The sequence below is a fragment of the Bradyrhizobium sp. BRP19 genome (assembly GCF_020194195.1).
Classification (GTDB): domain Bacteria; phylum Pseudomonadota; class Alphaproteobacteria; order Rhizobiales; family Xanthobacteraceae; genus Bradyrhizobium; species Bradyrhizobium yuanmingense.
In genome coordinates this window covers 168,846-225,855 of the sequence record NZ_JADYVZ010000011.1, presented here as the reverse complement: position 1 = coordinate 225,855, position 57,010 = coordinate 168,846, and the positions used below count along the sequence as shown (strand labels likewise).

Sequence of the window (57,010 nt, the reverse complement as noted above, 5' to 3'; positions counted from 1 at the left end):
TGCTGTTTCATGCAAGTGCCATACTTGCGACCATCGCCTTGCTCACGCGCGGCCTTCTGCACGGCGGAATTGGAATCGTGGCGACGTTCGGCTTCGCGATCGGTGCCGCGCTGTTCGCAGGCGACCTCACCTTGCGGCAGTATGCCGGGCACGCGCTGTTTCCGATGGCGGCGCCGACGGGCGGAATGGTGATGATTGCGAGCTGGCTGGCGGTAAGCGTGGCGGCGGTGGCGGCGAAGCGCTGAATCCGTAGCCCGGATGGAGCGCAGCGCAATCCGGGACCGGTGTCTGCGGCGACGAATCCCGGATTACGCTGCGCTCCATCCGGGCTACATAGCTGCCACACCTTTGCGCTGTCCCCGCCAATCGGATAGAACGCGCACCATTCGACCCGCCAGCGAGACCGCGACATGACCGACATCTCTCCGCTCGACCAGGCCCGCATCCTGTCCGAAGCGCTGCCGCACATGCAGCAATATGACGAGGAAACCATCGTCATCAAATATGGCGGCCATGCCATGGGCGACGAGGAGACCGCGAAGAACTTTGCCCGCGACATCGTGCTCTTGGAGCAGACCGCGATCAATCCGGTGGTGGTGCATGGCGGCGGGCCGCAGATCGCGACCATGCTCAAGCGTCTTGGGATCGTCTCGGAATTCGCCGCGGGCCTGCGCATCACCGATGCCGCGACCATCGAGATCGTCGAGATGGTGCTCGCCGGCTCCGTCAACAAGCAGATCGTCGGCTACATCAACGAGGCCGGCGGCAAGGCGGTGGGCCTGTCGGGCAAGGACGGCAACATGGTGAAGGCGACCAAGACGACGCGCACCATCGTCGATCCCGACTCGAACATCGAGAAGGCGATCGATCTCGGCTTCGTCGGCGACCCCGAGAAGGTCGACCTCACTTTGCTCAACCAGCTGATCGGCTACGAGCTGATCCCGGTGCTGGCGCCGCTCGCAACCTCGAAAGAGGGCCAGACGCTGAACATCAACGCCGACACCTTTGCAGGGGCCGTCGCCGGCGCGCTGAAAGCCAAGCGCCTGCTGCTGCTCACCGACGTGCCCGGCGTGCTCGACAAGTCGAAGAAGCTGATCCCGCAATTGTCGGTGAAGGACGCGCGAAAACTGATCGCCGACGGAACCATCTCCGGCGGCATGATCCCGAAGGTCGAGACCTGCATCTACGCGCTGGAGCAGGGCGTCGAGGGCGTCGTCATCATCGACGGCAAGATGCAGCACGCGGTGCTGCTCGAGCTCTTCACCAACCAGGGCACGGGCACGCTGATCCACAAGTGATGCGGGAACGCGAGCAGCGGAAGAAGGTCGTCATGCCCGGGCTTGTCCCGGGCATCCACGACCTTTCTTCTCGCGGCAAAGACGTGGATGGCCGGGTCAAGCCCGGCCATGACGATTTGAGAGAGCGTCATCCACGCCGCTCCCCCCTCACCCGCTTCCTGATGACGCTGCCTGCCGCAACTGTCTCCTTCTTCTTCTCCTCGGCGCCGGCGATCGCCGACCTCAAGATCTGCAACCGCATGTCCTATGTGGTCGAGGCCGCGATCGGCATCGACGACAAGGCGGCCACCGCGACGCGCGGCTGGTTCAGGATCGATCCCGCCGCCTGCCGCGTGGTGGTGCAGGGCACGCTGACCGCCGACCGCATCCTGCTCAACGCGCGCGCGCTCGGCGTCTACGGCGCGTCCCCGATCCCGCAAAGCGGCAACGACATGCTGTGCGTCGCGCAGGACAATTTCGTCATCGCGGCGGCGCGGCAGTGCCGCAGCGGCCAGACGCAGGTTCCCTTCACGCAGGTGACGCCGACGCAAAGCCCGGACGGCAACCTCGTCGCTTATCTCGCTGAGGATTCCGAATATGACGACGAGCAGGCGCGCCTCGCCGGCATCCAGCGGCTCCTGGTGATCGCAGGCTACGACGCCGCGCCGATCGATGGGGTCGACGGGCCAAAGACGCAGAGCGCGCTGGCCGCATTTCTAAAGAGCCGGGGCTTGTCGTCCGACATCGTGGGCTCGCAGAACTTCTTCAAGACCATGGTCGATGCCGTGCAGACGCCGTCCGCGACCGGCCTCACCTGGTGCAACGACACGCCGCACAAGGTGATGGCGGCGATCGCGACCGACGACGGCAAGGCCGTGACCAGCCGCGGCTGGTATCGCATCGATCCCAAGACCTGCCTGCACCCCGATGTATCAGGCCAGCCGAAGCAGATCTTCAGCTTCGCGGAAGCGGTCGACGCCGACAACCGAATCGTCAAGCTGAAGGACAAGCCGCTGAATTGGGGCGGCGACAGGCAGCTCTGCACACGCGAGACCAAGTTCGAGACCAGCGAGCAGACCGATTGCGGCGCGCGCGGCTTTGCGCCAACGGGCTTCGGCGCGGTAGACATGTCGAGCGGCGGCAAGACGCTGCGCTTTGCCGTGCCGTGAGATTGGCGCAATGATCAGCACGCAAGCATCCACAAGCTCCGCCGTCGTCCCCGCGAAGGCGGGGACCCATAACCCCAGGGAGTGGTTGCGGAGGGAAGCTGGTCACCCCGAGTCTTCGCAAAACTCCTCCCTGGGGTTATGGGTCCCGGGCTCGCGCTTCGCGCGCCCCGGGACGACAAGTTGAGAATGCCGATATGACCTTCCCCCGCAGCTTCAACCATGTCGACACCTGGGTGTTCGACCTCGACAACACGCTCTATCCGCATCACGTCAATCTGTGGCAGCAGGTCGATGCGCGGATCGGGGAGTTCGTCTGCAACTGGCTGAATGTCGGCCCGGAGGAAGCGCGGGCGATCCAGAAAGACTATTATCGCCGCTTCGGCACCACGATGCGCGGCATGATGACCCTGCACGGCGTCTCCGCCGACGACTACCTCGCCTATGTCCACAAGATCGACCACTCTCCGCTGGAGCCGAATCCGGCGCTTGGCGCGGCCATCGCAAAGCTGCCGGGCCGCAAGCTGATCCTCACCAACGGCTCGGTCGACCATGTCGATGCCGTGCTGGCGCGGCTCGGCTTCGCCGGCCATTTCGACGGCGTGTTCGACATCATCGCCGCCGAGTTCGAACCGAAGCCGGCGGAGCAGACCTACCGCAAGTTCCTCGGCCAGCATGCGGTCGATCCGACCCGCGCCGCCATGTTCGAGGACCTCGCCCGCAACCTCACCGTCCCCTACCGGCTCGGCATGACCACCGTGTTGGTGGTGCCCGACGGCACCAAGGAGGTGGTGCGCGAGGACTGGGAGCTGGAAGGCCGCGACGCCGCCCATGTCGACCACGTCACGGATGATCTGGCGGGGTTTTTGGCAAAGTTGTCGGGGTGATTTCGTAGCCTGGATGGAGCGCAGCGTAATCCGGGGCTGGCGTAGCTGCGGAGAGACTGTCCCGGATTGCGCTTCGCTCCATCCGGGCTACGGGTCTTCCCGGGTGGTGATCCAGAACGCAGCCTTGACTCCGCTCCGCCAAATCCCGAAAAAGCGCTCCAATTCTCGCGAAACCACGCGCTTCCCAGAGGAAATCACGATGTCCCTTGCAGCCCTCGAATCGACCATCAACAGCGCCTTCGAGGCGCGTGACGGCATCTCGACCACGACCAAGGGCGAGGTGCGCGAGGCCGTCGACCAGTCGCTGGAGATCCTGGACAAGGGCGAGGCGCGCGTTGCCGAGCGCGGCAGCGACGGCAAGTGGAAGGTCAATCAATGGCTGAAGAAGGCCGTGCTGCTGTCGTTCCGCCTCAACGACATGGACGTCATTGGCGGCGGCCCCGGCAAGGCAAGCTGGTGGGACAAGGTGCCCTCGAAATTCGAAGGCTGGGGCCCAAACCGCTTTCGCGATGCCGGTTTTCGCGCGGTGCCGGGTGCGGTGGTGCGCCGCTCGGCCTTCATCGCCAAGAACGTCGTCTTGATGCCGTCCTTCGTCAATCTCGGCGCCTATGTCGATGAGAGCACGATGGTCGACACCTGGGCCACCGTCGGCTCCTGCGCACAGATCGGCAAGCGCGTGCACATCTCGGGCGGCGCCGGCATCGGCGGCGTGCTCGAGCCGCTGCAGGCCGAGCCGGTCATCATCGAGGACGATTGCTTCATCGGCGCGCGCTCGGAAGTCGCCGAAGGCGTGATCGTGCGCAAGGGCGCGGTGCTGGCGATGGGCGTGTTCCTGGGAGCCTCGACCAAAATTGTCGACCGTGAGACCGGCGAGGTCTTCATGGGCGAAGTGCCGGAATATTCCGTCGTGGTGCCCGGCGCGCTGCCCGGCAAGCCGATGAAGAACGGCCAGATCGGCCCGAGCACCGCTTGCGCCGTGATCGTCAAGCGCGTCGACGAGCGCACGCGGTCGAAGACCAGCATCAACGAGCTGCTGCGGGATTGATGCAAGGCGAGTAGCGAATGGCCAGTGGCGAATAGGGCGCCAATCCTACTTGCCATTCACCATTCACCATTCGCTGCTAGGATCGAACCCACCCTCCCTCCATCGCGACCAATTTCCGGGCGGCCATTCCGCCCGGAGCCACTCGCATGGACTGGATCTGGTACCTATTCCGCTTCGACGGCCGCATCAATCGCGCCCTGCTGTGGCAGGCGCTGTTGATCGTTGCGCTGCTGGCAGGCTTGCTGGAGGTGATCGGTCAGATCATTCATCTGCCCAATGCCGACGGATCGTTGAAGCTCTCGCTCAAGCTCGATTTCGGCCTTGGCGATCTGTTCAAGCTGGCCGATCCCCGGGAACACCCTTCACTCGCGTCTACCGACCGCGCGCCCCTGATCCTGAGGGCATTCGGCATGTCGCTGTTCCTGTGGGTCTATCTGGCAACGGCGATCAAGCGGCTGCACGACCGTGACAGGAGCGGCTGGTGGCTCGTTCCGTTTTTCCTCGTGCCCGGCCTGTTCAACCAGTTCTCGGACCTGCTCCCCGACACCAGCGTGATGCTTCTTTTCAACCTCGCCGCTTCGATGCTGTGGCTGTGGGGTCTCGTCGAGATGCTCTGCGTGCCCGGCACTGTCGGCGATAACCGGTTCGGGCCTGATCCGCTGGCCGGGATCGCGTATGAGTCCACGCCCGCCTCGCCGCCTGCGAAGAGCTGGGACCAGGGCCGCGAGATCGAAATTGTTCCGCCCAGCGCTAGCCCACCCGGCGGCATGCATGTTAAGCGGGGCGCATGACCGATGCTCTCTCCATTGCCCGCGACCTGATCCGTTGCCCTTCAGTCACTCCGGCCGATGCCGGCGCGCTCGGGGTGCTCGAAAAAATCCTGGGCGCTGCCGGCTTCACCTGTCACCGCGTGACCTTCAGCGAGGAAGGCACCGCCGACGTCGACAATCTCTACGCTCGGATCGGCACCGACGGTCCGCACATCACCTTCGCAGGCCACACCGATGTGGTGCCGCCCGGCGACGAGAGCGCCTGGAGCGTCGGCGCGTTCTCCGGAGAGGTGAAGGACGGCGTGCTGCATGGCCGCGGCGCGGTCGACATGAAAGGCGGCATCGCCTGCTCGGTCGCCGCGGTGCTGGAGCATCTCGCCGCCAACGGCGGCAAGCCGCGCAGCGACGGAAAGGGCTCGATCTCGTTCCTGATCACCGGCGACGAGGAAGACGTCTCGATCAACGGCACCATCAAGCTGCTGAAATGGGTCGCCGAGCGCGGTGAGAAATTCGACCATTGCGTGCTCGGCGAGCCTTCCAACGTCGAGACGCTCGGCGACACCATCAAGATCGGCCGGCGCGGCTCGCAATCCGGCACGCTCGTCGTCGACGGCGTGCAGGGCCACGTCGCCTATCCGCACCGCGCCTCCAATCCGGTGCCTGATATCTCGCGGCTGATCGTCGCGATCTCCGACGAGCCGCTCGACCATGGCAGCGCGCAATTCCAGGCGTCCAATCTCGAATTCGTCTCGGTCGACGTCGGCAACAAGGCCTTCAACGTCATCCCCGGCGAGGCCCGCGCAAGATTCAACATCCGCTACAACGACAACCACACCCAGGCGAGCTTGCGTGAATTGGTGGAGACGCGTCTCGCCAAAGCCTGCGGCAACCGCATCAAGGCCCGCATCGTGTGGGAGCCCTCCAACTCGAACGTGTTCGTGACCAAGCCGGGTCCGTTCACCGATCTCGCGGTCTCCGCGATCGAGGAGGTGACGGGACGCAAGCCCGAGCTGTCGACGTCAGGCGGCACGTCGGATGCGCGGTTTATTTCAAGCTATTGCCCCGTGATCGAGTTCGGCCTGGTCGGGCAGACCATGCACCAGGTCGACGAGCGCGTGCCGGTGGCGGATCTGGAGAGGCTGACGAAAGTGTATCGCGGGATTTTGGCGCGGTATTTTGCTTGAGGCAGTGTTGCCTCCACAAACACGACCGTCATCGCCCGGCTTGACCGGGCGATCCAGTATTCCAGAGACGGCAGTGATTGAGCCGAGAGGCCGCGGCGTACTGGATGCCCCGGTCAAGCCGGGGCATGACACCGAGGTTTGGCGAGAGCGTGCCCGCTCTCTGCGCCGCTCGCCTAATAATCCACCTTCATCAAATACAGCCCCTCGGGCGGGGCGACGATGCCGCAGGCGGCGCGGTTGCGGGCTTTGAGTGCGGCGGAGAGATCGTCGGCGGTCCAGCGGCCCTCGCCGACCCAGACCAGGGATCCCACCATCGAGCGCACCTGGCTGTGCAGGAACGAGCGCGCCGAGGTGATGACGTTGATCTCGCGGCCATCGCGGATCACGTCGAGCTGGTCGAGCGTCTTCTCCGGCGATTTGGCCTGGCACTCGGTGTCGCGAAAGGTGGTGAAATCGTGCTTGCCGAGCAGGCGCTGCGCCGCCGCGTGCATTGCGTCGGCATCGAGCTTGCGCGGCACGCGCCAGGCGTGGCCGACATCGAGCGCGAGATTGGCGCGAGTGTTGACGATGCGATAGCGGTAGTGGCGCTTGACCGCCGAGAAGCGCGCCTCGAAATCGTCGGGCACGATCTCGGCCTCGAGCACCGCGATCGGATGCGGGCGCAGATGCGCGTTGAGCCCGTCGCGAAAACGGCCCGACGGAAACTGCTTGTCGACGTCGACATGGGCGACTTGGCCGCGTGCATGCACGCCGGCATCGGTGCGGCCGGCACCGTGCACGCGCAGATCCGAACCAGTCATCGCCTTCACCGCGGCTTGCAGCGCGCCCTGCACCGATGGCAGCGTGTCCTGCACCTGCCAGCCGAAGAACGGCGCGCCGTCATATTCGATGGTGAGCTTGTAGCGGGGCATCGTGTCCAGTTTCGTCGTCATTGCCCGCCTTGTGCGCTGTTGCGCACTGGGGCGGGCAACCCAGTACTCCGCGGCTTATCCGATTGACCGAGAAGCCTCGGCGTACTGGATACCCCGCCTTCGCGGGGTATGACAGTGTCAGGTGAATTTGGATCCCGCCTTTAACGGCACGCCGCGCAGGAAGTCCGCGGCCTGCATGCGGGCCTTGCCCTCGCGCTGCAGCTCGATGATGCGGATGGCGCCGTCGCCGCAGGCGACGGTAAGCTGATCGTCGAGCATTTCGCCAGGCGCGCCGGCGCCTTGCGCCAACTCGCAACGCAGGATTTTGACGCGGGCATCGTCAAGCTCGCTCCAGGCGCCGGGGAAGGGCGAGAGGCCATGGACGTGGCGCAGCACCGCGCGCGCGGGCCTGGTCCAGTCGATCCGCGCCTCGGCCTTCTCGATCTTGGCGGCGTAGGTGACGCCGTCCGCGCTCTGCGCCTTGAGCTGGAGCCCGCCGCGTTCGAGCGCGGCCATCGCGCGCACCATCAGGTCGGCGCCAAGGCGGGACAGACGATCGTGCAGGTCGAGCGCGGTCATGCCGTCGGTGATCGTGATGCGCTCGGCCATGGCGACGTCGCCGGTATCTAAGCCGACATCCATCTTCATCACCATCACGCCGCTCTCGGCATCGCCGGCCATGATGGCGCGGTTGATCGGCGCGGCGCCGCGCCAGCGCGGCAACAGCGAGGCATGCAGATTGTAGCAGCCGAGTTTTGGCGCATCGAGGATCGCCTGTGGCAGGATCATGCCATAGGCGACGACGACGGCCGCGTCCGCATCGAAGGCGCGGAACTCCGCCAGCGCCTGCTCGGTCTTCAGCGTCTTCGGCGTCAGCACGGGAATGCCCAGCTTTCGCGCGGCCTCCTCGACCGGGGTCGGCTGCAATTGCAGGCCGCGCCGGCCGCCCGGCTTCGGCGCGCGGGTGTAGGCGGCCGCGATCTCGTGGCCATGCGCGACCAGCTCGAGCAGCGTCGGCACGGAGAAATCGGGCGTGCCCATGAAGATGAGGCGGAGGGGCATGTGACGAGACAATCCTTGAAACGAGCAAGGTACTCGTCATGGCCGGGCTTGTCCCGGCCATCCACGTTCGTCCTGCTCGCGGCGGCAAAGAACGTGGATGCCCGGGACAAGCCCGGGCATGACGGCGGAGGAATTATCACTCCGCCGCGCGCTTGGCGGCTTTCTCGAACTTCTTCATGACGCGGTCGCGCTTGAGCTTCGACAGATAGTCGACGAACAGCACGCCGTTGAGATGGTCGATCTCGTGCTGGATGCAGGTGGCGTAGAGGCCTTCGGCATCCTCCTCGTGCACCTTACCGTCGAGATCGGTGAAGCGCACGCGCACCTTCGCGGGCCGCTCGACCTCCTCGTAATATTCCGGGATCGAGAGGCAGCCTTCCTCGTAGACCGACAGTTCCTCGGACGAGGCGATGATCTCGGGATTGATGAAGACGCGCGGCAGCGGCTTGGTCTCGCCGTTCTCGTCGCGTTTGGCGAGGTCCATCGTGATCAGACGCAAGGGCTGCGCGACCTGGATCGCCGCCAGCCCGATGCCGGGCGCGTCGTACATGGTCTCGAACATGTCGTCGGCAAGCTTGCGGATCTCCGCCGTGACCTTCTCGATCGGCTTGGAGACCAGGCGCAGCTGCTTGTCGGGCAGGATGATGATTTCTCTGAGGGCCATGGCCGCGATTTAAGCCGCGCGCCGGATGCGGTCAATGCGGCCCGGAACCCGTTAACCCCTCGCTAACCATAAAACTTCACCTTTCATTAACCATGAAAATTAGGGGCCGGTTAACCCAGAATGTTCCCTCTTCGTTCGCGAGAGCGCAGCGAATCGGCTACAAGGCGGCATGAACGAGATCATTGTCATGCTGGGCGACTGGCCGGTGCGCATCGTCGATGCGCTGATCGGCTTCGGTGCGCTCGTCCTCATCCTGCTGGTTGTGATTGCGGTCGTGATCGCGCGCTCGGGGCGGCGTGGCGCGGAACTCGCCATGGCGAACGCGATCCGGGCCGACGAGCTCGAGGAGCGGCTCGCCCAGGTGCTGCACGCCCAGAGCGAGGCCTCGGGGCGGGTCGACGCCATGACCCAGGCGCTGGCGGGACGCCAGGCCGAGATGGCGCGCGCGGTCAACGAGCGGCTTGATTCGGTGACGCATCGAGTCGGCCAGTCCATGGAACATTCGACCCGCAACACCATGGAGAGCCTGCGCGCGCTGCATGAACGGCTCGGCATCATCGACAACGCGCACAAGAACCTCACCGACCTCACCACGCAGGTGACCACTCTGCGCGACGTACTCGCCAACAAGCAGTCGCGCGGCGCCTTCGGCCAGGCGCGGATGGAGGCAATCGTCCAGGACGGTCTGCCCAAGGGCTCCTACGAGTTCCAGTTCACGCTCTCGACCGGAAAACGGCCGGACTGCGTCGTGTTCCTGCCCGACCAGCGCCCGCTGTGCATCGATGCGAAGTTTCCGCTGGAGGCGATGACGGCGCTGCACGACGCCCGCACCGACGAGGAGCGGCGCGTTGCCACGCAGCGGCTGCGCGGCGACGTGATGAAGCATGTCAGCGACATCGCGGAAAAATACCTCGTCACCGGCGAGACCCAGGAGATGGCGCTGATGTTCGTGCCGTCGGAATCGGTCTATGCCGAGATCCATGACGGCTTCGACGACGTGATCCAGAAGGCCTATCGCGCCCGCGTCGTGCTGGTGTCGCCGTCGCTGCTGATGCTCGCGATCCAGGTGATGCAGCAGATCATGAAAGACGCGCGCATGCGCGACGCCGCCGACCAGATCCGCACCGAGGTGATCAAGCTCGGCGACGATTTGGGGCGCCTGCGCGACCGCGTGCTCAAGCTGCAAAAGCATTTTGCCGACGTGAACGAGGACGTCCGCCAGGTGCTGATCTCCGCCGACAAGATCGAAAAGCGCGCAGGGCGAATCGAGGAGCTCGATTTCAGCAAGAGCGATGCGCCGGAGGCGCCGCGCCTGGTGGCGACGGGAGCGGCAGAGCTGTTTCCGCGCAAGCTCCAGGCGGGGGAGTGAGACTAGGGCACACTGTCGTGCCCCGCGAAGGCGGGGCATCCAGTATTCCGCAGCCCGAGTGGTTGAACCGAGACGCCGCGGAGTACTGGATCGTCCGCCTTCGCGGACGATGACACCGAGCGTGTTGGAAGCTCTCCCGTCTCACCAGCTACCGCGAGGGTCTTTTCCCCCAGAATCTGCTAACACGCCCCCCATGACCGCACCCGACGCGACCTCCCCCGCCGCGACTTCCACCGCCTCGCCCTCCTGGCGCGACAGCCTTGCTGTTTACCTGCAGCCGCGGGTGCTGATCGTGCTGTTTCTCGGCTTCTCCTCGGGGCTGCCGCTGGCACTGTCGGGATCGACGCTGCTGGTGTGGATGGCCGAAGCCGGGGTCGATCTTGGAACGATCGGGCTGTTTGCGCTGGTTGGAACGCCATACACGCTCAAGTTCCTGTGGGCGCCGCTGGTCGATGCGCTGCATGTGCCGTTGTTCACGCAGGCCTTCGGACGTCGCCGCGGGTGGCTGGTGTTTGCGCAGCTGCTGCTGATCGGCGCGATTCTGCTGTTGGCGCTGACCGATCCGGCACGTTCGCCGCTGCTGGTCGCGCTCGGCGCGCTGCTGGTCGCGACGATGTCCTCGACGCAGGACATCGTGGTCGACGCGTTCCGCGTCGAGAGCCTGCCCGAAAGCGAGCAGGCCGCCGGCATGGCCGCCTATGTCGCGGCCTATCGCATCGGCATGTTGGTCTCGACTGCAGGCGCCCTATTCATCGTCACCGGCTTCGAGGCGATCGTCCCGCGTGGCGCCGCCTGGATGTGGGGCTATGTGGTGATGGCGGCTCTGGTGCTGATCGGCACGGCGACTGCGCTCGCCGCCACCGAGCCCGCACAATCCGCGCGCGCCGAGGCCGCCACGCAGGACGAGGGCGCGCTCACGCGGGTGTTCCATGCGGCGCTGGGCGCGTTCTCGGAATTCCTGCGACGCAAGGAAGCATGGGTCGTGCTCGCCTTCGTCGTGCTGTTCAAGTTCACCGACGCGTTCTCCGGCAACATGACCGTGCCGTTCGTCATCGACATCGGCTTCACGCGGAACGACTATGCCGTGATCGTCAAGGGCGTCGGCATCATCGCGACCCTGGCCGGCGGCTTTGCCGGCGGCTTCGTGGCCCGACGCTATTCGCTCGCGACCAGCCTGTGGATCGGCGGCATCGTGCAGGCGATGTCCAATTTGTCGTTCTCGTGGCTTGCGATTGTCGGCGTCAACGAATGGGCGCTGACCCTCGCGATCACCTCCGACAATTTCTGCAACGCCATCGGCACCGTGATCTTCGTCGCCTATCTCTCGGCGCTGTGCCAGAACCCGCTGCACACGGCGACCCAATATGCACTGCTGACGGCGCTCGCCGCGGTGGGACGGACCTATTTGTCGTCGGGCGCAGGCTATCTGGCGAAAGCGACGGGCTGGCCGATGTTCTTCGCGATCTCCGTCCTCGTCGCCATCCCGAGCCTGATGTTGCTGGCGTACTTGCAGAAGCGCGGGCATTTCGAGGCACTGGGGCCGGTGCGGGTGTAGGCACCCCTGTCATGCCCCGCGAAGGCGGGGCATCCAGTACTCCGAGACAGTCGTGATCGACCGAGAAGCTGCGGCGTACTGGATCGCCCGCCTTCGCGGGCGATGACACCGGAATCGGGGAGACGACTCCCCCCCTACTGCTTCTTGATCAGGCTCCACTTCGTGATCACGGCCTCGCTCATCTGGCCGGGATCGCTGGCGCAGGCGACTTCGTCCACCTTCACGGAGATCTCCTTGCCGACGAAGGATTTCAGCTGGGCGGCCTGCGCCTCGCTGGAGGTGACGAGCTGGAACGTCTCGGGGCCGGTTTCGAGATTGCAGAGCCCGTTCGGCGGCGGCAGGCGGCGCGGTTCCGACGTGATCTGGTAGGTCGCGACGCGCTTGCCGTTCTTGACGTCGCGCACCTTCATCGCGTTGAGCTCGCCGGAGAGCACATCGCCAGTGTTGATCGGCTTGCCGGGCTTGGACGGCGGCAGCGCCGCGTCGCCCTGCTGCGCGGAGATGGCCGGGGTCACCAGCATCAGCATCGTCGCGACCAAAGCCCATCGCGTGGCGAAAAGTTTCGTCATGTCGTCCGTTCCGTAAAGTCTGGATGGAGATTCCTGTTTTGACGCGTTTTCTTCACGCGAACCGGTATCCACTTCGCTCGAAAACGCTCTAGAACAGGGTGCGCTGCCGCATCGCAGCCGATAGCGTACCTTCATCGAGATAATCAAGCTCGCCGCCGACGGGAACCCCGTGGGCGAGCCGCGTCACCTTCACATTGGCGTCCTGAAGCAGGTCGGTGATGTAATGCGCCGTGGTCTGGCCGTCCACCGTCGCATTCAGCGCCAGGATGATTTCATGCACTTGCGAATCATGCGCGCGCGCCACCAGCGCGTCGATGGTGAGGTCCTGCGGGCCGACGCCGTCGAGCGGCGACAATGTCGCGCCCAGCACGTGATAGCGCCCCTGGGTGGCATTGGCGCGCTCCAGCGCCCAGAGGTCGGCGACATCGGCGACGACGACGATGATGGCAGGATCGCGCTTCGGATCGGTGCAGACGGTGCAGGGGTTTTGCGTGTCGATGTTGCCGCAGGTCTTGCAGACCTGGACCTTGTCCAGCGCCACCTGCAAGGCGCTCGACAACGGCATCATCAGCGCTTCGCGCTTCTTGATCAGATGCAGCGCCGCGCGCCGCGCCGAGCGCGGACCGAGGCCCGGCAGCCGCGCGAGCAGCTGGACCAGCCGCTCGATCTCGGGACCTGCAACAGCGCCCATCTTATTGGCCGAACAGCCCCGGCGGCAGGCCGAGCCCGCCGGTGAGGGCCTGCATCTTCTCCTGCATGGCGGTCTCGGCCTTGCGGCGCGCATCAGCGAGGGCGGTGACGAGCAGGTCTTCCAGCACCTCGCGCTCCTCGGCCTTCATCAGCGAAGGATCGATCTTGATGCTCTTGACGTCCATCTTCGCGGTCATGCGCACGGCGACGAGACCGCCGCCGGAAATGCCTTCGACCTCGACGTTGGCGAGCTGGTCCTGCATCTCCTGCACCTTGGATTGCAGCTGCGCCGCCTGTTTCATCATGCCGAGAAAATCAGCCATGGGTGCGTGTCCTTGGAAAGAATGGTTCAGAGATCGTCGCCGTCGGAACCGTCGGGCGGATCGTCGCTGCCATAGTCGGCGTTAATATCGGTTTCCGGCGTCTCGGGAGCAAGCCTGCGGACCTCGACGACCTTGGCGCCGGGGAAACGCGACAGCACCTCCTGCACGCGCGGATCGGCTTCCGCGGTACGGGCATGCTCCTGCTTGGCCGCCTGGTTCACCGAACGCAAAGTCGGCTGGCCCTGCTCGTTGGAGACGATCACGGTCCAGCGGCGGCCGGTCCACAGCTCGAACTTCTTCGCAAGTTCCGAGATCATGGTCTTGGAAGCGTTGGGCTCGAGCGCGACTTCCAGCCGCCCCTCCTCGAAACGGACGAGGCGCATGTCGCCTTCGAGCGCGCTCTTGGTCATGATGTCGCGCTTCTGCCCTGCGAGCGCAACCAGCTGGGTGAAGCTCGCGATGCGCAGCTGGGGCGCCGCCCCTTGCGTATCCGGCGCGGGGGCCGCCATCTGCGGCCGGGCGCCACCGCCAAACGCTGGAGCCGAGGCTGTCGGCATGCGCACGGGCGCAGCTGACATCGGCGCTGCGGAGGCAACCGGCGCGGCCGGCGCGCCGCTGCGCGCGCTACTTCCGCCGTTCACGACCGGCGAGCCGCCGCCGTTCTGCTCGAGCATTCTGATCGCTTCGTCGGGCGTCGGCAGGTCGGCGACATAGGCGATGCGCACCAGAACCATTTCGGCCGCGGCTGCGGGACGCGTTGCGGCCTGCACCTCGGCGATGCCCTTAAGCAGCATCTGCCACATCCGCGACAGCACGCGCATCGAGATCTTGGAGGCGAACTCCTTGGCGCGCACCCGCTCGGTCTCTCCATAGGCGACGTTGTCGGCGGTCGCCGGGATGACCTTCACACGGGTGACGAAATTGACGAACTCGGCGAGGTCCGAGAGCACGACGATGGGATCGGCGCCGACATCGTATTGGTCGCGGAACTCCTTGAAGGCGGACGCGATGTCGCCGCGCGCCAGCGACTCGAACAGGTCGATGACCCGGGTGCGGTCGGCAAGGCCCAGCATCTGCCTGACGGCATCGGCCTTCACCTGCCCCGCCGCATGCGCGATCGCCTGGTCGAGCAGCGACAGCGAATCGCGCACCGAGCCCTCCGCGGCGCGCGCAACGATGCCGAGCGCTTCCGGCTCGATCTCGACGTTTTCCTTCGCCGCAATGCTGGCGAGGTGCTTCATCAGCACGTCGGCCTCGACGCGGCGCAGGTCGAAGCGCTGGCAACGCGACAGCACGGTGACCGGAACCTTGCGGATCTCCGTCGTCGCGAACACGAACTTGGCGTGCTCCGGCGGCTCCTCCAGCGTCTTCAGGAAGGCGTTGAACGCCGCCGTCGACAGCATGTGGACTTCGTCGATGATGTAGACCTTGTAGCGGGCGCTGGCGGGGGCATAACGCACGCTGTCATTGATCTGGCGGACATCGTCGACGCCGGTATGCGAGGCGGCGTCCATCTCCAGCACGTCCATGTGCCGGCTTTCCATGATCGCCTGGCAATGAACTCCCAACGTCGGCATGTGGATGGTCGGCCCCTTCACCGATCCATCCGGCATCTCATAGTTGAGTGCGCGGGCGAGAATGCGCGCGGTGGTGGTCTTACCGACCCCGCGGACGCCGGTGAGAATCCAGGCCTGCGGAATGCGGCCGGTCTCGAACGCATTGGAGACGGTACGGACCACGGCCTCCTGGCCGATCAGGTCGTCGAACGAGGATGGGCGGTATTTGCGCGCCAGCACCCGGTAGGGCGCATTGCCGGCCTGGCCGGCGCTGTCGGGATCGGGAGGGGCGCCAGCGTCGGTCATCGGTCGATCCGCAATGAAATGTCTCTTGGCCGGCTTTTGCGGAAAGGAGCGCGCTGGCGGCTGGTGCCGCCGGCGCTGGTTCGCTCGAAAAACAGGTAGGAGACTGACGAGCGACCCGATCCGGACCTCGTTAGGGCTGCTTCCTTCCGGACCTGACCCGGTTGGCGAGTGGCTCGTCCACCGCCAATCTCCCGGTCCCTATTTGGGGCCAAAGGGAGCGGAAAGCAAGCGGGGTCTGGGGCTGTTCCGACGGCGCTTGAGGACTTCCGGCGCCGAATTCGCCCTCATTCGGCCTGTCCCACCGGGTCCGGCGCATAAGGACCACGGCGCATACGGATGTTGTCTGGGGGCGTGGTCTCTGCGACGGTAAGAATCAATCCAGAGAGCCTTCATGCCCGAACCCGCCTGGTCGCTGCACTCCCGCCTGAAAGAGGACACCATCGATATCGGCGATCTGCCGCTGTCGAAGGTGCTGGTCATCAAGGACGCGCATTATCCCTGGCTGCTGCTGGTGCCGCGGCGCGCCGATACGGTCGAGATCATCGATCTCGACGAGGTGCAGCAGGCGCAGTTGATGACCGAGATCTCCCGCGTGTCGCGCGCGCTGAAGGAGATCACGAAATGCGACAAGCTGAACGTTGCAGCGCTCGGCAACCTCGTGCCGCAGCTGCACGTCCACATCATTGCGCGACGCACCAGTGATGCGGCCTGGCCGCGACCGGTGTGGGGCGTGATGCAGCCGCTGGCGCACGACGCCACTGAAGTGCAGAATTTCATCAGCGCGCTTCGCCGCAAGATCTGGTTGGGTTGAAAGAACAAGAAATGTCAGCATTCGACGCGTTTCCGCTGGGGCAGCCGGCTTTCGTCACCAACGTCCTCGACCGCGCCGCGCATCTGCGCCGCGACGATGAAAAGCTGTTCGCGCTGGAGCAGAAGCCGTCATCGCGCGCTTACGTCGTCCACCGCGACTCGCTGCTGGTGAAGCGCGAGGGCGACAAGGTGCGCGCGCTGCTCGGGGTCGACGAGGCGCTGAAATGCGGCGCAAATCCAGGCACGATCTTTCTGGGCCTGCGCGATGGCGCGGCCGTGTTCGGCATGGGGATGTCGCAGGCCGCCGCCGAGAAGCTGGTGGGACGCGAGGACTATACCGTGACCGAGCTGCGCGGCATGGCGATGCAGGGCGCGATCCCGCCCGAGGAGCTTTCGGCGGTCGCGATGGCGAAGTCGATGGTCGGCTGGCATCAGCGCCACGGCTATTGCGCAAATTGCGGTGCGCGCAGCGCGATGAAGGAAGGCGGCTGGAAGCGCGACTGCCCGGCTTGCAAGGCCGAGCATTTTCCGCGCACCGACCCCGTCGTCATCATGCTGGTGGCGTCCGGCGACAAATGCCTGCTCGGCCGGCAGAAGCAGTTTCCGGCAGGGATGTATTCGTGCCTTGCCGGCTTCGTCGAGGCGGCCGAGACGATCGAGGACGCGGTACGCCGCGAGATATTCGAAGAGTCCGGGATCCGCTGCACCGACGTGCAATATTACATGACCCAGCCCTGGCCCTATCCGTCGTCCCTGATGATCGGCTGCAGCGCGCAGGCGCTGAACGAGGACATCGTCGTCGATCGCATGGAACTGGAAGACGCGCGCTGGTTCACGCGCGACGAGGCGGCGAAGATGCTGACGCGGACGCATCCTGACGGGCTCGCCGGCCCGCATCCGTTCGCGATCGCCCATCATCTGCTCGGCCGCTGGGTACACGACAAGAGCAGCGCCTGAGCCGAGCCGACGATGGCCGGGACCGCGCCGCGCATCCTCTGCATCGGCATGCCGGTGCGCGACCTCATCCTGCGCGTCGAGGCCTTGCCCGAACGCGGCAACAAGGCGAACGCCAGCCATCTCGCCGAAGTGTGCGGGGGCAACGCGCTCAACGCTGCGATCGCGATGGCGCGGCTCGGCGGCCGCGTCGCGTTCGGGGGGCCGATGGGCGATGCGCGGGAGACGTCGAGCGCTTTCATTCTCGCGCAGATGGCGCAAGAGGGCATCGAGACCACGCACATCGTGCGCATGCCTGGCCTGAGCACGCCGGTCTCGGCGATCATGATCGAGCCCTCCGGCGAGCGGACGCTCACCATCTATCGCGATCCCGCGCTGTGGACCGTGAGGCTGCCCGAGGCCGATGCGCTTGTCGCCGACTGTCAGGCGGTGCTCGTCGAAAGCCGCTGCGCGGCGTTCGCCACCTCGCTTTGCGCCGAGGCACGCCGGTGCGGCATTCCCGTCATCGTCGGCGTCGACCGCGCGATGGCGCTGCAGGACGGCCTGCTCACGGCCGCCTCGCATCTGCTGTTCGCCAGCGCCGAGCTGCAGGAGACGGCCGGCATCGCTGACGACGGCGCGGCCTTGAAGCGCCTGGCGGAGCTGACGCCCGCCTTCCTCGCGGCCACAAGGGGCCCGCGCGGCGCGATCTGGCTGAACCAGGCTGGCGCGCTGGAGGAAACACCAGCCTTCCCGGTCCAGGCGGTCGATACGCTCGGAGCCGGCGACGTCTTCCATGGCGCATTCGCGCTCGGCCTCGCTGAGGGTAAGGGGTTGCGGGAAGCGATGCGATTCGCCGCGGCCGCCGCGGCGCTGAAATGCACCCGCCATGGCGGCGGCCTGGCGGCCCCACAACGCGTTGAAGTTGAAAGGTTTTTGCGCGATCGTCCGTAGAGCGATTCCATGGAAGCGCCGAGATTATGGGCTTGCTGTGGAAAGATTTTCTCTATATCAGGGAAATCTGCCCCTGAAATGAAACAAAGTTCTTCAAATGACTGATGTCGCCGTCCAAATTCCCGAGACCAGCCGCCGCCTCGACGCCATCGACCGCAAGATCCTGATGGTGCTCCAGGAAGACGCCTCCCTTTCCGTCGCCGAGATCGGCGACCGGGTCGGCCTGTCCTCGACCCCCTGCTGGAAGCGCATCCAGCGCCTGGAGGCCGACGGCGTGATCATCAAGCGCGTCGCGCTCGTCGACCAGAACAAGATCGGGCTCGGCATCTCCGTGTTCGTGTCGGTCGAGAGCTCCGATCATTCGGATGCCTGGCTGAAACGGTTCGCCGAGGCCGTCAGCGCCATGCCGGAGGTGATGGAGTTCTATCGCATGGCTGGCGACGTCGATTACATGCTGCGCGTCGTGGTCGCCGACATGCAGGCCTATGACGTGTTCTACAAGAAGCTGATCAGCGCCGTGCCGCTGAAGAACGTCACCTCGCGCTTCGCGATGGAGAAGATCAAGTCGGTGACGGCGCTACCGATCCCGGCGGTGGTGGCGGCTTAATTTACGCCACACGGAAAGTGTCATCGCCCGATTTAATCGGGCGATCCAGTGTTCCAGAGACGCCGGTGATAGAATCGAGAAGCCGCGGGGTACTGGATGCCCCGGTCAAGCCGGGGCATGACAGCGGAGCGAGAGGGACGGATCGCCTCTCTCAGGTGCTCCTCAAATCTTCTGATTGTACTCGCCGACTTCGGGATGCGTGCGCAGCACGCTGTTCACCATCTCGAACATGTCGTGCATGCGCTGCTCCGAGACCGGGCTTTCGACCACGACGACGAGCTCGGGCTTGTTGGACGAGGCGCGCACCAGGCCCCAGCTGCCGTCCTCGACCGTGACGCGCACGCCGTTGACGGTGACGAGATCGCGGATCGCCTGCCCCCCGATCTTCGCACCCTTTGCTTGCAGGCCTTCGAAGTGCTTCACCACCTTGTCGATGACGCCGTATTTGGTCTCGTCGGCGCAATGCGGCGACATGGTCGGCGACGACCAGGTCTTCGGCAGCGCGTTCTTCAGATCGGCCATCGACTTGCCGGGCGCGCGGTCGAGCATGTCGCAGATCGCGAGCGCCGAGACCAGGCCGTCGTCATAGCCGCGGCCATAGGGCTTGTTGAAGAAGAAGTGGCCGGACTTCTCGAAGCCCGCGAGCGCGCCGGTCTCGTTGGTGCGGCGCTTCATGTAGGAATGACCGGTCTTCCAATAGGCGGTCTTCGCGCCCTGCTTCTGCAGCACGGGATCGGTGATGAACAGGCCGGTGGACTTCACGTCGACGATGAACTGCGCGTCCTTGTGGATCGCCGACATGTCGCGCGCCAGCATCACGCCGACCTTGTCGGCAAAGATCTCCTCACCGGTGTTGTCGACCACGCCGCAGCGGTCGCCGTCACCGTCGAAACCAAGGCCGACATCGGCCTTGTGCTGCAACACCGCGTCGCGGATCGCGTGCAGCATCTCCATGTCTTCCGGATTCGGATTGTATTTCGGGAAGGTGTGGTCGAGCTCGGTGTCGAGCGGGATCACCTCGCAGCCGATCGCTTCCAGCACCTGCGGCGCGAACGCACCGGCGGTGCCGTTGCCGCAGGCCGCGACCACCTTGAGCTTGCGCTTGAGCTTCGGACGAGAGGTGAGGTCGGCGATGTAGCGCGCCGGATAGTTCTCGTGGAACTGGTAGGAGCCCCCGGCCTTGTTCTTGAATTCCGCGTTCAGGACGATCTCCTTCAGCCGCGTCATCTCGTCAGGGCCGAAGGTCAGCGGGCGGTTGGCGCCCATCTTCACGCCGGTCCAGCCATTGTCGTTGTGGGAGGCCGTAACCATCGCAACGGCGGGCACGTCGAGATCGAACTGCGCGAAATAGGCCATCGGCGTCACCGCAAGACCGATATCGTGCACCTTGCAGCCCGCCGCCATCAGGCCGGAGATCAGCGCGTATTTGATCGAGGCCGAGTAGCCGCGGAAATCGTGGCCGGTGACGATCTCTTGGCGGACGCCGAGCTCGGCGATCAGCGCGCCGAGCCCCATGCCGAGCGCCTGCACACCCATCAGGTTGATTTCCTTCTGGAACAACCAGCGCGCGTCGTATTCGCGAAAGCCCGTCGGCTTCACCATCGGCTCGGATTCGAAGGCGTAGGTGTTGGGCAACAATACGGATTTCGGCTTCGGGAACATTGAGTCGGTCTCGTGAAAGGGGGGGCGGGAGTTGCTGCAGGCTTAGCGAATGCCAAACCGCAGCGAAAGGCGGGAATGAAGGCTTATGGCCGATAATTGCGGCAGTTTGGTAACGAAGAAACGTTACCGGAAGGGCGGCCGGAGCAAGAATATCTTCTTGAAATTGACGACCGCGCGGTCGCGCGGCTCGCCTCTACTGCTCCAGCACCATCTGCCCGTTGGCGTACTCAAAACGCTTCAGGCGGGACAGGAAGGAGAGGCCGAGCAGGTTCTCCGACAGCGCCTCGTCTGGCAGGACCATGGCATCGACGTCGCGCACGATGAGACCGCCGACGTCGAGCATGGCGATGCGCGTGCGCGCGGCCTTGATGGTGCCGTTGGCGGTGGAGACGGTGGCGTTGTACTCGCCGCGCGAGGGACGGAGACCAAACCGGGCGGCCGAGGTCTCGTTCAGCGCAACGACGGAGGCGCCGGTATCGATCATGAAGCCGATGCGCTGGCCGTCGATCCGGCCCTCGGTCTGGAAATGACCGCGGCCGTCACGGCCAATGGCCAGGCTGCGGCCGCCGGCCGGCGCTGTGGCCGCGACTGCGACCGTCGTGCGCGGCACTGACGTGGCGGAAGCCGAGCTCATCTTGTCCGCCATCTGCGCCATGAAGGTGCCGAGGCCGATCATAACGGCCGCGATGATCATAATGTTACGCATCACACCACTTCCGAGCCGAAAGCTCGATTTCATCACGCGACGAGGCCGGCGGCGAGCGCAGGCACGCCGGGGCTCCTGTCATTTTGACGAAAAGGATGAGCGGAGGGTTAATGCCGGTTGCGAGTTCTCACGTCCCGCGCGGCTTCGCCCGCCTTGTCGGCACGGCGCTCGCGGGATCGTCGGGCCAGGGTTGACGCGGGTAGCGGCCGCGCAGGTCGGAACGGACGGCGGCGTAGCTGCCGCGCCAGAAGCCGGGCAGATCGCGCGTCACCTGCACCGGACGCTGGGCCGGCGACAGCAATTCCAGCACCAGCGGCACCTTGCCGGCGGCGATCGAGGGATGGGTGTTGAGGCCGAACAATTCCTGCAGCCGGACCGCGATGGTCGGCCCCTGCTCGGCCTCGTAGTCGATCGCGAGCACGCTCCCCGTAGGCGCCTCGAAATGCGTCGGCGCCTCGCGGTCGAGCCGCGCGCGCATCTCCCACGGTAACAGCGCCATCAGGGCATCGGAGAGATCGCCCGCGGAGATGTCCTTGAGCGCGATCTTGTCGTAGAGCGCCGGCACCAGCCAATCATCGCGCCGCGCGATCAGGCCGTCTTCCGACAGGTCGGGCCAGCTGTCGCCCTCGGCCTTGCGCAGGAACATCACGCGATCACGCCATTGCTTGGCGGCCTTCGACCAGGGCAGCCGGTCGAGGCCGGCCGCAATCAGTCCTTCGGCAAAGATGCGCGCGGTCTCCTCCGAGGGCGACACTGAAAGCGTCGCCTCGGACAGGGTGATTGCGTGCAGCACGCGCCTGCGCCGCGCCCGCAGCGCCATCGCGCCGCGATCAAAGGAGATCTCGTCGGCGGTCTCGATATGCTCGGCGAAATGCCGCTCGATCTCGTCCTCGGCGATTTGCGCGGCGAGCAAGATGCGTCCGCTCGCCGCCGTCCCCGTCATCTCACCGATCGCAATGTAGGGCGCACGGGCGAGTGAGGAGGTCTGCTCGACAGAGGCGCCGCGACCGTTGGCCAGCACGAAGCTGCCATTGCCGCGATTGCGCGCGACGCGGTCCGGGAACGCATAGGCGAGCATCAGGCCGGTCGAGAGATCCTCCTGCTGCGCCACCTTCTCCGACGCCGCGACCTGCGAAGCCCAGCGGTGCGCGAGATCGCGCGCGCTTGCCGCGCGTGGTGAGCGGTCGCGGCGGAACTGGTCGCGGCGGTGCTCGAGATCGACGCTGTCGCCGCCAAGGCCGCGCTCGGTGATGATGGCCGCGATCTCGGCGGCGGCCTGGCCCTCGCCGGCGCGATGCGAATCCACGATCATGCGCGCCAGCCGAGGCGGCAGCGCCAGCGCACGCAAGCTCTTGCCTTCGGCGGTGATGCGGCCGTCGCCGTCGAGCGCGTTTAGCTCGCTCAGCAGGCTCTTGGCTTCCTTCCAGGCCGGCTGCGGCGGCGGATCGAGGAACGATAGAGCCGCGGGATCGCTGACGCCCCATTGCGCCAGATCGAGCACCAGCGAGGACAGGTCGGCGCTGAGGATTTCCGGCTGGGTGTACGGCGCGAGCGATGCGGTCTGCGGCTCGTCCCAGAGCCGGTAGCAGACGCCGGGCTCGGTGCGGCCGGCACGGCCGCGGCGCTGGTCCACCGCCGCGCGCGAGGCGCGCACGGTCTCGAGCCGGGTCAGGCCGATATCGGGTTCATAGCGCGGCACGCGGGCAAGACCGCTATCGACGACGATACGCACGCCCTCGATGGTGAGCGAGGTCTCCGCGATCGAGGTTGCCAGCACCACCTTGCGCGTGCCCTTGGGTGCCGGCGCGATGGCGCGATCCTGCACGGCGGCATCGAGCGCGCCGAACAGCGGCACGATCTCGACGGAGGCGTCCTGCACGCGCTCGGAGAGGAAATTCTGCGTGCGGCGGATCTCGGCGGCGCCTGGCAGGAAGGCCAGCACCGAGCCGCTATCGGCGCGCAGCGCAGATGCGATCGCATCCGCCATCTGCCGCTCGATCGGCGCGTCCGCCTTGCGGCCGAGATAGCGTGTCTCGACCGGAAACGCACGGCCCTCGCTCTCGACGACGGGGGCATCGCCGAGCAGCCTTGCCACCCGCGCACCGTCGAGCGTCGCCGACATCACCAGGATGCGCAAATCCTCGCGCAAGCCGGTTTGCGCATCACGCGCCAGCGCGAGGCCCATGTCGGCGTCGAGCGAGCGCTCGTGGAATTCGTCGAACAGGATCGCGGCAACGCCTGTTAGTTCGGGATCGTCGAGGATCTGGCGGGTGAAGATGCCCTCGGTCACCACCTCGATGCGCGTCGCGCGCGAGATCTTCGAGCCGAAGCGGACACGATAGCCGACGGTTTCGCCGGCGCGCTCGCCGAGCGATTTGGCCATGCGGTCGGCGCTGGCGCGCGCGGCGATGCGGCGCGGCTCCAGCACGATGATCTTCTTGTCCTTGGCCCAGGGCGCATCGAGCAAGGCCAGCGGCACGCGCGTGGTCTTGCCGGCGCCGGGAGGGGCCACCAGCACTGCGGCGTTGCTAGCCTCCAGCGTACGCGACAAATCGACGAGCACGGCATCGATCGGGAGGGGCGTGTCGAAGCTGCGGGGCAAGGAAACATCCGGTCGTCATGCCCGGCCTTGTGCCGGGCATCCACGTTCTTTCAGGCGAGAGTGAACAAGACGTGGATGGCCGGGACAAGCCCGGCCATGACGATTTCGTTGAACGAGAATATGCAGCAATCAGCCCTGCACCGGCGGGCGCCCGACGCTTTCGTAGACGAAGCCCGCGGCTTCCATGTCTTCGGGGCGGTAGATGTTGCGGAGGTCGACGACGATCGGCTGCGCCATGGTCGCCTTCAACCGGTCGAGATCGAGCGCGCGGAACTGGACCCATTCGGTGACGATGACGAGCGCGTCGGCGCCTTGCGCGCAGGCATAGGCGTCCTCGCAATAGGTGATATCGGGCAATTCGCCCTTGGCCTGCTCCATGCCGACGGGATCGAACGCCTTCACCTTCGCGCCCATGTCGATCAGGCCTGTTACCAGCGGGATCGACGGCGCATCACGCATGTCGTCGGTGTCGGGCTTGAAGGTGAGGCCGAGCACCGCAACGGTCTTGCCGCGCAGATTGCCGCCGAGCGCCTGGCTCACCTTGCGCGCCATCGCGCGCTTGCGGTTCTCGTTGACCGCCAGCACCGATTCGACGATGCGCAAGGAGACGTCGTAGTCCTGCGCGATCTTGATCAGAGCCTTCGTGTCCTTCGGGAAGCACGAGCCGCCGAAGCCGGGACCGGCATGCAGGAATTTCGTGCCGATGCGGTTGTCGAGCCCGATGCCGCGCGCGACCTCCTGAACGTTGGCGCCGGCCTTCTCGGACAGATCGGCGATCTCGTTGATGAAGGTGATCTTGGTCGCGAGGAACGCGTTGGCGGCGTATTTGATCATCTCGGCGGTGCGGCGCGCGGTGAACATCAGCGGCGCCTGGTTCAGCGACAGCGGACGGTAGATGTCGCCCATCACCTTGCGGCCGCGCTCGTCGGAGGTGCCGACCACGATGCGATCCGGGAATTTGAAATCGCGGATCGCCGCACCCTCGCGCAGGAACTCAGGGTTCGAGGCGACAACCACGTCGGCCTTGGGATTGGCCTCGCGGATGATGCGCTCGACCTCGTCGCCGGTGCCGACCGGCACGGTCGATTTCGTCACCACCACGGTGAAGCCGGAAAGCGACTGCGCGATCTCTTTCGCGGCGGCGTAGACGTAAGACAGGTCGGCGTGTCCGTCGCCGCGGCGCGAGGGCGTGCCGACCGCGATGAACACGGCATCGGCATCGGCGACCGGCTGCTTCAGGTCGGTGGTGAAGTCGAGCCGCTTGGCTTTCACGTTGTTCGCGACCAGCTCGTCGAGGCCAGGCTCGTAGATCGGGATCTCGCCGCGATGGAGTGCCGCGATCTTCCTCTCGTCCTTGTCGACGCAGGTGACGTCGTGGCCGAAATCCGCAAAGCAGGCGCCGGACACCAATCCCACATAGCCCGTGCCGATCATCGCAATTCGCATGAAAAATCCTGTTCCAGCTTGGTTAACGGACGTCCAACTCAGCCCAATCCGGGGCGGTTTAGCATTTTCCCGAGGCCATGGAACAGTCCGCATGCAAAAACCGGCCCGCGATTTGAACCGGTAAAGAAGTCGGAAACTACTGGGCTCCAAACTGCCCCAGGCCCGCACAGGCACGGGCGGAACGCGCTCGAAAAGGGACACCATGGCACGATCAGGCACAATCGCGGCGGCCAGCCCCTCCACGGCCGCTTCGGGCGCGCGTATCGACTGGGTCGACTACGCCAAGGGCATCTGCATCGTCATGGTGGTGATGATGCATTCGGTGCTGGGGGTGGAGCTTGCCGCCGGGCAGACCGGGTTCATGCACGCGCTCGTAGCCTTCGCAAAGCCGTTCCGGATGCCGGATTTCTTTCTGATTTCGGGCTTGTTCCTGTCTCTGGTGATCGATCGGGACTGGCGAACCTATCTCGACCGCAAGGTGGTGCATTTCGCCTATTTTTATGTCGTCTGGGTGACAATCCAATTTGGCTTCAAGGCCCCGGCCTTTGCGGCCGAGACCAGCTGGCAGCATGTTGGCCTGCTGTATCTCGAATCTTTCATCGAGCCGTTCGGCACGCTGTGGTTCATCTATCTGTTGCCGGTCTTCTTCGTCGTCACGAAACTGACACGCAAGGTCCCATCGCTCGCGGTCTGGCTCGTCGCCGCCGCGCTGGAGACCGCGCACATCACGACCGGCTGGACCGCCATCGACGAGTTCTGCGCACGCTTCGTCTATTTCTATTCGGGCTATTTGTTCGCGCCCTACGTGTTCGCCCTGTCGGACCGGGCGCGGAAGCATCCGGCGCTGGCGCTTGCAGCGCTCGCTGCCTGGGCGCTGATCAATGCCGGCCTCGTCGCAGCGGGCGCCAGCGAGTGGGCGATCGTCTCGCTCGCGCTCGGCTTCGCCGGCGCCTGCGCCATCATCGCGGCGGGCACGCTGCTCGCGCGGGCGCACTGGCTCAACTTCCTCCGCTTCTGCGGCGAGCATTCGATCGTGATCTATCTCGCCTTCTTCCTGCCGATGGCGGCGACGCGGACGCTGCTGCTGCGCACGGGCATCATTCCTGATATCGGCACGGTGTCGCTGCTCGTCACTATCGCCGGCGTGCTTGGATCGCTTGTGATCTGGCAGGCCGCGTTGCGACTTAATGCGCGCTTCCTGTTCGAGCGGCCGGAGGCATTCTGGATCGCGCCGAAGAAGCCTGGCGTGCGATTGCAGGCGGCCGAGTAGCGCTCCCTCCCCGAGGCCATCCCCATAGTGTGCAATTGCGCACGGGGCGGGGATCCATAACCCCAGGAAGCGGTTATGGCGGGAGATGGCAACCCCGAGTCTTCGCAAAACTACATCCTGTGGCTATGGGTCCCGGATCTGCGCGCGCTTAGGGCGCGCTTGTCCGGGACGACGATGGTGTGGGAATCGCGCCAAAAATCCGCTGCCCAAGGCTGTCAAAGCCCGCAAAAATTCATACATTGCGGCCCATGCCCAAAACCTCGCCGAAGACATCTCCGAAGACCAGCGCCAAAGCCGACACCACAGCCGCGCCCAAGGCGGCCACTGACACCAAGCCTGTTGCCAAAGCTGCGACAGCTGCTGCCAAACCGGTCGCGGCAAAGGCGGCCGGAAAGGGCGACCACGTCTTCCTGGTCGATGGTTCCTCCTACATCTTCCGCGCCTATCACGCGCTGCCGCCGCTGAACCGCAAATCCGACGGGCTCCAGGTCAACGCCGTGCTCGGCTTCTGCAACATGCTGTGGAAGCTGCTCCGCGAGATGCCCGAGGACAATCGGCCGACGCATCTGGCCATCATCTTCGATAAGTCGGAGATCACCTTCCGCAACAAGATCTATCCGGACTACAAGGCGCACCGGCCGCCGGCCCCCGACGATCTCATTCCGCAATTCGCGCTGATCCGCGAAGCCGTGCGCGCCTTCGACCTGCCCTGCCTGGAACAGATCGGCTTCGAGGCCGACGATCTCATCGCGACCTATGTGCGCCAAGCCTGCGAGCGCGGCGCCAGCGCCACCATCGTGTCGTCAGATAAGGACCTGATGCAGCTCGTCACCGATTGCGTCACGATGTACGACACCATGAAGGACCGCCGCATCGGCATATCAGAGGTGATCGAGAAGTTCGGCGTGCCGCCGAACAAGGTGGTCGAGGTGCAGGCGCTCGCGGGCGATTCCACCGACAACGTGCCGGGCGTACCCGGCATCGGCATCAAGACCGCGGCGCAACTGATCACCGAATATGGCGATCTCGACCAATTGCTGTTCCGCGCCGGCGAGATCAAGCAGCCCAAGCGGCGCGAGGCGCTGCTCGAGAACGCGGAGAAGGCGCGCATCTCGCGGCAGCTCGTGCTGCTCGACGACAAGGTCGAGCTGGAGGTGCCGCTGGACGACCTCGCCGTCCACGAGCCCGACGCGCGCAAGCTGATCGCCTTCCTCAAGGCGATGGAGTTCACGACGCTGACGCGGCGCGTCGCCGAATATGCGCAGATCGATCCCGCCAATATCGATGCCGATCCCGGCTATGCCAGCGGCGCCAGCGTGTTCACGACGTTGCCGCCCTCGGACGTGGTGCCCACACCGGGCACGGGAACTCCGGCGCCGGCCCGGCCGAACCAGCCCAACAAGTCGGCAGGCAAGGAGGACAAGGCTGCGAGCCCGAAGGGGGCACCGATCTCCCTCGCCGCCGCGCGCGAAGAGGCGCTGCGCAAGCTTCCTGTCGATCGAGGCAAATACCAGACCATCAAGACGCTGAAGGAGCTCGACGCCTTCATTGCGCGCATCCATGACGCCGGCCATGTCGCGATCGAGACAAGAGCGAGCTCGATCGATCCGATGCAGGCCGATCTCTGCGGCATCGCGCTGGCACTGGCGCCGAACGAGGCCTGCTACGTGCCGCTGGCGCACAAGCAATCCGGCGGCGGCGCCGGCCTGTTCGATGCCGGCCTCGCGCCGGACCAGGTCAAGCATGACGACGCGCTGCAAGCGCTGCGGCCGGTGCTGGAATCGGCGGGCATCCTCAAGATCGGCTTCGACGTCAAGTTCACGGCCGTGATGCTGGCGCAGCACGGCATCACCCTGCGCAACATCGACGATGCGCTGCTGATCTCCTACGTGCTCGATGCCGGCCGCGGCTCGCATGCGCTGGAATCGTTGTCGGAGCGCTGGTTCGGCCATGCCATGCTGAAGGACAGCGAGCTGCTCGGCAGCGGCAAGGGCAAGATCACCTTCGACCAGGTGCCGATCGACAAGGCCGCACCGCTGTCAGCCGAAAGCGTCGACATCGCGTTGCGGGTGTGGCGCGTGCTGAAGCCGCGCCTGGTTTCCGAGCACATGAGTGCGGTCTACGAGACGCTGGAGCGGCCGCTGGTCTCCGTGCTTGCGCGTATGGAGCGGCGCGGCATCTCGATCGATCGCCAGGTGCTGTCGCGTCTGTCCGGCGACTTCGCCCAGACCGCAGCGCGCGTCGAGGCCGAGATCCAGGAGATCGCGGGCGAGCCGGTCAATGTCGGCAGCCCCAAGCAGATCGGCGACATCCTGTTCGGTAAGATGGGATTGCCTGGCGGCACCAAGACCAAGACCGGCGCGTGGTCGACCACCGCACAGGTGCTCGACGAGCTCGCCGAGCAGGGCCACGACTTCCCGAAGAAGATTCTGGAGTGGCGCCAGGTCTCCAAGCTGAAATCGACCTACACCGACGCGCTGCCGACCTACGTCAACCCGCAGACCCACCGCGTGCACACCACCTACGCGCTGGCTGCGACCACGACGGGGCGCTTGTCGTCGAACGAGCCGAACCTGCAGAACATTCCGGTGCGTACCGAGGACGGCCGCAAGATCCGCCGCGCCTTCATCGCCACGCCCGGGCACAAGCTGGTCTCGGCCGATTATTCACAGATCGAGCTGCGGCTGCTGGCCGAGATCGCCGACATTCCGGTGCTGAAGCAGGCGTTCCGCGATGGGCTCGACATTCACGCCATGACCGCGTCGGAAATGTTCGGTGTGCCGATCAAGGGCATGCCGAGCGAGATCCGCCGCCGCGCGAAAGCGATCAATTTTGGCATCATCTACGGCATCTCCGCCTTCGGCCTCGCCAACCAGCTCGGCATCGCGCGCGAGGAAGCCTCCGCCTACATCAAGAAGTATTTCGAGCGGTTCCCCGGCATCCGCGCCTATATGGACGAGACGCGCGATTTCTGCCGCAACCACGGCTACGTCACCACGCTGTTCGGCCGCAAGTGCCACTACCCCGACATCAAGGCTTCGAATGCCTCGGTGCGCGCCTTCAACGAGCGCGCCGCGATCAACGCGCGGCTTCAGGGCACCGCCGCCGACATCATCCGCCGCGCCATGACCCGCGTGGAGGATGCGCTGGCCGCGAGGAAGCTGTCGGCGCAGATGCTGCTCCAGGTGCACGACGAATTGATCTTCGAGGTGCCGGACGACGAGGTCGAGGCAACGCTCCCCGTCGTGCAGAAGGTGATGCAGGATGCGCCGTTCCCGGCCGTGCTGCTCTCGGTGCCGCTGCATGTCGACGCCCGCGCCGCGAACAATTGGGACGAGGCGCACTAGCGCACTTCCTTACCTCTCCCCGCTTGCGGGGAGAGGTCGGATCGCCCTTCCGATCCGGGTGAGGGGGTGCAGGTCTATCGACGACCGCCCGTGTGGAGAAAGCCCCTCACCCCAACCCTCTCAGGGCGAGCGAAGCTCGTCCCGGCCCCGTAAGAACCGGGGCGAGGGAGCACACCGGCGCAAGACCTCGATTGTCCTCCGAGCAATTGCGCGATGGCCGCGCGATCCCGCGCGTATTAGAACGTTTGCATCTCCCGCACCGGTTCAACCATGCCCCACACCTCCGCCTTGCTCGGCTTCGCCCTCGTCAGCCTCGGCCTCGTGCTCACGCCGGGACCGAACATGATCTACCTGATCTCGCGCTCGATCACGCAAGGCGGCGCGGCCGGCATCGTCTCGCTCGGCGGCGTGGCGCTCGGCTTCGTGTTCTACATGCTGTGCGCGGCGTTCGGTATCACGGCGCTGTTGCTCGCCATTCCTTTCGCCTATGACGCGCTGCGCTTTGCCGGTGCCGGCTATTTGCTGTGGCTCGCCTGGCAGGCGGTGAAGCCGGGCGGACGCTCGCCGTTCCAGGTGAGGAAGTTCGCGGTCGACAGCCCGCGCAAATTGTTCGTGATGGGCTTCATCACCAACCTGCTCAACCCGAAGATCGCGATGCTGTATCTGGCGCTGCTGCCGCAATTCATCGATCCCGCGGCGGGCAGCGTGCTGACGCAGTCTGTGGTGCTGGGCGCGATCCAGATCGCGATCAGCGTCAGCGTCAACGCGATGATCGCGCTCGCCGCCGGATCGATCGCGCTGTTCCTGGTGAACCGGCCGAGCTGGATGCTGGTGCAACGCTGGCTGATGGGCACCGTGCTGGCCGGGCTCGCGGTGCGGATGGCGGTAGAAGCGAAGAGGGTGTGAAGAAGCTCAATCCAGCTTCGCCTCCATCCCCCGCTTCACGGCCGGGCGCGCCATCAGGGCCTCGTACCAGCGCTTGACGTTGGGGAAGTCGGCCAGATCAACCTTGTGGCGAGGATGGCGCCAGGCCCAGCCCAGGATGGCAAAATCGGCAACCGAGAGCTCGCCGGCGACGAAGTCGCGCCCCTCCAGGCGGCGGTCGAGCACGCCGTAGAGCCGGCGGGTCTCGGCCATGAAGCGCTTCAGGCCGTAGGCCCGGTCCTGCTCGTTCTCGAGTGCGATGAAATGGTGTACCTGGCCGGGCATCGGGCCGAAGCCGCCCATCTGCCACATCAGCCATTCGTAGACCGGAATGCGCTGGATAAGCGATTTCGGCAGGAATTTGCCGGTCTTTTCGCCGAGATAGAGCAGGATCGCGCCGGATTCGAAGATGCTGACGGGCTTGCCCTCAGGCCCCCCGGGGTCGACGATCGCGGGGATCTTGTTGTTGGGCGAGAGCTTGAGGAACTCGGGCGCCATCTGCTCGCCCTTGGTGATGTTCACCGGGATCACCTTATAGGGCAGCCCCATCTCCTCCAGCGCGACCGAGATCTTGCGGCCGTTCGGCGTGTTCCAGGTATAGAGCTCGATGGTCATTCCGTGTCCTTCCCCAAGAGGCTTGCCCGAAGGCTTGCCCCCTCACCTACTCCAGAAGGTTGCGCCCTCACAACCTTTGGGCCGGGATGGCCGATCCCTGTTGACGGGAGACGCCCCCTCTGGAATGTCGCGTCGGTCGCGGATAAATTCCGCCCCCACCAAAAACGCTGTTTGAGGGACCGCCGTGTCGAAATCCGCCTCCCGCGCCCGCCTGTTCGAGATCATCCGCCGGCGCTCATTCGGCCGCGGCGAGGTGACGCTCGCGTCGGGCCGCAAGAGCGATTTCTACTTCAACCTCAAGCCGACCATGCTCGACCCCGAGGGCGCAACGCTGCTCGCCGAGCTGACTTACGAGGCGCTCAAGGACGACCAGCTCGATTTCATCGGCGGTCTCGAGATGGGCGCGGTGCCGCTCGCCGGCGCGCTGGCGCAGATCTCCTGGATCAAGGGTCATCCGATCGCGGCCTTCTTCGTGCGCAAGAAGCCGAAGGAGCACGGCGCGAAGCTCGCGATCGAGGGCCTGCCCAAGGGCGAGACGCTGGCGGGCAAGCGCGTCGTGATCGTCGAGGACGTCACCACCACGGGCGGCTCGGCGATGAAGGCGGTGGAATCGGTGCGCGAGGCCGGGGCCAATGTCGTGCTGGTGCTGACCATGGTCGATCGCGAGGAAGGCGCCACCGACACGTTCGGTGCGGCTGGCCTGCCGTTCCGCTCGCTGTACAAGGCGTCGGAATTCTTGAAGGGGTGAAGTGGCGGAAATTTCTCCGCCGTCGTGCCTCAATGTGTCCCGGTAGCAACCACCCGTCCAAAGCTGCGCCCGGCCTTAAAGAGGCCACCGCCTCGTCTTGAAACCGCCTACGCTCAACTGCTCATTTACCATCCCGCTTTATGGTGAATCGTGTGCTGAGATCGCTCGGTCCCAGCCGATTCAGTAGCGTCGGGTGGAGTAAGCATTGCGTACAGTCATGTCCCATGCGCGCCGGCGGCGTCGCGCTTCGCTTGTGGCCGCCATGCTGGCAGCGCCGCTGCTGGCGGCGCCGACCTCGGTTGCAGCCGAAGGCCTGTTCGATTTCCTCTTCGGCGGAATGCAGCAGCGGCCGCAGCGCGAGGTGCCGCCGGCGAACTCCCACGTCGATCCCTTCAGCAGCCAGCAGAATGGCGCCACGCCGCAATATGTGCCGCCGACCCGCTCGGCCGCGGCCGGTGGCTCGGGACCGGCCTTCTGCGTACGCAGTTGCGACGGGAAATACTTTCCGCTGATGCGCGGTCTCGTCTCACCCGCGCAGATGTGTCAGGCGTTCTGTCCTGCCAGCGCGACCAAGGTCTATTTCGGCTCGTCGATCGACGGTGCCTATTCACAGACCGGCGAGCGCTACGCCGACAGCGAGAACGCGTTCGCCTACCGCAAGGCGCTGCGCGCCGACTGCACCTGCAACGGCCGTGAACCCGTCGGTCTTGCCCCGGTCGACCTTGCGCTGGATTCCTCCCTGAAGGCCGGCGACGTGATCGCCACCAGCGACGGCCTCGTCGCCTATACCGGCGTCCGCGTCGGCAACGACCAGGCTGCGGACTTCACCCCGGTTGCCTCCTATCCCGGCCTCACCGCGCAGGTTCGAGCGCGGCTCGGCGAGATGAAGGTGGCGCCGGTGCGCGCCGAGACGGTGTCGGCAGATGCGCCAGCGTCAAACGAGATCGTGCGCGAGCCGCTGCCGGACGTGACAGTGCCGAAGACCGCCGCGAAGCCGGCGAAGCGGGCGGGGTTGGAGTAAGCCTCACCTGTAACCACACCGTCATTGCGAGCGTAGCGAAGCAATGACGGAATTTGCGGCACTACCTCCCGATGATCACGCCGATCACATTCGGCGCCGCCAGATATTTCTCCTCGATCGCGGCGCGCGCGGAGGCGCGGTTCTCCGGCGTCAGGAGGCCGCGCTTCTCGGCCAGGATCATCCAGCAGAAGCCCCACCAATCGGTCAGCATGCCCTGGTCGCCGACGAGGTCATAGCCCTGCTCCGCCGCGAAGATGCGCGCATGCGCTTCGTCCAGCGTGTCGAGAAACAGATGATCCTCGGACGAGAACAGATCGTCGCTGACATCGTCGATGGTGTAGCCCCAGATCGACTGGCACACCGCGTTGAACTCGCGGTCGAACTGGTCGTCATCGACCCTCTGGCGCCGCGCGGCCTGATGCAGCCGTGACAGCGAGCGCGCGAAATCGGCGATCCGGGTGAGGGCAAACTGGTCGAAGGCAATGGTGGACATGTAGTCCTCGCAAAGTCGGACAGACGCTAGATATTGTATCGGCGAGGCGCCGAATCACAATGATATATCAAAGACTTGCTAAAGTGTTCTTAATTTGTTCTGGGCGCGCGTGGAATCGAAAGGGGCCGCCCGAGGCGACCCCTTTGCCGGTTGCAATCTTGTTCGGGATGAAATCCAGCCCCGGCAAGCGCGGACGTTAATACCGACAGCGGGCTTTGCGCGATTCCGGAAAAATACCGGTCGTAGTGCTGTCCTAATGCAGCCGGCGCCTCAATGGCAGCGCGAGGCCGCAATGGCGTGGACGCGGCGGTCGCCGAGGAGATGGGCGACAAAGCCATTCGCCGGAAAGATCTTTGCGAAGGCTGGATCGCGTACGCTGAGGCCCCCCGCGTAAGCACCGAATGCCGGCATCACCGCCCGCATCCCGTCGCTGGCGAAGCAGCGGCGCTCCATCGAGCGGCCACGCGCCGAGACACGCGCCTTCGGATGCAGATGGCCGGCGATCTCGCCGTGGGCGCCGGTCGGCTCGTGGCGGAAGGTGATCGGGCCGATTGCGACTTCGTCCGCGATGGTGCCGCCAAGATCGCGCGGCAGCATGGGGTCGTGATTGCCGGAAATCCAGATCCAGTCGCGGCCGGTCTGGAGTGCGGCCAAGGCGTCGCGGTCCTCGGCGGACAGGCGCTCATGCGCGCTGCGGTCGTGAAAACTGTCGCCGAGCGCGATGACCACTCGCGGATCATGGCGGGAGATGACAGCAGCGAGCCGGCCGAGCGTCGCAATGGTATCGTAAGGCGGCAGCAGGACGCCGCGCGTGGCGAAGCTCGAGCCTTTCTCGAGATGCAGGTCGGAGACGACGAGCAGGCGCTGCTCGTCCCAGAACAGCGCGCCGGAGAGATCGGCCGCAAAGGTCACATCGCTGATCGTGACTCTGGAAACGCGCATGTCCTCGACATCTCCCGAAATCAGCGCGCCTGCCGTCACGTCTTACCCGCTTCGATCCATCGCCTCTTTGACGAGCTCGTCGGCGGCTTCCGCCAAAAGCTCGTCTGCAGCTTCGCCATAAACTGACTCGCGGCCGATTTCCAGCATCACGGGCACGGCGAGCGGGGAGACGCGGTCGAGTTCCCGGTGCGTGATGCGGCCGTGGATGCGCATCAGCATGTCGCCGAGCCGGCGCAAATCGAGCAGGCCGGTGGCGGCATCGGCGCGCGCAGCGCGGAGCAGGACGTGATCGGCCTGGTGCTTGCGCAACACGTCGTAGACGAGATCGGTCGAGAACAGCACCTGACGGCGGCTCTTCTCCTCCCCGGTGTGGCGGCGCGCGATCAGGCCGGAGATGATGGCGCAGTTGCGGAAGGTTCGCTTCATCAGCGCGGATTCGGCGAGCCAGGCTTCGAGATCATCGCCGAGCATGTCAGGATCGAACAGCGCGTTGAGGTCGATCCGCCCATCGCGGATCATGAAGGAGAGATCACCGAGCCCCCAGATCGCCACGGCATATTCATTGGCGACGAAGCCGAGCGGACGCGCGCGAGCGCGCTCCAGCCGGCGCGTCAGCAGCATGCCCAAGGTCTGATGCGCGAGACGGCCCTCGAAGGGGTAGCAAACGAGATAATGCTTGTTGGCCCGCGGAAAGCTCTCGACCAGCAGCTCGCGGACCGCCGGCACTCTGCTGACATCCTTCTGCAGCGACAGCCAGTCGCGCACCTGCTCCGGCAAGCCGCCCCAGGCGCGGCCATCATCGAGCAGGCGGCGCACGCGCTCGGCGAGATAGGTCGAAAGCGGAAACTTGCCGCCCATGTAGGACGGCACCTTCGGGTCCTTGTCATGCGCGCGCGAGACATAGACCTGGTCCTCGACCAGGGTCTCGTAGCGCACCACTTCGCCCGAGAACACGAATGTGTCGCCGGGGGAGAGGCCCTCGATGAAGGCTTCCTCGATCTCGCCGAGCAGTCGGCCGCCGCGTGCGATCACGCCTGTGGATCCTGCACCGCTGCCGCGCGAACGCACCAGCCGCACCTTCAGCATGTCGTCCTCGACGATGGTGCCGACATTCATGCGGTAGCTCTGCCGCACCTTGGGATTGGCGACGCGCCAGCGTCCCTCCTTGTCCTGCTTGATGCGAGCAAAGCGCTCATAGGTCTTCAGCGCATAGCCGCCGGAGGCGACGAAATCGACGACGTCGTCGAAATCCTGCCGCGACAGGCTTGCGTAGGGCGCGGCGGTGCGAACCTCGCCATAGAGCTCGTCGCTGAAGAACGGCTCGCCACAGGCACAGCCCAGAACATGCTGAGCCAGCACGTCGAGAGCGCCAGTGCGCAAGGGCGGCGTATCCTGCGCATTCTCGGCGATGGCGTCGATGGCGACGCGGCACTCCAGCACTTCAAAACGGTTGGCGGGCACCAGCACCGCGCGGGAGGCCTCGTCGAGGCGGTGATTGGCGCGGCCGATGCGCTGCATCAGACGCGAGGAGCCTTTTGGCGCGCCGATATTGACGACGAGATCGACGTCACCCCAGTCGACGCCGAGGTCGAGCGAGGAGGTGCAGACCACGCCGCGCAGCCGGCCCGCCGACATGGCGTCTTCGACCTTGCGGCGCTGGGCGACGTCGAGCGAGCCGTGATGCAGCGCGATGGCAAGGCCATCGTCGTTCATGCTCCAGAGATTCTGGAACAGCATCTCGGCCTGGCTGCGGGTGTTGACGAAGACCAGCGTGGTCTTGTTGGCCTTGATCACCTCGTAGATTTCAGGGAGCGCGTGACGCGCGCTGTGACCGGCCCAGGGCAGCCGCTCGCGCGTATCGAGCATCTCGACCACGGGCGGCGCGGCGCCGCCGGCGACGACGATGTCGGCTGCCCGCTCCTTGCCGTCGGGCTGCGGCACCAGGAAGCGCGCGAGCTGCTCTGGCTCGGCTACGGTCGCGGACAAGCCGATCGCGCGCATCTGCGGCGCGAGGCGCCACAATCGCGCCAGCCCGAGGGAGAGCAGATCGCCCCGCTTGGACGTGACCAGCGCGTGCAGCTCGTCGAGCACGATGCGCTTGAGAGAGGAAAACAGGAACGGTGCGTCGTCGGAGGAGAGCAGCAGCGCGAGCTGCTCGGGCGTCGTCAGCAACACGTCGGGCGGATAGCGCCGCTGCCGCTGACGGCGCGACACCGGCGTATCGCCGGTGCGGGTCTCGACCTTGATGGGCAAGTCCATCTCGGCGATCGGACGCTCGAGATTGCGCGCGATGTCGACGGCGAGCGCCTTGAGCGGCGAGATGTAGAGGGTGTGCAGGCCGCCGCTGCGTTGCACGCTGCGGCCGGTGGAGACGAGGTTCTTCTTCGCGCCCGCGTCGCGTGTCAGCGGCTGCGTCCACAGCTCGACCAGCGTCGGCAGAAATCCGGCCAGCGTCTTGCCGGCGCCGGTCGGCGCAATCAGCAGCGCCGACCGGTCCTCGCGCGCCTTCTCCAGCAGCGCCAATTGATGCGCGCGCGGCGACCAGCCGCGGGCTGCGAACCAGGCCTGGAAGCGATCCGGCAGCAGCGCGGCCGGCTCGGTCGATGTTTGGAGGATACGGGGCGGCACGGCATGACAGGTAAGCCGTAGGGATGGCTTCGTCGAGGGGGGCTATGGCCTGCGACAGGGCGATCGCACACGCGCTGTCCATTTGAGGCACGATAGACTCGACATCGTCATGGCCGGGCTTGTCCCGGCCATCCACGTCTTACCCGCGGCACGAAGAACGTGGATGCCCGGGACAAGCCCGGGCATGACGACCGCTTGTGAGGTCCAAATTTCGGTCCTCTCCTCGCCTGCGCGACGAGGGCCAGCGCTCTCACGCCCCGGCCGGGACCTGATCGAGAAATCCGGTCACGCTTCTGATCCGGCCGTCCTTCAGCACGGCGAAATCGGTGCCCTTGATCGGGCTGTCGGCGCCGTCAGGGCCAAGTCCCCACGAGAAGCGGATGTGATCGCCGTAGCCGTTGGGCTCGCCGATCAGCTTGAATGTGAAATCGGGAAAGCGCTGCTGCACACCTGCGATCAGCGCCTCGATGCCGTCCTGGCCGTCGCCCTTCATCACGGGGTCGACGTAGCTCGCATCCGTCGTCCAGCTTTCGCTCAGCAGCTCGCGGCGGCGGCCGGCGGTGCGCTCGTTCCAGAGCTCGATGTAGCGGGCGATGGTGACGGGGTCGGTCATGGTTCTCTCCTTCGATGGCGCCGTGTTGTCCGGCTGACCGTGACTATCGAAGGTTCACGCGCGTTGATCGATTACCTCGGAGGTCATCAACGCGCGTGAGGTTTTCGCAAAAATTACTTCGCCGCCGTCACCATGATCTCGACGGTGTATTGCGGGGCGGCCAGCTTGGCTTCGACGGTGGCGCGCGCAGGCGTATTGCCGGGCGAGACCCAGGCGTCCCACACAGCGTTCATCTCTGCGAAGGTCTTCATGTCGGTGATGTAGATCGTGGCCGAGAGCAGCTTCGACTTGTCGGTGCCGGCCTTGGCGAGGTGACCGTCGATGGTCGCCAGGATGTCCTGGGTCTGCTTCGTCACGCTTTCGCCGGCCGCCTTGTTGGCGACGACACCGGCGAGATAGACGGTGTTGCCGTGCACGACGACCTGGCTCATGCGCGGGCCGGTTTCAAAACGCTGAATGCTCATCTGGATCTCCTGGCTGGAATGGCGGCCCTGTCTAGCCCAGCGGTTTGCACTGTGCCACCCCTTGGCACGCGTGCGTTGCCTGCCACGCATGCGTTGCCCGGCACGCATGCGTGGGGCAGCAACGCCGTTCACGGAAACCGGCTGAAGAACGTCCAGATCGTTTCGGCGCCGTCGATGTCGCCGTTCTGCGGTCCGAGCAGGTTCCTGGCGACCTTCGGGAATCGGGCATCCGGAGCAAAGCCTGGCATGCGGTGGCCGCCGTGGTTGATGCGATAGAGCACGACGTCGTGCCCAGCCGGACAGCGCGAACTGATCCGCGTCACCGTGGACTGGTCCGCCGGCGTCGCGTCGGGCATGTCGGTGATCCCGGCGTCGTCGGTCTCGCAGCCATTGAGCCTGCGCCAGAACGCCAGCGTCTCGTCCGTCGACCAGAATCCCTCTGCGGCAAAATAGCTCGATCCGCGCCCGCCCTCATAAGGGACCAGCGGATCTTCCGTCCCGTTCATGAGCAGCATCGGCAGCGGCCGCGACGGATGACAGGTGACGGCGGCTTCATCGTTGAGGTTCATGATCACACTCGCAGCCGCCGCAAACAGATCGGCCCGCGCGCAGGCCATGGTCATCGCCATGGCACCGCCATTGGAGACGCCGGCGACGTAGACGCGCTTCGCATCGGCCGTGCCGTCGGCCACCAGCTTCTCGACCAGCCTTGCGATGAAGGCGACGTCATCGGTGCCGACCGGTGGTCCGCGCAGGGCCGGCCCCGCCTTGGTGCGCGCGTCCGCCCATGCGTTGTTGAGCCCGTCCGGAAACACCACGGCGAGGCCCTCGCGCTTGGCGACCTGCGGCCAGGCCGTCCGCGTGACCATGTCGGCGCCGCGCTGGGTCTTGCCATGCAGCACGATTACGAGCGGTGCGGGCCGCTTGGCTGGCAGTTGCGCGGTGTAGGAGCGCTTCACCCCGTTGACATCGACCGTATCGGCGGACGCAGCCGAAGCTGCCGTCAAAGCAGCGATCAGCGTGGCGATGCGCATCCGCCGCCGCATGGTCTAGCCCACTGCCTTGGCGGCGGCACGGCCCGCATTACGGCCCGAGAACAGGCAGCCGCCCAGAAAGGTGCCTTCCAGCGAGCGATAGCCATGCACGCCGCCGCCACCGAAGCCGGCGGCCTCGCCGACGGCGTAAAGGCCGGGAATGACGCGGCCCTCCTCCCCGAACACGCGGGAGTCGAGATCGGTCTCGAAGCCGCCCAGCGTCTTGCGGGTGAGGATGTTGAGCTTCACCGCGATCAGCGGCCCATGCGCGGGATCGAGGATGCGGTGCGGGGAAGCGGTGCGGATCAACTTGTCGCCGATATAGCGGCGCGCATTGTGGATGTTCATGACCTGCGCATCCTTGACGTAGGGATTGGCGATCTCGCGGTCACGCGCCTCGATCTGCATCCTGATGTGCTCGAGCTTGAGGAGATCGCTGCCGGCGAGCTTGTTCATGGCCGCAACGAGCTCATCGAGCTTGTCGCGGACAATGAAGTCGACACCATGGCTCTTGAACGCCTCCACCGGCGCCGGCGCGCCCTTGTTGGTGGCGCGGCGAAGCGTCATGCGCCAGCTCTTGCCGGTCAGGTCCGGGTTCTGCTCCGAGCCCGACAGCGCAAACTCTTTCTTGATGATGCTCTGGGTCAGGATGAACCAGGAATAGTCGTAGCCGGTCGACATGATGTATTTGAGCTGGCCGAGCGTGTCCGAGCCCGGGAATAGCGGCGCCGGCAGCCGCGTGCCTGTCGCGTCGAACCACATCGAGGAAGGACCCGGCAGGATGCGGATGCCGTGGCGCGGCCAGATCGGGTTCCAGTTCTGGATGCCCTCGACGTAGTGCCACATGCGGTCGCGGTTGATCAGCCGTGCGCCGGTCTTTTCCGTGATGCCTATCATGCGCCCGTCGACATGCTCGGGCACGCCGGAGATCATGAACTTCGGGGGCTCACCGAGCCGCTCCGGCCAGTTCTGCCGCACCAGCTCGTGGTTGCCGCCGATGCCGCCGGAGGCGACGATCACGGCCTGCGCCTTCAACGCGAAGTCACCGACCACGTTGCGCGAGGAGCTCTTGCCGCGCTCTGCATCATCAGGCGCAAGAACGACGCCGCTGACGCCATCCACCGTGCCATTGGTGACCGAGAGCGCATCGACGCGATGGCGGAATCGGAAGATCAATCGGCCGGTCTTCATCGCCTCGCGCGCGCGGCGCTCGAACGGCTCGACGATGCCCGGGCCGGTGCCCCAGGTGACGTGGAAGCGCGGCACCGAATTGCCGTGGCCCATCGCATCATATCCGCCGCGCTCGGCCCAGCCGACCACGGGAAAGAAGCGATGGCCCATCGCGCGCAGCCAGCCGCGCTTCTCGCCGGCCGCGAAGGCCACATAGGCTTCGGCCCATTGGCGCGGCCAGAAATCCTCGTCGCGGTCGAAGCCGGCGGTGCCGAGCCAGTCCTGCATGGCAAGCTCGTAGGAGTCCTTGATGCCGAGCCGGCGCTGCTCCGGCGAATCGACCAGGAACAATCCGCCGAACGACCAGAACGCCTGGCCCCCCAGCGACTGCTCGCCTTCCTGGTCGATTACCATCACGCGCTTGCCCGCATCGGCAATCTCGGTGGCGGCAACGAGGCCCGACAGTCCCGCGCCGACGACGATGACATCCGTTTCTTGAACCATGCGCTTCCCCCTCCAAGTTCTTCTCCCCCTCAAGGGTTCCCCCCTGTAGTTGCCCGGATTGAAGCCAGCGGTTGCAACTGAGATCAAGGGTATGGCGCGCAAGACCTCGTTAACTTGTTCCACTTTGGGATGGAGACCGGCCGGGTGCAGCGCGGACGCAACACTGGATTTAATTTGTTTTGAGCCAGCAGGCCTGCCTAGACAAAGCCTCGGTTACGACCGACGCTAGCCGTGCATCATCACCTGACACACAGATTCGAATTCGACTGGGGCGGGGGAAAATGAATTTTCTGACGGGGTTGCTTGCGGCGGTTCTCTTGATCGCAGGCATGGGGGCTTCTCACGCGGTGGTTCGGATCGCGGACGACCGCGGCGGCCGGATCGGAACCTACGTCGACAAGTACCAGGACCTCAGGCAATCGGGCGAGACGGTCATCATCGATGGCCTCTGTGCCTCGGCCTGCACCATCGTCCTCGGTGCTATCCCGCACGACCGCATCTGCGTGACCTCGCATGCGACGCTGGGCTTCCACGCCGCCTGGGATTTCGGCGCCAACGGCCGCGCCATCACCAATCCCGAAGCGACCCAGATGCTGTACGCGATGTATCCCTCGCAGATCAGGCGCTGGATCGGCCAGCGGGGCGGCCTCACCCCGCGGATGCTCTTCCTGAGGGGCAAGCAGCTCCAGGCCATGTACAAGCCGTGCTACCTGGACGCGCAGGCCTCGACGACCAGGCCGTCGCGCCGGTCGCTCCCGCAAGCGGAGCCGCTCGAATCCGCCCGGGGCCAGCTCCTCCACTGACATCCACAGGCTGGCGGCGTCCTTTGGCGCCGCCGCTGCGTCTTGCCAGCTGGCGGAGCCTTGCCTGCTGGCGGCGCCTTGCCCGCAGCCGGCGCAAAGCCTATCTGAAAGCCAGGGAACCGGGGCCTTCGTCCCGATCGTTGTCATGGCTCAACCGCTGCACCCGGCACATCGGCTATCGGACAATTCGCCCACTGCCGGGCGGATGCCATCCGTGCTGCTGTGGGCGGGCGCTGCAATCGGCGGTCTCGCCGTGATCGGCGCGCTGGCGCTCTGGTTCCACTATGGCAGCCAGGTGTTCTTCGAAATGATCAGGACCGGCTTTGCCGCCTGCTTCTGACCTGCGACAGGAAGTTTTCCGCCCATGAGCTCCGCCACCCGTCCGCTGGTGATCGCGACCGCCTTCGCTACAAGCCTCGTCGTCGGGCTCCTGATCATGTTCTGGGCCATGGGCGGGGTCGGCAAGGTGGCACAGCCGGCCGCGATCGGCGGCCCGTTCCAGCTGACCGACCAGAACGGCAAGGCCGTCACCGACAAGAGCCTGAAGGGCAAGCCGACCCTGATCTTCTTCGGCTACACCCATTGCCCCGACGTCTGCCCGACCTCGCTGTTCGAGATCTCGGAAGTGCTGCGCGCGCTGGGTAAGGACGCCGACAAGGTCAATGCCATCTTCATCTCGGTCGATCCCGAGCGCGACACGCAGGCCGCGATGAAGGATTACCTGTCGAGCTTCGATCCGCACCTCCAGGGCCTGTCCGGCGACCCCGCCGAGACCGCCAAGGTGATCTCCTCCTACCGGGTCTATGCCAAAAAGGTCCCGACCAAGGACGGCGATTACACGATGGACCACACCGCGCTGATCTACCTGATGGACCGCGAGGGCAGGTTCGTCTCGCCGTTCAATTTGAAGCGGACGCCGGAAGAGGCAGCGGTTGATTTGAAGCGGTATCTCTGAGCTTCACGCTGGCCACAATCGGCGCTCGCGTTCCCGGCGGGATGGTCTATAAGGCCCTCCGATCCCGACGAAATTCATTCCTTCGGCCGATGGCTCCATCGCAACAGGCGAAATCGCTCAAATCTGTCCGTGGCTTGCTGGCAGGGCTGGCTGCTGGCCTTTGCCTGCTCGGCGGCCTCACCGAGGCGAACGCGCAAGCTCCCGCCAAGCGGCCTCCGGCTGCGCCACAGACCACCCCTCAGGCGGCGCCCCAGGCCGCCCCGCAGGCGGTGCCCGGGTTCTGGGACCCGCGCCGGCGCCCCGAACGGCCGGACCTGTCCCGCCTGACCGTGATCCGCTTCCTGACCGAGACCGACTATCCGCCGTTCAACTACACCGGTGCGGACGGCAATCCGGCCGGCTTCAACGTCGATTTCGCCCGCGCCCTGTGCGAGGAGATCAAGGTCACCTGCACGGTGCAGATGCGGCGTTTCGAGACGCTGGTCGATGCGCTCACCTCCAACCGGGGCGATGCCATCATCGCCTCCATGGCGGTGAGCCCGCAGCTGCGCGCCCGCGTCGACTTCACCGATCCCTATTACCGCGTGCCGGCGCGCTTCGTCTCGCGCAAGGATGCGGTGATGCCGGAGATCCGCCCCGAATATCTCGAGGGCAAGAAGGTCGGCGCCATCGCCGGCTCGGCGCACGAGGCGTATCTCAAGGCGATGTTCACCGACGCCGAGCTGCACGCCTACCCCAATGACGATGCGATGCGCGCAGCTCTGCGCAGGGGCGAGGTCGACTTCATCTTCGGCGACGCCATCTCGCTGGCGTTCTGGATCAACGGCACGGATTCGGCCGATTGCTGCGCCTTCTCCGGCGGTCCGTTCGTCGAGAGCCGTTTCTTCGGCGAGGGCATCGGCATCGCCGTGCGCAAGGGCAACGACGTGCTGCGCCAGGCCCTGAACTGGGCGATGTTCCGGATCTGGGAAAAAGGCCGCTACACCGATCTCTGGCTACGGTATTTCTCGGTCAGTCCGTTCTGACCTCCGCCTGCAGCGGGAGTGCGGACGATCGCAGAGATCATCACGCGCGCGTCATACCCATTCACCACGCCTGAAATTCCCGGTCCCGCCCGCCGGGGAATTCCGCTATTGAAGGACGCGGCAATCGTTCCGTTCCTTCCGCGAGCATTCCGCGTTCGTCGATCCGTCTCGCCGGTGCGCAGGTTCAATGCAGCTTTACCTCCCAATCGCCGATCTTCCGGTCAACGTCTTCCTGGTGCTCGCCATGGGCGCTGCGGTCGGCTTCGTCTCCGGCATGTTCGGCATCGGCGGCGGCTTCCTGATGACGCCGCTTTTGATCTTCATCGGCATCACGCCGGCGGTCGCGGTGGCCTCCGTGGCGAGCCACATCGCGGCCTCCTCCTTTTCCGGCGCCCTCTCCTATTGGCGGCGGCGCGCGATCGATCCGGCGCTGGCGAGCGTCTTGTTATGCGGCGGCGTGACCGGCACGACGCTCGGCGTCTGGACCTTCACCCAGCTGCGCGCGCTCGGCCAGCTCGATCTGATGATCGCGCTCTCCTACGTCGTGCTGCTCACCACGGTCGGCAGCCTGATGTTCTCGGAAGGATTGCGCGCCTTGATGCGGACTCGGCGCGGGGCGCTGCCGCCGCGCCGCACCCACAACTGGATCCACGGCCTGCCGCTGAAGATGCGGTTCAAGCGCTCGAAGATCTATCTCTCGGTCATCCCCGTGGTGATCGTCGGCATCGTGATCGGTTTCATCGGCGCCATCATGGGTATAGGCGGCGGCTTCATCCTGGTGCCGATCATGATCTATCTCTTGAGGGTGCCGACCTCGACGGTGATCGGGACCTCGATGGTTCTCACCGTCGTCACCATGCTGTTCGCGACCATGCTGCACGCGGCGACCAATCACCTCGTCGATGCCGTGCTGGCGCTGATCCTGATGGTCGGCGGCGTCACCGGCGCGCAGTTCGGCGCCCGTGCCGGCCAGAAGATCCGCGGCGAGCAGCTGCGGCTGCTCCTGGGCTTGCTCATCCTCTCGGTCGGAATCCGCTTCGCGATCGAGCTGGTGATCCAGCCCTCCGATCTCTTCACCATCCGTGAGCTCGGAGTGAGCCGATGAGGCGCATGCTTCTCGCCATCGTCCTCGTCCTGCTGCTCGGCGGCGCTGCGCGGGCCGAGCGGCTGATTGTGTCGGTCTCGAATCACCGGGTCACGGTGACGCCGAACTATTCCGGCGAGGAGCTGGTGCTGTTCGGCTCGGTCGAGAAGGATACGACGACGCCCGCGGACCGCACGGCCTACGATCTCGTCGTCACCGTGATGGGCCCGCGCGCCGACATGGTGACGCGGCGGAAGGAGCGCACCTTCGGCATCTGGATCAACACCGACTACCGCCAATTCCTGCAGGTGCCGAGCTATCTCGCGCTGTTCGCCAACCGCCCGCTCGACGCCATCACCTCGCCCGAGATCGCGCGGCGGCAGCAGATCGGGCTCAACAACGTGCTGCTGACGCAGCGGGTCAGCGGCGACTTTGCCGACGTGGTGCCCAACGATGCGTTCCGCTCGGCCTTCATTCGCCTGCGCACCCAGCGCGGGCTCTACCGCGAAGACGGAAGCGCGGTCACGTTCCTGACGCCGACGCTGTTCCGCACCGGCATTCCGCTGCCTGCGGAGGTGCCGATCGGCACCTATGAGATCGAGATCAAGCTGTTCGCCAACGGCGCGTTCATCGGCAAGACCGAGACCGCGTTCGAGATCGTCAAGGTCGGCTTCGAGCAGTTCGTCGCCACCACTGCCCGCCAGAATGGCCTGATCTACGGCCTCGCCACCGTTGCGATGGCGCTGATGACGGGGTGGATGGCCTCGATCGTGTTCAGGAAGGACTAGCCCCCCGTCATTGCGAGCGCAGCGAAGCAATCCAGACTGCCTCCGCTGCGGCAGTCTGGATTGCTTCGTCGCAAGAGCTCCTCGCAATGACGATAGTGAACAGCGGGGCCTCCACCTACACCACCGCCTTCGCCGGCCGCGTCACCAGATAGATGCCGAGCGCGACCGGAATGATGCCAAGCAGGTCGCGCGCCTCGATGTGCTCGCCGAGGACGAGGAATGCGAACAGCATGCCGAGCGGCGGCATCAGGAAATGATAGGCGCTGGCGGCGGTGGCGCCACACGTCTTCAAGAGACGAAACCAGAGCCAAGAAGCGATGATCGAGCCGCCGAGCACGAGAAAGGCGAAGGCGCCGATCAGGCTCGGCGTATAGTCGATCGCGTCGACATCGGCGAAGGTGAGCGCGACCGGTGTCAGTACGATGCCGGCCGCGAGGTTCTGCACGCCATTGCCGATCCACAAGGATCCCTTCGGCGCCAGCAGCTTGAACAGGATGGTGCCGGCCACGATTGAAGCGAGCGAGGCCAGCGTGAAAACGATGCCGTGCAGCGAATCGGTGCCGACCGACAGGCGGTGCCAGACGATTGCGGTCACGCCGATGATGCCGAGCAAGAGGCCGCTCGCCTTGCGCCAGGTCATGCCTTCGCCGAGCAGCAGCGCGGCAAGGCCCGCGGTGAACACCGGATTGGCTGACACGATCAGGCCGCCGAGGCCGGCGGAGACCGATTGCAGGCCGGTGTAGCCGAGGCCGAGATAGAGCGCATTGTTGGCGATGCCGAGCACCGCGAAGATCGCGGCATCGCGCCACGACAACGACCAGGCTTCGCCGCGGATCAACGTGGCGCCCAGGATCAAGATACCCGCGAGCGAGAAGCGCGCGGCGAGCAGGATCAGCGGCGGGCAATGGGTGACGCCGATCTTGCCGGCGATGAAGGCGTAGCTCCAGAGCAGGCAGAACAGGCCGATCGCGAGCGGCAATGTGTTGAAGCGGCTGCGGGGGGCGGGAAGCGAGCTGGCGAGCGACATGAGGGGCATTCTCGGATGTTTTTTTCTGCTCTCGATCTAGGGAGGCCGCTTGCCATTTGGAAATTAAATGATTAACTCGCGCCCAGTGGATTTCTTAATGGAGGCGGCCGTGCTCGATCTCGAGCTGCTGCGCAGCTTCGTCTCGGTGGTCGAGGCCGGCGGCTTCACCCGCGCCGGCGAGCGCGTCCACCGCACGCAATCGACCGTGAGTCAGCAGATCAAGCGGCTGGAGGAGGATGTCGGTCAGGTGCTGCTGAACCGCGACGGCAAGGACGTGCGCCCGACCGAGGCCGGCGAGCGGCTGCTGTCCTATGCGCGGCGATTGCTCTCGCTGGCCGAGGAGGCGCGCGACGTGCTGCGCCAGCCTGATAGCGATGGCGCGATCCGGCTCGGCATCCCCGAGGACTTTGCCGCGTACCGGCTGGCAAAACTGCTGGGCGCGTTCTCGCGCTCGCATCCGGGATTGCGGCTGGACGTGCGCGCCGACCAGAGCAAGCATCTCGCCCGCGATCTCCAACGCGGCGAGCTCGACCTTGCGCTCTACAAGCGCGAGGCTGGCGCGAAGGACGCGATCGCGGTGTGGCCGGAGCGGGTGCACTGGGTCACCAGCAAGAGCCACCCGGTCGACGTCAACGTGCCGTCGGTGCCGCTGATCGGCTTTCCGCTCGGCTGCATCTACCGCGCCGGCGCCATCCACGCGCTGGAAACGGCCGGCCGCGCTTGGCACACCGCCTACACCTCATCGAGCCTCGCCGGCATTCAGGCCGCGGTCGCCGCCGGCATGGGCCTCAGCATCCTGTCGGAGATGGCGATCCAGACCGACCACCGCGTGCTGACGGCGAAGGACGGCTTTGCGCCGATCAACAAGACCGAGGTTGCACTGATGGCTTCGCCGGATGCGAGCCCGGCGACGCTGCGGCTTGCGGACCGTCTCGCGGAGTTTTGCGATACGGTGCAGAGCAAGGCGGCTTGAGCTCACCAAACCTCCTACGGCTCTCAATTCGCTGCGGATATCAGCTTGTCGCCACACGCGCTTGCGTAAAACTTGCCGCCGCATTGGCGCTTGATCGCAGCGCAGCGGGCTGCGGGCGACGCCTTCTGCGGCGCTGTGAAGCCGCAGCTGAGGCCATCGGCGCTGCGACCGGTCGTGCCGGCGGCAAACGCCGCACTGGTGGCGCTGATGCAGACGACGAGCAGGGCCGCAGTGGCGATTTCGATCAGCAGTCTCACGGTCCGCTTCTCCACACTGATGGCTGAATCTTTCGTAATCTAGCACCGAATCTGGGTTTCTCCGTGCTCCTCCGGGTTCCCAATTCGGCCCATTCCTTGCATAAATTTGCGCCAGCGCAGTGCACGACCTCGCGGGCGACAGTTCCGGTGCAAGGGCAGGACGCGTAGAGTTAAGAGTTGTTTCGACCTAGGAAGTAACGGCTTTGCAGGATTCATCGTTCCAGCCCAGTTATCCGGCCCCCGGGCAGCCCATCGACGAACTCGCGCTGGCCGAGATCAAGGGCGCAATCCTGGCGAAGCTGCGCCTTGCCATCGGCAAGGACGCTGGCATGGCGACCAGGCACGATTGGTACCAGGCCGCGGCGCTCGCGCTGCGCGACCGCATCGTGCATCGCTGGCTCACGGCCGAGAAGCACAGCTACGACGCCGGCCGCAAGCGGGTTTACTATCTCTCGCTCGAATTCCTGATCGGCCGGCTCTTCACCGACGCGCTCAACAACATGGGCCTGCTCAAGATCTTCGAGGTCGCGCTCGGCGATCTCGGCGTCTCGCTGCCGGAGCTGCGCAAATGCGAGCCGGATGCGGCGCTCGGCAATGGCGGCCTCGGCCGGCTCGCCGCCTGCTTCATGGAGAGCATGGCGACGCTGTCGATCCCCGCGATCGGCTACGGCATCCGCTACGATTACGGCCTGTTCCGTCAGATCATCAATCAGGGCTGGCAGCAGGAATATCCTGACGAATGGCTGAGCTTCGGCAACCCCTGGGAATTGCAGCGACCCGAGGTGATCTACGACGTCAATTTCGGCGGCGGCGTCGAGCATGTCGACGACAAGGGCCGCGACCGCTCGATCTGGCATCCTGCTGAAACCGTGCAGGCAATCGCCTATGACACGCCAATCGTCGGCTGGCGCGGCCAGCACGTCAACGCGCTGCGGCTGTGGTCGGCGCGCTCGCCCGATCCGCTCAAGTTAGATGCCTTCAACAAAGGCGATTACGTCAGCGCCAGCGCCGAGCAGGCGCGCGCGGAGGCGATCTGCAAGTTCCTCTATCCGAACGACGAGAGCCCGGCGGGCCGCGAGCTGCGGCTGCGCCAGGAATATTTCTTCGTCTCAGCCTCGCTCCAGGACCTGGTGAAGCGGCATCTCGCCTCCGACGGCCAGCTGCGCAACCTCGCCGGCAAGGTCGCGGTGCAGCTCAACGACACCCATCCGAGCCTTGCCGTCACCGAGCTGATGCGCATCCTCGTCGACCTCCACAATTTCCGCTGGGACGAGGCCTGGAAGATCACGGTCGCCACCCTCTCCTACACCAACCACACGCTGCTGCCGGAGGCGCTGGAGACCTGGCCGGTCGAGCTGTTCGAGCGGCTGCTGCCGCGGCATTTGGAGATCATCTACCGCATCAACGTGCAGCATCTGGCGCTCGCCGAAGCGCGCTGCCCGGGCGACATCGACTTCCGCGCCTCGGTGTCGCTGATCGACGAGAAGAGCGGCCGCCGCGTGCGCATGGGCCAACTCGCCTTCGTCGGCTCGCATCGCATCAACGGGGTCTCGGCGATGCATTCGGACCTGATGCGCGAGACCGTGTTCCACGACCTCAACCATCTCTATCCCGGACGGATCACCAACAAGACCAACGGCATCACCTTCCGACGCTGGCTGATGCTGGCGAACCCGAAGCTGACGGATTTGTTGCGCGAGAGCTGCGGCGATGCCGTGCTCGACGATCCGACCCAGCTCTCGCTGATCGAGGCGCGCGCCAGCGACGTCGAGTTCCAGAAGAAGTTCCGCAGCGTCAAACACCACAACAAGGCCCAGCTCGCCCGCCTGATCGGCGAACGGCTCGGCATCAGGGTCGACCCGGGCGCATTGTTCGACGTGCAGATCAAGCGCATCCACGAATACAAGCGCCAGTTGCTCAATGTCATCGAAACGGTCGCTCTGTACCAGGCCATCAAGGACGAGCCCAACGGCAATTGGGTGCCGCGGGTGAAGATCTTCGCCGGCAAGGCGGCCGCGAGCTATCGCTACGCCAAGCTGATCATCAAGCTGATCAACGACGTCGCCGAAATCGTCAATAACGATCCCGTGATCGGCGGCAAGCTCAAGGTCGTGTTCCTGCCCGACTACAATGTCAGCCTCGCGGAGGTGATCATTCCCGCCGCCGATCTGTCCGAGCAGATATCCACCGCCGGCATGGAAGCCTCCGGCACCGGCAACATGAAGCTGGCGCTGAACGGGGCCATCACCATCGGCACGCTCGACGGCGCCAATATCGAGATCCGCGACCATGTCGGCGCGGAGAATATCGCGATCTTCGGCATGGAAGCCGGCGACGTGATGATCCGCCGCAAGCAGGGGTTGGATGCTTCCGACGTGATCCGCCGGTCGCCGAAGCTGCAGCGTGCCATCAACGCGATCGGCGCAGGCGAGTTCTCGCCCGGCGACCCCGGCCGTTTCGAATCCATCGCGCACGCGCTGCGTTATCTCGACCATTACATGGTGAGCGCCGATTTCGATTCCTACTACGAGGCGCAGCGCGCGGTCGATGCGCGCTGGCAGGTGGCGCCGGCCTGGACCCGCGCCTCGATCCTCAATGTCGCGCGCATGGCCTGGTTCTCCTCGGACCGCACCATCCGCGAATATGCCGAGGAGATCTGGAACGTGCCGGTCAATCCGACCACGCCGCTGCTGCCGAACCTGCGCGACGCCGCAGGCTGATTTTTCCGCGGCGTGGAAGCGGCCTTACTTGCGAGGTTATTGCATCCTTCGCGAGGGACGATGATATGATCGTCATCATTCCCTAAGCGGCGTTGTGACACGACGCCGCAACTTCAACCGCCGTCATTGCGAGCGCAGCGAAGCAATCCAGAATCTTTCCGCGGAGACAGTCTGGATTCTTCGCTGCGCTCGCAAGGACGGCTGTGGAGGCATCGAGGACCAACAATGCACGCCAAGCTCCCGCACCCCTTCGACGAGGCCACGCGCGTCACCGCCGGTGACTCGAGCTGGCAGGGGCACACCAGCGACGATTACTGGGCCTTCGTCGGCCCGTTCGGCGGCGCTACGGCTGCGACGATCCTGCGGGCGCTGATTGAGCATCCGCAAGCCGCCGGCGATCCGCTCGCCGTCACCGTCAATTATTGCGCGCCGATCGCCAAGGGACCATTCGATCTGGACGTGCGACTGGTGAAGGCCAACCGCTCCAGCCAGCACTGGAGCGTCGAGCTCAGCCAGGGCGGCGGCGAGGTCGCAACGCTCGCCACCGCGGTGTTCGCCGAGCGGCGCCCATCCTGGGAGCACCGGGTGGCACAATATCCAGATGCCAAGCCGTTCGAGGAGACGCTGCCGTTCCCAAAAATCTCGGCATCTTGGGCCAACCAGTACGAATTTCGCTTCGTCGAGGGCGAGATGCGGATCGGCCCGCCGCAGGCCGAGCCCGCCAGCACCTATTCGAAGATCTGGATCAGCGACCGCACGCCGCGCAAGCTCGACATGCTGTCGCTGATGTCGATGTCAGACGCCTTCTTCGGCCGCATCTTCCATGCCCGGCGCCAGCTGGTGCCGTTCGGCACGGTGTCGCTGACGACCTATTTCCACACCGACGCCGAGGAGCTCGCGGCTGAGGACATCACGCGCGTGCTGGCGACGGCCGATTCGAAGATCATGCACAAGAGCTACGCCGACCAGAACGCCGAGCTGTGGTCGCCGAACGGCCGGCTGCTCGCGACCACGACGCAGATCGCGTATTTCAAGGCGTAGCTTTTCTTCCCCTCTCCCCTTGTGGGAGAGGGTGGATCGCCGCGTAGCGGGAAGACGGGCGAGGGGTTCTCTCCGCGGGCACTTCCCTCGCACTTGAGTTTGCGGATAGAACCCCTCATCCGGCGCTTCGCGCCACCTTCTCCCGCAAGGGGAGAAGGAAAGAAAAAGGGCGGCCTTTCGGCCGCCCTTTCGCAATTCAAACAATGCGACCTTACTCCGCGGCGAGCTTCACGTCCGGCGCGGCCGCGCGCACCTCGGCGTCCACCTGTGCTTCGAACTTGGCAAAATTCTTCTGGAACATGCCGACCAGGGCGCGGGCGGTCTTGTCGAACTCGTCCTTGTCCTTCCAGGTGTTGACCGGGTTGAGGATCTCGGCCGGCACCCCCGGCAGCGCGGTCGGGACCGCAAAGCCGAAATACTTGTCGGTGCGGAATTCGACGTTGCGAAGCGAGCCGTCGAGCGCGGCGGTGAGCAGCGCGCGCGTCACCTTGATCGGCATGCGCGAGCCGACACCATACTTGCCGCCGGTCCACCCGGTGTTGACCAGCCAGCAATCGACATTGTGCTGGGCGATGAGGTCGCGCAGCATGTTGCCGTAGACGGATGGATCGAGCGGCAGGAAGGGCGAGCCGAAGCAGGTCGAGAATTCCGGCTGCGGCTCGTTGCCGAGGCCGCGCTCGGTGCCGGCGACCTTGGCGGTGTAGCCGGACAGGAAGTGATACATCGCCTGCGCCGGCGAGAGCTTGGCGATCGGCGGCAGCACGCCGAAGGCGTCGGCGGCCAGCATCACCACGTTCTTCGGCTGCGGCGCGCGTCCGGTGCGCGAGGCGTTCGGGATGAAGTCGAGCGGATAGGCCGAACGCGTGTTCTCGGTCTTGGAGCCGTCGTCGAAATCGACGACGCGGGTGTCCTCATCGAGCACGCAGTTCTCGAGCACCGCGCCGAAGCGGGTCGAGGCGGCATAGATCTCCGGTTCGGCTTCCTGCGACAGCTTGATGCACTTGGCGTAGCAGCCGCCTTCGAAATTGAAGACGCCGTTCGGGCCCCAGCCGTGCTCGTCGTCGCCGATCAGGGTGCGGTTGGGATCGGCCGACAGCGTCGTCTTGCCGGTGCCCGACAGGCCGAAGAAGATCGCGGTGTCGCCCTTGGCGCCGACATTTGCCGAGCAGTGCATCGGCATCACACCGCGCTCGGGCAGATAATAATTCAGGGTCGTGAAGACCGACTTCTTCATCTCGCCGGCATAATAAGACCCGCCGATCAGGACGATCTTGCGGGCGAAATCGATCGCGACCACGTTCTCCGAGCGGCAGCCATGGCGTTTAGGATCGGCGCGGAAGCTCGGCATGTCGATGATGGTGAGCTCCGGCACGAAGGTCGGCAGCTCGATCGCCTCGGGGCGGATCAGCAGCGTGCGGATGAACAGCGAGTGCCAGGCGAGCTCGGTGAAGACGCGCGTCTTGATCCGGTAGGCCGGGTCGGCGCCGCCATAGAGGTCCTGCGCGAACAGGCGCTTGCCTTCGGCGTGCTTGAGGAAGTCCTGGTAGAGCGTCTCGAATTGCTCTGCGGTGATCGACTGGTTGCCGGCCCACCACATCTTCTTGTCGGTGGTGGCGTCGCGCACCGTGAACTTGTCCTTCGGGCTGCGCCCGGTGAACTCGCCGGTGTCGGCGCAGAGCGCGCCGTCGGCGGAGAGCACCGCCTCACCCGCTGCCAGCGAGTATTGATAGAGTTGTGGCGCACCCAGATTCCAGTGAACCTGCTTGAGATTCTTTAAGCCGAATTTGTCGGCGCCGAAGGCACCGTTGCGCACGCCCGTCTCTTGCACGAAAAATCCCTCCTAGAACCCGCGACATCAAGCGCGGCCAAGTTTGGCGCCGTCGCGATCACCGTGAATATGGGCCGTTCGGCCTCGGCTGAACGACCTAATAATGATGAACGCAGGCGTTGCCAAGCTGATCCCGCAGGATTTGGTTTATTCAAGGACCGCGCCAAACGCCGCGCATGTCAGCTCTGTAAGGCCGCATCGAGAAAGTGCGGATGATCGCGCAACCAAATGCACATCTGCGCGTTATGTCCGGTTATTGCGACGCACAATCACTGCGTCAACACCCCTATCTTACCTCGCCCTCTCCGATCAACGCGAACGGTCCCCACATCGCGGGATAAGCGTTGCGCGGCGACGAGGCGTCGTCGAGATAGGTTAACATCGCGCGGCGCAAGGCTTCGGCGCGGCCGAGCTTTGGCTCGTTCTTCAGCAGCTCGAACGTCGACGTTGTCAAGCGGGTCGCAGCCTCCGAATCCACGGCCCAATGCGACACCAGGAGCGCGCGAGCACCTGCGTAGAAGAACGAGCGCGCCAATCCCGACAACGCCTCGGCACCGGGCTTGTCGCCCGCGATGGTGTTGCAGGCAGACAGCACAACCCAATCGGCATTGAGCTTGAGCTGGGCCACTTCGCTCGCGGTGAGAAGACCATCGTCGAGCTCCGTCGGCTGGTCGGGGATGGAGAGCGCCAGCGAGGGCTCCCCCAATCCCTTGACATCGCCGGCGACGAGGCCGTGGGTGGCAAAGTAGATGATGCCGTATTGGGCAAGCGCTGCACGCTTGAGCGTCGTTTCGCTGGCGTCGCGGCCGAGATGGATGTCAGCCTCGGCAGCGCCGACGTCCCTCGCCACCGCGTTCAATTCGTCGGCGGTATCGGGCAGCTGCGGCAGCGCCTGGGCCAGCCGCGCACGATCCACGCCCGCGCCGCGCCAGAAGTCGGCATAGGCGATCGTCGCGATGCTGCGTGCGGCGACCTTGCCGTTCGCGGCACGCCGGTCGGCAGGCCCTTCGGCTGCAGGGTTGAACACGGGATCGCCGAAACCGGTCATCGGCTTGACGCTTTGATCCCTGCGGGCAAAAGCGCGCAGCGATTTCAGGCTGATCACCGACGGCAGGACCGAAACGGCCTGACGCCGCAGCAGCCAGGCAGCACTGCGATAGCCCTCGAGCCGGTCCGGGATCGCAGCCTGTGGCTTCTCCGTGACCAGCAGATGAAACGGCATTGCGGTCAATGCCGCCGACGGCACGACCAGCAGGTTGCGCTTGTCCTTGGTCAGCGCCTCAACCGGGCCGAGCAGCGCGACATAGAGCTCGTTGGCAAGACCGAGGTCGAACAATCCCGATTTGCCGGATGCATCGCGCGCCTTGCCGACATCGAGCCCCCTGCGGAAGGCCGTGACCTTCTGTGCGACCGCGTCCGCTCCGAGCGGAATCTCCTTCCAGTCGACGCTCTCGCCCGTGATCGCGACGACATAGCTCCGCCTGTCGACGACGGAATAGACCACCATCGCCTCGTCGGACGCCAGCAGCGGCTGGATGTCCTTGACGGTCAGCGGCAGCGGGTTGGATAGCGAGGAATAGTCGGGAAACTCGACGGCGAGCGTCTTCTGCAATCCATTGCGCGCGCCCGCGATCGCCGCGATCCGCGCGCGGCTGCGCTGCTCGGCCGCGACGTCGCGCTGCGCCGATGGCTTCGACACCGCAGCGATGATCGCCTTGTCGAGCGCTTCGGACTCGGCCGCGAGATCCTGATCCTTGCGCACGAGCTCGGCGAGCCGGTCGCTGCCGGCGGCGAGCCGCACCGCGAGCTTGTTCACGGCAGAAGCGGCAGAGGATTGCGTGCCGCGCTGGATGGCACTGAGGGCATCGTCGAGCGCCTTCTCGCTCGCCAGCAGCGATTGCTGCCGTGCCGCGAACAGGATCGGCAGCACGACGCGCAGCTGCGCACGATTGGCCGCGAGCGTCTTCTGCGCCAACGGCAAGGCATCCGCCGTCCGCCCCGTCGCCTGCAGAAATTCGGCGAGATTGCTCGTCGAAGTCGCGACATCAGGGTGATCCGGCCCGAGCGCGCGTTCGCGGATCGCCAGCGCGCGACGATACAGCGGCTCGGCATCGGCAAAACGCTGCTGGTGCTGGTAGAGCCCGGCGAGATTATTGAGCGAGCGCGCGACGTCGGGGTGTTCAGGCCCCAGCACCTTTTCGCGGATCGCGAGCGAGCGCTTGATCGGCGCTTCGGCACCGGCGTCGCGATTGAGGTCGCGCTCGACCTGTCCGATGTTGTTCAGGACCGTGGCGACCGCGGGATGCTCGGGACCGGCAGCCTTCTGATAGATCGCGAGCGCACGGCGGAACAGTGGCTCGGCATCGGCCGGACGCTGCTGCTTGGCGTAGAGCGTGGCGATATTGTTGAGGGATTGACCGACGTCGGGATGCTCGCGCGGCAGCGCCTTCTCGCGCACGGCAAGTGCACGCTTGAACAGCGGCTCGGCCTCTGCGAAGCGACCCTGTCGCTGATAGAGCGCGGCAAGATTGGTCAACTCCGCCGCAACCAGGGCGTTGTCGGAGCCGAGCGATTTTTCCATGAGTGCGATCGCGCGCTTGTAGAGCGGCTCAGCCAGATCGTCCCGTCCCTGACCGGCATGGACCTGGCCGAGATTGTTCAACGCGCCCGAGAGATCGCGGCCGTTGTCCTTCTCCAGGCTGGCGACCATCGCCTGCGCCAACGGCAGCGCTTCCGAATATTTTCCGGCACCGATGAGCGCGGTGAGCCGCGCGCTCTCGGCGGCGAGACCTTTCTGCGCAAGGGCTGGCGTGGCGAGCAAGGTGGTGATGGCGAGCGCGAGAGCCGCCGTCCATGCCAAACGTTGACGCGTCATGACCCCTCTCGCTGCGAGCCCGAAAACCATCACGGTCATGGGTCGCGGCGATCGGTAGCCACGTTCAAGCGGTTGCGCCCTGGTCCACCTTCGTGCGCGCTTCGCCAGCGAGACGGACCAGCATCTTGCGCAGCGCCGTGCCATCCGTCACCCGCTCCGGGAAGTCCAGCCGCAGCGTTGCCTGGCCGACCTGCATGTCGAGGCCTTCAGGATCACAGCCGGTACAGCGCCAGTCGCCCTCGGTGGCGCCGAGCAGCTTCGTGGCATAAAGATTGAGGGCGTCGCGATGGTCGGCGTTCATGTGCTCGACGGCGCCCTCCTCCGCCGCCAGCAGGTCCTCGGCGCCGGTGAGGTCCGTCAGGAATTGCTCCGGCTTGAGGTCGACGATCCGGCCGAAGCCGGCGACCAGATGGGTTCCCGTGGGCCGGATCCGGAAGAAGGAGAAATCCTTAAAAGAAACAAAGCCTTCTGACGAGGGATGGGCACTTAGATACCGTCGCTGGAGCAGATCCTTGTCGGAATCGGCCTCCTCGGCCCGGCCGGACAGCATGATCCGGGCACCTTCCAGGGGATCGCCGGCCGCGCGCTCGTCCAGCATCAGCGAGACCCTGGAGTCCGCGAGGATGTTCTTGGTGTGCACGGCAAGGCGCGAGATCAACAGGATCGGCGAGCCGTCGGGATGGCTGGCCAGATTGACCAGGGAACAATAGGGATCGCCGCTGCCGGCCATCAGCGTCGCCAGAGCCCCTTGCCGGGACCGCCTCAGCAGCGATTTGGCGAGCTTTGCGGGGTCGAAATCGGGGGTCG

General features: G+C 65.4%; 51 protein-coding genes and 1 other RNA gene (2 of these 52 only partly in view). 27 read left to right on the top strand and 25 right to left on the bottom strand.

Annotated elements, in window-relative coordinates:
- The 7 genes from I6F36_RS28125 to dapE form a co-directional block, all read left to right on the top strand.
- Positions 1 to 245, top strand: the 3' portion of a protein-coding gene (locus I6F36_RS28125) for a DUF423 domain-containing protein (protein ID WP_225151140.1). Its footprint begins 121 nt before the window's first position; the window shows 245 of its 366 coding nt (coding positions 122-366); its start codon lies off the left edge, out of view; its stop codon occupies positions 243 to 245.
- Between the two features lie 165 nt (positions 246 to 410).
- The gene (gene argB, locus I6F36_RS28120; protein ID WP_036014067.1) at positions 411 to 1,298 is read left to right on the top strand and encodes an acetylglutamate kinase; all 888 of its coding nucleotides are present in this window, start codon (positions 411 to 413) and stop codon (positions 1,296 to 1,298) included.
- A gap of 161 nt (positions 1,299 to 1,459) precedes the next feature.
- Positions 1,460 to 2,446, top strand: a complete 987-nt coding sequence (locus I6F36_RS28115) for a DUF1036 domain-containing protein (protein ID WP_036026517.1) — start codon at positions 1,460 to 1,462, stop codon at positions 2,444 to 2,446.
- A gap of 194 nt (positions 2,447 to 2,640) precedes the next feature.
- Complete coding sequence (locus tag I6F36_RS28110; protein ID WP_057027530.1) at positions 2,641 to 3,330, top strand: pyrimidine 5'-nucleotidase; 690 nt, start codon at positions 2,641 to 2,643, stop codon at positions 3,328 to 3,330.
- Between the two features lie 199 nt (positions 3,331 to 3,529).
- Entirely contained in the window at positions 3,530 to 4,375 is an 846-nt protein-coding gene (gene dapD, locus I6F36_RS28105) for a 2,3,4,5-tetrahydropyridine-2,6-dicarboxylate N-succinyltransferase (protein ID WP_057027810.1), read from the top strand.
- A gap of 146 nt (positions 4,376 to 4,521) precedes the next feature.
- Positions 4,522 to 5,166, top strand: a complete 645-nt coding sequence (locus I6F36_RS28100; protein ID WP_036014086.1) for a DUF805 domain-containing protein — start codon at positions 4,522 to 4,524, stop codon at positions 5,164 to 5,166.
- Positions 5,163 to 6,329, top strand: a complete 1,167-nt coding sequence (gene dapE / locus I6F36_RS28095; protein WP_225172601.1) for a succinyl-diaminopimelate desuccinylase — start codon at positions 5,163 to 5,165, stop codon at positions 6,327 to 6,329. The genes I6F36_RS28100 and dapE overlap by 4 nt, the downstream gene beginning before the upstream one ends.
- Before the next feature lie 173 nt (positions 6,330 to 6,502).
- Here dapE and truA read toward each other — a convergent pair whose 3' ends face one another.
- The 3 genes from truA to def form a co-directional block, all read right to left on the bottom strand.
- Complete coding sequence (gene truA, locus I6F36_RS28090; RefSeq protein WP_225172606.1) at positions 6,503 to 7,240, bottom strand: tRNA pseudouridine(38-40) synthase TruA; 738 nt, start codon at positions 7,238 to 7,240, stop codon at positions 6,503 to 6,505.
- A 138-nt stretch (positions 7,241 to 7,378) separates the two neighbouring features.
- Complete coding sequence (gene fmt / locus I6F36_RS28085; RefSeq protein WP_225172600.1) at positions 7,379 to 8,302, bottom strand: methionyl-tRNA formyltransferase; 924 nt, start codon at positions 8,300 to 8,302, stop codon at positions 7,379 to 7,381.
- A 136-nt stretch (positions 8,303 to 8,438) separates the two neighbouring features.
- Entirely contained in the window at positions 8,439 to 8,966 is a 528-nt protein-coding gene (gene def / locus I6F36_RS28080; protein WP_036041776.1) for a peptide deformylase, read from the bottom strand.
- A gap of 169 nt (positions 8,967 to 9,135) precedes the next feature.
- Here def and I6F36_RS28075 point away from each other — a divergent pair, with 169 nt between their 5' ends.
- Positions 9,136 to 10,335, top strand: a complete 1,200-nt coding sequence (locus I6F36_RS28075) for a DNA recombination protein RmuC (RefSeq protein ID WP_036026501.1) — start codon at positions 9,136 to 9,138, stop codon at positions 10,333 to 10,335.
- Positions 10,336 to 10,528: 193 nt separating this feature from the next.
- Entirely contained in the window at positions 10,529 to 11,890 is a 1,362-nt protein-coding gene (locus I6F36_RS28070; protein WP_225172599.1) for an MFS transporter, read from the top strand.
- A 134-nt stretch (positions 11,891 to 12,024) separates the two neighbouring features.
- Here I6F36_RS28070 and I6F36_RS28065 read toward each other — a convergent pair whose 3' ends face one another.
- From I6F36_RS28065 to ffs, 5 genes are all read right to left on the bottom strand, one after another.
- The gene (locus I6F36_RS28065; RefSeq protein WP_036041781.1) at positions 12,025 to 12,459 is read right to left on the bottom strand and encodes a hypothetical protein; all 435 of its coding nucleotides are present in this window, start codon (positions 12,457 to 12,459) and stop codon (positions 12,025 to 12,027) included.
- A gap of 88 nt (positions 12,460 to 12,547) precedes the next feature.
- Positions 12,548 to 13,150, bottom strand: coding sequence for a recombination mediator RecR (gene recR / locus I6F36_RS28060; RefSeq protein WP_036026497.1), 603 nt, complete (start codon positions 13,148 to 13,150; stop codon positions 12,548 to 12,550).
- 1 nt (position 13,151) lies between these two features.
- On the bottom strand, positions 13,152 to 13,472 hold the full coding sequence (locus tag I6F36_RS28055) for a YbaB/EbfC family nucleoid-associated protein (RefSeq protein WP_225172598.1): 321 nt from the start codon (positions 13,470 to 13,472) through the stop codon (positions 13,152 to 13,154).
- A 26-nt stretch (positions 13,473 to 13,498) separates the two neighbouring features.
- Positions 13,499 to 15,334, bottom strand: a complete 1,836-nt coding sequence (locus I6F36_RS28050) for a DNA polymerase III subunit gamma/tau (protein WP_036014106.1) — start codon at positions 15,332 to 15,334, stop codon at positions 13,499 to 13,501.
- Between the two features lie 95 nt (positions 15,335 to 15,429).
- An RNA gene (gene ffs, locus I6F36_RS28045) (signal recognition particle sRNA small type) lies at positions 15,430 to 15,526 on the bottom strand.
- A gap of 199 nt (positions 15,527 to 15,725) precedes the next feature.
- On the opposite strand from ffs, the gene I6F36_RS28040 reads away from it, so the two are divergent.
- The 4 genes from I6F36_RS28040 (at position 15,726) to I6F36_RS28025 (ending at position 18,638) form a co-directional block, all read left to right on the top strand.
- The gene (locus I6F36_RS28040) at positions 15,726 to 16,145 is read left to right on the top strand and encodes an HIT domain-containing protein (RefSeq protein ID WP_225172597.1); all 420 of its coding nucleotides are present in this window, start codon (positions 15,726 to 15,728) and stop codon (positions 16,143 to 16,145) included.
- 11 nt (positions 16,146 to 16,156) lie between these two features.
- Entirely contained in the window at positions 16,157 to 17,101 is a 945-nt protein-coding gene (nudC, locus tag I6F36_RS28035) for an NAD(+) diphosphatase (protein ID WP_225172596.1), read from the top strand.
- Positions 17,102 to 17,113: 12 nt separating this feature from the next.
- A complete protein-coding gene (locus tag I6F36_RS28030; protein WP_225172595.1) occupies positions 17,114 to 18,031 on the top strand; it encodes a sugar kinase in 918 nt (305 codons plus the stop codon).
- 97 nt (positions 18,032 to 18,128) lie between these two features.
- Positions 18,129 to 18,638: an Lrp/AsnC family transcriptional regulator gene (locus I6F36_RS28025; protein WP_025032510.1), complete on the top strand. Its 510-nt coding sequence runs from the start codon at positions 18,129 to 18,131 to the stop codon at positions 18,636 to 18,638.
- A gap of 162 nt (positions 18,639 to 18,800) precedes the next feature.
- Here I6F36_RS28025 and I6F36_RS28020 read toward each other — a convergent pair whose 3' ends face one another.
- The 4 genes from I6F36_RS28020 to I6F36_RS28005 form a co-directional block, all read right to left on the bottom strand.
- Positions 18,801 to 20,300, bottom strand: a complete 1,500-nt coding sequence (locus tag I6F36_RS28020) for a phosphomannomutase/phosphoglucomutase (RefSeq protein ID WP_225172594.1) — start codon at positions 20,298 to 20,300, stop codon at positions 18,801 to 18,803.
- A 193-nt stretch (positions 20,301 to 20,493) separates the two neighbouring features.
- Positions 20,494 to 21,006 (bottom strand): TIGR02281 family clan AA aspartic protease, encoded by a 513-nt coding sequence (locus I6F36_RS28015; RefSeq protein ID WP_225172593.1) that lies wholly within the window; start codon positions 21,004 to 21,006, stop codon positions 20,494 to 20,496.
- Between the two features lie 127 nt (positions 21,007 to 21,133).
- Positions 21,134 to 23,608, bottom strand: a complete 2,475-nt coding sequence (hrpB, locus tag I6F36_RS28010) for an ATP-dependent helicase HrpB (protein ID WP_225172592.1) — start codon at positions 23,606 to 23,608, stop codon at positions 21,134 to 21,136.
- A gap of 129 nt (positions 23,609 to 23,737) precedes the next feature.
- Positions 23,738 to 25,054, bottom strand: a complete 1,317-nt coding sequence (locus I6F36_RS28005) for a UDP-glucose/GDP-mannose dehydrogenase family protein (protein ID WP_225124314.1) — start codon at positions 25,052 to 25,054, stop codon at positions 23,738 to 23,740.
- Positions 25,055 to 25,256: 202 nt separating this feature from the next.
- On the opposite strand from I6F36_RS28005, the gene I6F36_RS28000 reads away from it, so the two are divergent.
- The 3 genes from I6F36_RS28000 to I6F36_RS27990 all read left to right on the top strand — a co-directional run bounded on the left by I6F36_RS28000 (position 25,257) and on the right by I6F36_RS27990 (position 30,577).
- Entirely contained in the window at positions 25,257 to 26,324 is a 1,068-nt protein-coding gene (locus tag I6F36_RS28000; RefSeq protein ID WP_225172591.1) for an acyltransferase family protein, read from the top strand.
- A gap of 248 nt (positions 26,325 to 26,572) precedes the next feature.
- Positions 26,573 to 29,671: a DNA polymerase I gene (gene polA, locus I6F36_RS27995; protein WP_225172590.1), complete on the top strand. Its 3,099-nt coding sequence runs from the start codon at positions 26,573 to 26,575 to the stop codon at positions 29,669 to 29,671.
- A 270-nt stretch (positions 29,672 to 29,941) separates the two neighbouring features.
- Positions 29,942 to 30,577 (top strand): LysE family translocator, encoded by a 636-nt coding sequence (locus tag I6F36_RS27990; protein ID WP_225172589.1) that lies wholly within the window; start codon positions 29,942 to 29,944, stop codon positions 30,575 to 30,577.
- Between the two features lie 6 nt (positions 30,578 to 30,583).
- On the opposite strand, the gene I6F36_RS27985 is transcribed toward I6F36_RS27990, so the two are convergent.
- On the bottom strand, positions 30,584 to 31,210 hold the full coding sequence (locus I6F36_RS27985; RefSeq protein WP_225172588.1) for a glutathione S-transferase family protein: 627 nt from the start codon (positions 31,208 to 31,210) through the stop codon (positions 30,584 to 30,586).
- A gap of 184 nt (positions 31,211 to 31,394) precedes the next feature.
- Between I6F36_RS27985 and pyrE the strand changes: the two genes are divergently transcribed.
- Together pyrE and I6F36_RS27975 are read left to right on the top strand one after the other, a co-directional pair.
- A complete protein-coding gene (gene pyrE, locus I6F36_RS27980; RefSeq protein ID WP_036014130.1) occupies positions 31,395 to 31,958 on the top strand; it encodes an orotate phosphoribosyltransferase in 564 nt (187 codons plus the stop codon).
- 217 nt (positions 31,959 to 32,175) lie between these two features.
- Positions 32,176 to 32,979, top strand: a complete 804-nt coding sequence (locus I6F36_RS27975; RefSeq protein WP_036014132.1) for a DUF2865 domain-containing protein — start codon at positions 32,176 to 32,178, stop codon at positions 32,977 to 32,979.
- Positions 32,980 to 33,040: 61 nt separating this feature from the next.
- Here I6F36_RS27975 and I6F36_RS27970 read toward each other — a convergent pair whose 3' ends face one another.
- The 7 genes from I6F36_RS27970 to I6F36_RS27940 all read right to left on the bottom strand — a co-directional run bounded on the left by I6F36_RS27970 (position 33,041) and on the right by I6F36_RS27940 (position 40,827).
- Positions 33,041 to 33,472 (bottom strand): hypothetical protein, encoded by a 432-nt coding sequence (locus I6F36_RS27970; protein ID WP_036026470.1) that lies wholly within the window; start codon positions 33,470 to 33,472, stop codon positions 33,041 to 33,043.
- Positions 33,473 to 33,742: 270 nt separating this feature from the next.
- A complete protein-coding gene (gene pdeM, locus I6F36_RS27965) occupies positions 33,743 to 34,414 on the bottom strand; it encodes a ligase-associated DNA damage response endonuclease PdeM (protein ID WP_050995974.1) in 672 nt (223 codons plus the stop codon).
- A gap of 42 nt (positions 34,415 to 34,456) precedes the next feature.
- Positions 34,457 to 37,042, bottom strand: coding sequence for a ligase-associated DNA damage response DEXH box helicase (locus I6F36_RS27960; protein WP_225172587.1), 2,586 nt, complete (start codon positions 37,040 to 37,042; stop codon positions 34,457 to 34,459).
- A gap of 250 nt (positions 37,043 to 37,292) precedes the next feature.
- On the bottom strand, positions 37,293 to 37,655 hold the full coding sequence (locus I6F36_RS27955) for a nuclear transport factor 2 family protein (RefSeq protein ID WP_225172586.1): 363 nt from the start codon (positions 37,653 to 37,655) through the stop codon (positions 37,293 to 37,295).
- 113 nt (positions 37,656 to 37,768) lie between these two features.
- Positions 37,769 to 38,119 (bottom strand): RidA family protein, encoded by a 351-nt coding sequence (locus I6F36_RS27950; protein WP_025032572.1) that lies wholly within the window; start codon positions 38,117 to 38,119, stop codon positions 37,769 to 37,771.
- A gap of 128 nt (positions 38,120 to 38,247) precedes the next feature.
- Entirely contained in the window at positions 38,248 to 39,165 is a 918-nt protein-coding gene (locus tag I6F36_RS27945) for a PHB depolymerase family esterase (RefSeq protein ID WP_109145470.1), read from the bottom strand.
- 3 nt (positions 39,166 to 39,168) lie between these two features.
- Positions 39,169 to 40,827, bottom strand: coding sequence for an FAD-binding dehydrogenase (locus tag I6F36_RS27940; RefSeq protein ID WP_225172585.1), 1,659 nt, complete (start codon positions 40,825 to 40,827; stop codon positions 39,169 to 39,171).
- 281 nt (positions 40,828 to 41,108) lie between these two features.
- Between I6F36_RS27940 and I6F36_RS27935 the strand changes: the two genes are divergently transcribed.
- The 6 genes from I6F36_RS27935 (at position 41,109) to I6F36_RS27910 (ending at position 45,482) form a co-directional block, all read left to right on the top strand.
- On the top strand, positions 41,109 to 41,630 hold the full coding sequence (locus I6F36_RS27935) for a hypothetical protein (RefSeq protein WP_036014153.1): 522 nt from the start codon (positions 41,109 to 41,111) through the stop codon (positions 41,628 to 41,630).
- Positions 41,631 to 41,775: 145 nt separating this feature from the next.
- Entirely contained in the window at positions 41,776 to 41,970 is a 195-nt protein-coding gene (locus tag I6F36_RS27930) for a hypothetical protein (RefSeq protein ID WP_036014155.1), read from the top strand.
- Positions 41,971 to 41,994: 24 nt separating this feature from the next.
- On the top strand, positions 41,995 to 42,585 hold the full coding sequence (locus tag I6F36_RS27925) for an SCO family protein (protein ID WP_225134023.1): 591 nt from the start codon (positions 41,995 to 41,997) through the stop codon (positions 42,583 to 42,585).
- Between the two features lie 89 nt (positions 42,586 to 42,674).
- Complete coding sequence (locus I6F36_RS27920) at positions 42,675 to 43,610, top strand: transporter substrate-binding domain-containing protein (RefSeq protein WP_036014158.1); 936 nt, start codon at positions 42,675 to 42,677, stop codon at positions 43,608 to 43,610.
- A gap of 187 nt (positions 43,611 to 43,797) precedes the next feature.
- Positions 43,798 to 44,715 carry a sulfite exporter TauE/SafE family protein gene (locus tag I6F36_RS27915; protein ID WP_074448058.1) on the top strand — a complete coding sequence of 306 codons (918 nt, stop codon included), beginning with the start codon at positions 43,798 to 43,800 and terminating at the stop codon, positions 44,713 to 44,715.
- Positions 44,712 to 45,482, top strand: a complete 771-nt coding sequence (locus I6F36_RS27910) for a TIGR02186 family protein (protein WP_036014162.1) — start codon at positions 44,712 to 44,714, stop codon at positions 45,480 to 45,482. Before I6F36_RS27915 ends, I6F36_RS27910 begins: the two co-directional genes overlap by 4 nt.
- Before the next feature lie 115 nt (positions 45,483 to 45,597).
- On the opposite strand, the gene I6F36_RS27905 is transcribed toward I6F36_RS27910, so the two are convergent.
- Positions 45,598 to 46,509 carry a DMT family transporter gene (locus tag I6F36_RS27905; RefSeq protein ID WP_225114582.1) on the bottom strand — a complete coding sequence of 304 codons (912 nt, stop codon included), beginning with the start codon at positions 46,507 to 46,509 and terminating at the stop codon, positions 45,598 to 45,600.
- A gap of 109 nt (positions 46,510 to 46,618) precedes the next feature.
- Here I6F36_RS27905 and I6F36_RS27900 point away from each other — a divergent pair, with 109 nt between their 5' ends.
- Complete coding sequence (locus I6F36_RS27900) at positions 46,619 to 47,482, top strand: LysR substrate-binding domain-containing protein (protein ID WP_225114612.1); 864 nt, start codon at positions 46,619 to 46,621, stop codon at positions 47,480 to 47,482.
- Positions 47,483 to 47,505: 23 nt separating this feature from the next.
- Here I6F36_RS27900 and I6F36_RS27895 read toward each other — a convergent pair whose 3' ends face one another.
- Positions 47,506 to 47,739 (bottom strand): hypothetical protein, encoded by a 234-nt coding sequence (locus tag I6F36_RS27895; RefSeq protein ID WP_057027807.1) that lies wholly within the window; start codon positions 47,737 to 47,739, stop codon positions 47,506 to 47,508.
- 203 nt (positions 47,740 to 47,942) lie between these two features.
- Between I6F36_RS27895 and I6F36_RS27890 the strand changes: the two genes are divergently transcribed.
- Positions 47,943 to 50,459 carry a glycogen/starch/alpha-glucan phosphorylase gene (locus I6F36_RS27890; protein ID WP_225172584.1) on the top strand — a complete coding sequence of 839 codons (2,517 nt, stop codon included), beginning with the start codon at positions 47,943 to 47,945 and terminating at the stop codon, positions 50,457 to 50,459.
- A 225-nt stretch (positions 50,460 to 50,684) separates the two neighbouring features.
- The gene (locus tag I6F36_RS27885; protein WP_225172583.1) at positions 50,685 to 51,500 is read left to right on the top strand and encodes an acyl-CoA thioesterase II; all 816 of its coding nucleotides are present in this window, start codon (positions 50,685 to 50,687) and stop codon (positions 51,498 to 51,500) included.
- Between the two features lie 211 nt (positions 51,501 to 51,711).
- Here the strand turns inward: I6F36_RS27885 and I6F36_RS27880 are convergent, their stop codons facing one another.
- From I6F36_RS27880 to I6F36_RS27870, 3 genes are all read right to left on the bottom strand, one after another.
- Entirely contained in the window at positions 51,712 to 53,328 is a 1,617-nt protein-coding gene (locus tag I6F36_RS27880; protein WP_109145474.1) for a phosphoenolpyruvate carboxykinase, read from the bottom strand.
- Between the two features lie 286 nt (positions 53,329 to 53,614).
- Positions 53,615 to 56,203 carry a CHAT domain-containing tetratricopeptide repeat protein gene (locus I6F36_RS27875; protein WP_225147232.1) on the bottom strand — a complete coding sequence of 863 codons (2,589 nt, stop codon included), beginning with the start codon at positions 56,201 to 56,203 and terminating at the stop codon, positions 53,615 to 53,617.
- 64 nt (positions 56,204 to 56,267) lie between these two features.
- On the bottom strand, positions 56,268 to 57,010 hold the 3' portion of the coding sequence (locus tag I6F36_RS27870) for a HugZ family protein (RefSeq protein ID WP_225172582.1). It continues 7 nt past the right edge of the window; only the last 743 of its 750 coding nucleotides appear in the window; the start codon falls outside the window, past its right edge — the gene reads right to left on this strand; the stop codon is at positions 56,268 to 56,270.

Bases quoted from the DNA above. Each gene is read 5' to 3' on its own strand.
- I6F36_RS28040 (WP_225172597.1), top strand. From the start codon at position 15,726: ATGCCCGAACCCGCCTGGTCGCTGCACTCCCGCCTGAAAGAGGACACC.
- I6F36_RS28005 (WP_225124314.1), bottom strand. From the start codon at position 25,054: ATGCGAATTGCGATGATCGGCACGGGCTATGTGGGATTGGTGTCCGGC.
- I6F36_RS27875 (WP_225147232.1), bottom strand. From the start codon at position 56,203: ATGACGCGTCAACGTTTGGCATGGACGGCGGCTCTCGCGCTCGCCATC.
- pdeM (WP_050995974.1), bottom strand. From the start codon at position 34,414: ATGCGCGTTTCCAGAGTCACGATCAGCGATGTGACCTTTGCGGCCGAT.
- I6F36_RS27935 (WP_036014153.1), top strand. From the start codon at position 41,109: ATGAATTTTCTGACGGGGTTGCTTGCGGCGGTTCTCTTGATCGCAGGC.
- I6F36_RS27950 (WP_025032572.1), bottom strand. From the start codon at position 38,119: ATGAGCATTCAGCGTTTTGAAACCGGCCCGCGCATGAGCCAGGTCGTC.
- I6F36_RS27930 (WP_036014155.1), top strand. From the start codon at position 41,776: ATGGCTCAACCGCTGCACCCGGCACATCGGCTATCGGACAATTCGCCC.
- I6F36_RS27970 (WP_036026470.1), bottom strand. From the start codon at position 33,472: ATGTCCACCATTGCCTTCGACCAGTTTGCCCTCACCCGGATCGCCGAT.
- argB (WP_036014067.1), top strand. From the start codon at position 411: ATGACCGACATCTCTCCGCTCGACCAGGCCCGCATCCTGTCCGAAGCG.
- I6F36_RS28055 (WP_225172598.1), bottom strand. From the start codon at position 13,472: ATGGCTGATTTTCTCGGCATGATGAAACAGGCGGCGCAGCTGCAATCC.
- I6F36_RS28030 (WP_225172595.1), top strand. From the start codon at position 17,114: ATGGCCGGGACCGCGCCGCGCATCCTCTGCATCGGCATGCCGGTGCGC.
- I6F36_RS28020 (WP_225172594.1), bottom strand. From the start codon at position 20,300: ATGTTCCCGAAGCCGAAATCCGTATTGTTGCCCAACACCTACGCCTTC.
- dapD (WP_057027810.1), top strand. From the start codon at position 3,530: ATGTCCCTTGCAGCCCTCGAATCGACCATCAACAGCGCCTTCGAGGCG.
- I6F36_RS27925 (WP_225134023.1), top strand. From the start codon at position 41,995: ATGAGCTCCGCCACCCGTCCGCTGGTGATCGCGACCGCCTTCGCTACA.
- I6F36_RS28100 (WP_036014086.1), top strand. From the start codon at position 4,522: ATGGACTGGATCTGGTACCTATTCCGCTTCGACGGCCGCATCAATCGC.
- I6F36_RS27915 (WP_074448058.1), top strand. From the start codon at position 43,798: ATGCAGCTTTACCTCCCAATCGCCGATCTTCCGGTCAACGTCTTCCTG.
- I6F36_RS27975 (WP_036014132.1), top strand. From the start codon at position 32,176: ATGTCCCATGCGCGCCGGCGGCGTCGCGCTTCGCTTGTGGCCGCCATG.
- I6F36_RS27920 (WP_036014158.1), top strand. From the start codon at position 42,675: ATGGCTCCATCGCAACAGGCGAAATCGCTCAAATCTGTCCGTGGCTTG.
- I6F36_RS28025 (WP_025032510.1), top strand. From the start codon at position 18,129: ATGACTGATGTCGCCGTCCAAATTCCCGAGACCAGCCGCCGCCTCGAC.
- I6F36_RS28115 (WP_036026517.1), top strand. From the start codon at position 1,460: ATGACGCTGCCTGCCGCAACTGTCTCCTTCTTCTTCTCCTCGGCGCCG.
- I6F36_RS28000 (WP_225172591.1), top strand. From the start codon at position 25,257: ATGGCACGATCAGGCACAATCGCGGCGGCCAGCCCCTCCACGGCCGCT.
- polA (WP_225172590.1), top strand. From the start codon at position 26,573: ATGCCCAAAACCTCGCCGAAGACATCTCCGAAGACCAGCGCCAAAGCC.
- nudC (WP_225172596.1), top strand. From the start codon at position 16,157: ATGTCAGCATTCGACGCGTTTCCGCTGGGGCAGCCGGCTTTCGTCACC.
- I6F36_RS27990 (WP_225172589.1), top strand. From the start codon at position 29,942: ATGCCCCACACCTCCGCCTTGCTCGGCTTCGCCCTCGTCAGCCTCGGC.
- I6F36_RS27910 (WP_036014162.1), top strand. From the start codon at position 44,712: ATGAGGCGCATGCTTCTCGCCATCGTCCTCGTCCTGCTGCTCGGCGGC.
- I6F36_RS28050 (WP_036014106.1), bottom strand. From the start codon at position 15,334: ATGACCGACGCTGGCGCCCCTCCCGATCCCGACAGCGCCGGCCAGGCC.
- dapE (WP_225172601.1), top strand. From the start codon at position 5,163: ATGACCGATGCTCTCTCCATTGCCCGCGACCTGATCCGTTGCCCTTCA.
- I6F36_RS27905 (WP_225114582.1), bottom strand. From the start codon at position 46,509: ATGTCGCTCGCCAGCTCGCTTCCCGCCCCCCGCAGCCGCTTCAACACA.
- I6F36_RS28110 (WP_057027530.1), top strand. From the start codon at position 2,641: ATGACCTTCCCCCGCAGCTTCAACCATGTCGACACCTGGGTGTTCGAC.
- I6F36_RS28075 (WP_036026501.1), top strand. From the start codon at position 9,136: ATGAACGAGATCATTGTCATGCTGGGCGACTGGCCGGTGCGCATCGTC.
- I6F36_RS28065 (WP_036041781.1), bottom strand. From the start codon at position 12,459: ATGACGAAACTTTTCGCCACGCGATGGGCTTTGGTCGCGACGATGCTG.
- I6F36_RS28015 (WP_225172593.1), bottom strand. From the start codon at position 21,006: ATGCGTAACATTATGATCATCGCGGCCGTTATGATCGGCCTCGGCACC.
- I6F36_RS27945 (WP_109145470.1), bottom strand. From the start codon at position 39,165: ATGCGGCGGCGGATGCGCATCGCCACGCTGATCGCTGCTTTGACGGCA.
- I6F36_RS27985 (WP_225172588.1), bottom strand. From the start codon at position 31,210: ATGACCATCGAGCTCTATACCTGGAACACGCCGAACGGCCGCAAGATC.
- I6F36_RS27940 (WP_225172585.1), bottom strand. From the start codon at position 40,827: ATGGTTCAAGAAACGGATGTCATCGTCGTCGGCGCGGGACTGTCGGGC.
- truA (WP_225172606.1), bottom strand. From the start codon at position 7,240: ATGCCCCGCTACAAGCTCACCATCGAATATGACGGCGCGCCGTTCTTC.
- I6F36_RS28070 (WP_225172599.1), top strand. From the start codon at position 10,529: ATGACCGCACCCGACGCGACCTCCCCCGCCGCGACTTCCACCGCCTCG.
- I6F36_RS27955 (WP_225172586.1), bottom strand. From the start codon at position 37,655: ATGACCGACCCCGTCACCATCGCCCGCTACATCGAGCTCTGGAACGAG.
- def (WP_036041776.1), bottom strand. From the start codon at position 8,966: ATGGCCCTCAGAGAAATCATCATCCTGCCCGACAAGCAGCTGCGCCTG.
- recR (WP_036026497.1), bottom strand. From the start codon at position 13,150: ATGGGCGCTGTTGCAGGTCCCGAGATCGAGCGGCTGGTCCAGCTGCTC.
- I6F36_RS27885 (WP_225172583.1), top strand. From the start codon at position 50,685: ATGCACGCCAAGCTCCCGCACCCCTTCGACGAGGCCACGCGCGTCACC.
- fmt (WP_225172600.1), bottom strand. From the start codon at position 8,302: ATGCCCCTCCGCCTCATCTTCATGGGCACGCCCGATTTCTCCGTGCCG.